The 57,671-nt window shown below is 47.6% G+C and carries 49 protein-coding genes, 1 tRNA gene and 1 pseudogene (2 of these 51 running past the window's edge); 33 read left to right on the top strand and 18 right to left on the bottom strand.

Going from position 1 to position 57,671, the window contains the following annotated elements:
- Positions 1–1,353, top strand: the 3' portion of a protein-coding gene (locus tag NC994_RS12465) for a sodium:proton antiporter (RefSeq protein WP_190414489.1). 288 nt of this gene lie to the left of the window's left edge; only the last 1,353 of its 1,641 coding nucleotides appear in the window; its start codon lies beyond the left edge, outside the window; it ends in the stop codon at positions 1,351–1,353.
- Here NC994_RS12465 and NC994_RS12460 read toward each other — a convergent pair.
- Positions 1,350–2,027 carry a TrkA family potassium uptake protein gene (locus tag NC994_RS12460; protein ID WP_190414454.1) on the bottom strand — a complete coding sequence of 226 codons (678 nt, stop codon included), beginning with the start codon at positions 2,025–2,027 and terminating at the stop codon, positions 1,350–1,352. The two genes, NC994_RS12465 and NC994_RS12460, sit on opposite strands and share 4 nt — an antisense overlap.
- Positions 2,028–2,128: 101 nt before the next feature.
- Here NC994_RS12460 and NC994_RS12455 point away from each other — a divergent pair, with 101 nt between their 5' ends.
- The gene (locus NC994_RS12455; RefSeq protein ID WP_190414453.1) at positions 2,129–3,217 is read left to right on the top strand and encodes an NAD-binding protein; all 1,089 of its coding nucleotides are present in this window, start codon (positions 2,129–2,131) and stop codon (positions 3,215–3,217) included.
- Between the two features lie 34 nt (positions 3,218–3,251).
- Here the strand turns inward: NC994_RS12455 and NC994_RS12450 are convergent, their stop codons facing one another.
- Positions 3,252–3,458, bottom strand: coding sequence for a glycogen debranching protein (locus NC994_RS12450; RefSeq protein WP_190414452.1), 207 nt, complete (start codon positions 3,456–3,458; stop codon positions 3,252–3,254).
- Between the two features lie 557 nt (positions 3,459–4,015).
- On the opposite strand from NC994_RS12450, the gene NC994_RS12445 reads away from it, so the two are divergent.
- The 10 genes from NC994_RS12445 to NC994_RS12400 all read left to right on the top strand — a co-directional run bounded on the left by NC994_RS12445 (position 4,016) and on the right by NC994_RS12400 (position 17,026).
- The gene (locus tag NC994_RS12445) at positions 4,016–5,011 is read left to right on the top strand and encodes an ABC transporter substrate-binding protein (RefSeq protein WP_190433404.1); all 996 of its coding nucleotides are present in this window, start codon (positions 4,016–4,018) and stop codon (positions 5,009–5,011) included.
- Between the two features lie 50 nt (positions 5,012–5,061).
- Positions 5,062–6,063 carry an ABC transporter substrate-binding protein gene (locus NC994_RS12440; protein WP_190433403.1) on the top strand — a complete coding sequence of 334 codons (1,002 nt, stop codon included), beginning with the start codon at positions 5,062–5,064 and terminating at the stop codon, positions 6,061–6,063.
- Positions 6,064–6,097: 34 nt separating this feature from the next.
- A complete protein-coding gene (locus NC994_RS12435; protein ID WP_190414449.1) occupies positions 6,098–7,099 on the top strand; it encodes an ABC transporter substrate-binding protein in 1,002 nt (333 codons plus the stop codon).
- A gap of 2 nt (positions 7,100–7,101) precedes the next feature.
- Positions 7,102–9,723 carry an ATP-binding protein gene (locus tag NC994_RS12430; protein WP_190433401.1) on the top strand — a complete coding sequence of 874 codons (2,622 nt, stop codon included), beginning with the start codon at positions 7,102–7,104 and terminating at the stop codon, positions 9,721–9,723.
- Between the two features lie 365 nt (positions 9,724–10,088).
- Positions 10,089–12,914, top strand: coding sequence for a GAF domain-containing protein (locus tag NC994_RS12425; protein WP_190433454.1), 2,826 nt, complete (start codon positions 10,089–10,091; stop codon positions 12,912–12,914).
- Positions 12,915–13,208: 294 nt separating this feature from the next.
- Entirely contained in the window at positions 13,209–13,523 is a 315-nt protein-coding gene (locus NC994_RS12420; protein ID WP_190433399.1) for a metalloregulator ArsR/SmtB family transcription factor, read from the top strand.
- A gap of 21 nt (positions 13,524–13,544) precedes the next feature.
- Entirely contained in the window at positions 13,545–14,399 is an 855-nt protein-coding gene (locus NC994_RS12415; protein WP_190433397.1) for a phosphate ABC transporter substrate-binding protein, read from the top strand.
- Positions 14,380–15,234: a phosphate ABC transporter permease subunit PstC gene (pstC, locus tag NC994_RS12410; RefSeq protein WP_242030466.1), complete on the top strand. Its 855-nt coding sequence runs from the start codon at positions 14,380–14,382 to the stop codon at positions 15,232–15,234. Before NC994_RS12415 ends, pstC begins: the two co-directional genes overlap by 20 nt.
- Positions 15,227–16,144 (top strand): phosphate ABC transporter permease PstA, encoded by a 918-nt coding sequence (gene pstA / locus NC994_RS12405; RefSeq protein WP_190433395.1) that lies wholly within the window; start codon positions 15,227–15,229, stop codon positions 16,142–16,144. The genes pstC and pstA overlap by 8 nt, the downstream gene beginning before the upstream one ends.
- Positions 16,145–16,204: 60 nt before the next feature.
- On the top strand, positions 16,205–17,026 hold the full coding sequence (locus NC994_RS12400; protein WP_190433393.1) for a phosphate ABC transporter ATP-binding protein: 822 nt from the start codon (positions 16,205–16,207) through the stop codon (positions 17,024–17,026).
- Here NC994_RS12400 and NC994_RS12395 read toward each other — a convergent pair.
- Together NC994_RS12395 and NC994_RS12390 are read right to left on the bottom strand one after the other, a co-directional pair.
- On the bottom strand, positions 16,991–17,506 hold the full coding sequence (locus NC994_RS12395; protein ID WP_190433390.1) for a GNAT family N-acetyltransferase: 516 nt from the start codon (positions 17,504–17,506) through the stop codon (positions 16,991–16,993). The two genes, NC994_RS12400 and NC994_RS12395, sit on opposite strands and share 36 nt — an antisense overlap.
- A gap of 68 nt (positions 17,507–17,574) precedes the next feature.
- The gene (locus NC994_RS12390; RefSeq protein WP_190414486.1) at positions 17,575–18,705 is read right to left on the bottom strand and encodes an RNA polymerase sigma factor, RpoD/SigA family; all 1,131 of its coding nucleotides are present in this window, start codon (positions 18,703–18,705) and stop codon (positions 17,575–17,577) included.
- Between the two features lie 808 nt (positions 18,706–19,513).
- Here NC994_RS12390 and priA point away from each other — a divergent pair.
- The 3 genes from priA to NC994_RS12375 all read left to right on the top strand — a co-directional run bounded on the left by priA (position 19,514) and on the right by NC994_RS12375 (position 26,840).
- Positions 19,514–22,132: a primosomal protein N' gene (priA, locus tag NC994_RS12385; protein ID WP_190433388.1), complete on the top strand. Its 2,619-nt coding sequence runs from the start codon at positions 19,514–19,516 to the stop codon at positions 22,130–22,132.
- 147 nt (positions 22,133–22,279) lie between these two features.
- Positions 22,280–23,545: an anhydro-N-acetylmuramic acid kinase gene (locus NC994_RS12380; protein WP_190433385.1), complete on the top strand. Its 1,266-nt coding sequence runs from the start codon at positions 22,280–22,282 to the stop codon at positions 23,543–23,545.
- 82 nt (positions 23,546–23,627) lie between these two features.
- Positions 23,628–26,840, top strand: coding sequence for a VIT domain-containing protein (locus tag NC994_RS12375; RefSeq protein WP_190433383.1), 3,213 nt, complete (start codon positions 23,628–23,630; stop codon positions 26,838–26,840).
- 158 nt (positions 26,841–26,998) lie between these two features.
- Here the strand turns inward: NC994_RS12375 and crtA are convergent, their stop codons facing one another.
- Positions 26,999–27,838, bottom strand: a complete 840-nt coding sequence (gene crtA / locus NC994_RS12370) for a cyanoexosortase A (protein WP_190433381.1) — start codon at positions 27,836–27,838, stop codon at positions 26,999–27,001.
- Positions 27,839–27,884: 46 nt separating this feature from the next.
- Positions 27,885–28,460 carry a leucyl/phenylalanyl-tRNA--protein transferase gene (gene aat, locus NC994_RS12365; protein ID WP_190429330.1) on the bottom strand — a complete coding sequence of 192 codons (576 nt, stop codon included), beginning with the start codon at positions 28,458–28,460 and terminating at the stop codon, positions 27,885–27,887.
- Between the two features lie 189 nt (positions 28,461–28,649).
- On the opposite strand from aat, the gene NC994_RS12360 reads away from it, so the two are divergent.
- Positions 28,650–28,979 (top strand): hypothetical protein, encoded by a 330-nt coding sequence (locus NC994_RS12360; RefSeq protein WP_190414429.1) that lies wholly within the window; start codon positions 28,650–28,652, stop codon positions 28,977–28,979.
- 63 nt (positions 28,980–29,042) lie between these two features.
- On the opposite strand, the gene rpsN is transcribed toward NC994_RS12360, so the two are convergent.
- The 3 genes from rpsN to rseP all read right to left on the bottom strand — a co-directional run bounded on the left by rpsN (position 29,043) and on the right by rseP (position 31,301).
- Complete coding sequence (gene rpsN / locus NC994_RS12355) at positions 29,043–29,345, bottom strand: 30S ribosomal protein S14 (protein WP_190414428.1); 303 nt, start codon at positions 29,343–29,345, stop codon at positions 29,043–29,045.
- 58 nt (positions 29,346–29,403) lie between these two features.
- Positions 29,404–30,120, bottom strand: coding sequence for an endonuclease III (gene nth, locus NC994_RS12350; RefSeq protein ID WP_190433379.1), 717 nt, complete (start codon positions 30,118–30,120; stop codon positions 29,404–29,406).
- A gap of 89 nt (positions 30,121–30,209) precedes the next feature.
- Positions 30,210–31,301, bottom strand: a complete 1,092-nt coding sequence (gene rseP / locus NC994_RS12345; RefSeq protein ID WP_190433376.1) for an RIP metalloprotease RseP — start codon at positions 31,299–31,301, stop codon at positions 30,210–30,212.
- 275 nt (positions 31,302–31,576) lie between these two features.
- Here rseP and NC994_RS12340 point away from each other — a divergent pair.
- The 3 genes from NC994_RS12340 (at position 31,577) to NC994_RS12330 (ending at position 33,604) form a co-directional block, all read left to right on the top strand.
- A tRNA-Gly gene (locus NC994_RS12340) sits at positions 31,577–31,648 on the top strand.
- A gap of 275 nt (positions 31,649–31,923) precedes the next feature.
- Positions 31,924–32,340, top strand: coding sequence for a hypothetical protein (locus NC994_RS12335; RefSeq protein WP_190414425.1), 417 nt, complete (start codon positions 31,924–31,926; stop codon positions 32,338–32,340).
- A gap of 4 nt (positions 32,341–32,344) precedes the next feature.
- Positions 32,345–33,604, top strand: a complete 1,260-nt coding sequence (locus tag NC994_RS12330) for a glutamate-5-semialdehyde dehydrogenase (protein WP_190414424.1) — start codon at positions 32,345–32,347, stop codon at positions 33,602–33,604.
- An 81-nt stretch (positions 33,605–33,685) separates the two neighbouring features.
- Here the strand turns inward: NC994_RS12330 and NC994_RS12325 are convergent, their stop codons facing one another.
- Positions 33,686–34,537: an acyl-CoA desaturase gene (locus tag NC994_RS12325; protein ID WP_190414423.1), complete on the bottom strand. Its 852-nt coding sequence runs from the start codon at positions 34,535–34,537 to the stop codon at positions 33,686–33,688.
- 172 nt (positions 34,538–34,709) lie between these two features.
- Between NC994_RS12325 and NC994_RS12320 the strand changes: the two genes are divergently transcribed.
- Positions 34,710–35,939, top strand: a complete 1,230-nt coding sequence (locus NC994_RS12320) for a methionine gamma-lyase family protein (protein WP_190433375.1) — start codon at positions 34,710–34,712, stop codon at positions 35,937–35,939.
- A 61-nt stretch (positions 35,940–36,000) separates the two neighbouring features.
- Here NC994_RS12320 and NC994_RS12315 read toward each other — a convergent pair whose 3' ends face one another.
- Entirely contained in the window at positions 36,001–37,203 is a 1,203-nt protein-coding gene (locus NC994_RS12315) for a Coenzyme F420 hydrogenase/dehydrogenase, beta subunit C-terminal domain (RefSeq protein ID WP_190433373.1), read from the bottom strand.
- A gap of 265 nt (positions 37,204–37,468) precedes the next feature.
- Between NC994_RS12315 and NC994_RS12310 the strand changes: the two genes are divergently transcribed.
- Together NC994_RS12310 and NC994_RS12305 are read left to right on the top strand one after the other, a co-directional pair.
- Complete coding sequence (locus tag NC994_RS12310) at positions 37,469–37,687, top strand: hypothetical protein (RefSeq protein WP_190433365.1); 219 nt, start codon at positions 37,469–37,471, stop codon at positions 37,685–37,687.
- 83 nt (positions 37,688–37,770) lie between these two features.
- Positions 37,771–37,953, top strand: a complete 183-nt coding sequence (locus NC994_RS12305) for a hypothetical protein (RefSeq protein WP_190433364.1) — start codon at positions 37,771–37,773, stop codon at positions 37,951–37,953.
- Positions 37,954–38,010: 57 nt separating this feature from the next.
- On the opposite strand, the gene NC994_RS12300 is transcribed toward NC994_RS12305, so the two are convergent.
- Positions 38,011–39,159, bottom strand: a complete 1,149-nt coding sequence (locus NC994_RS12300; protein ID WP_190433362.1) for a GerMN domain-containing protein — start codon at positions 39,157–39,159, stop codon at positions 38,011–38,013.
- A gap of 363 nt (positions 39,160–39,522) precedes the next feature.
- On the opposite strand from NC994_RS12300, the gene NC994_RS12295 reads away from it, so the two are divergent.
- The 3 genes from NC994_RS12295 to NC994_RS12285 all read left to right on the top strand — a co-directional run bounded on the left by NC994_RS12295 (position 39,523) and on the right by NC994_RS12285 (position 42,990).
- The gene (locus NC994_RS12295; RefSeq protein ID WP_190433360.1) at positions 39,523–40,908 is read left to right on the top strand and encodes a 16S rRNA (cytosine(967)-C(5))-methyltransferase; all 1,386 of its coding nucleotides are present in this window, start codon (positions 39,523–39,525) and stop codon (positions 40,906–40,908) included.
- Positions 40,909–40,980: 72 nt separating this feature from the next.
- Entirely contained in the window at positions 40,981–41,403 is a 423-nt protein-coding gene (locus NC994_RS12290; protein WP_190414416.1) for a TerB family tellurite resistance protein, read from the top strand.
- A gap of 336 nt (positions 41,404–41,739) precedes the next feature.
- On the top strand, positions 41,740–42,990 hold the full coding sequence (locus NC994_RS12285; RefSeq protein WP_190414415.1) for an S-layer homology domain-containing protein: 1,251 nt from the start codon (positions 41,740–41,742) through the stop codon (positions 42,988–42,990).
- A 315-nt stretch (positions 42,991–43,305) separates the two neighbouring features.
- On the opposite strand, the gene NC994_RS12280 is transcribed toward NC994_RS12285, so the two are convergent.
- Positions 43,306–44,805: an ATP-binding protein gene (locus NC994_RS12280; protein ID WP_199299500.1), complete on the bottom strand. Its 1,500-nt coding sequence runs from the start codon at positions 44,803–44,805 to the stop codon at positions 43,306–43,308.
- 443 nt (positions 44,806–45,248) lie between these two features.
- On the opposite strand from NC994_RS12280, the gene NC994_RS12275 reads away from it, so the two are divergent.
- The gene (locus tag NC994_RS12275) at positions 45,249–45,569 is read left to right on the top strand and encodes a DUF3155 domain-containing protein (RefSeq protein WP_190414413.1); all 321 of its coding nucleotides are present in this window, start codon (positions 45,249–45,251) and stop codon (positions 45,567–45,569) included.
- 164 nt (positions 45,570–45,733) lie between these two features.
- Here NC994_RS12275 and NC994_RS12270 read toward each other — a convergent pair whose 3' ends face one another.
- From NC994_RS12270 to NC994_RS12260, 3 genes are all read right to left on the bottom strand, one after another.
- Positions 45,734–46,267 carry a cofactor assembly of complex C subunit B gene (locus tag NC994_RS12270; RefSeq protein ID WP_190433355.1) on the bottom strand — a complete coding sequence of 178 codons (534 nt, stop codon included), beginning with the start codon at positions 46,265–46,267 and terminating at the stop codon, positions 45,734–45,736.
- Positions 46,268–46,367: 100 nt separating this feature from the next.
- Positions 46,368–46,721 (bottom strand): PadR family transcriptional regulator, encoded by a 354-nt coding sequence (locus tag NC994_RS12265; RefSeq protein WP_190414485.1) that lies wholly within the window; start codon positions 46,719–46,721, stop codon positions 46,368–46,370.
- 188 nt (positions 46,722–46,909) lie between these two features.
- On the bottom strand, positions 46,910–47,503 hold the full coding sequence (locus NC994_RS12260) for a hypothetical protein (protein WP_242028912.1): 594 nt from the start codon (positions 47,501–47,503) through the stop codon (positions 46,910–46,912).
- A 136-nt stretch (positions 47,504–47,639) separates the two neighbouring features.
- On the opposite strand from NC994_RS12260, the gene NC994_RS12255 reads away from it, so the two are divergent.
- Positions 47,640–48,233 carry a DUF3611 family protein gene (locus NC994_RS12255; RefSeq protein WP_190427300.1) on the top strand — a complete coding sequence of 198 codons (594 nt, stop codon included), beginning with the start codon at positions 47,640–47,642 and terminating at the stop codon, positions 48,231–48,233.
- Positions 48,234–48,368: 135 nt separating this feature from the next.
- Positions 48,369–49,661 (top strand): serine--tRNA ligase, encoded by a 1,293-nt coding sequence (gene serS / locus NC994_RS12250; RefSeq protein ID WP_190433353.1) that lies wholly within the window; start codon positions 48,369–48,371, stop codon positions 49,659–49,661.
- 259 nt (positions 49,662–49,920) lie between these two features.
- On the opposite strand, the pseudogene ribH reads toward serS, so the two are convergent.
- Positions 49,921–50,394, bottom strand: a pseudogene (ribH, locus tag NC994_RS12245) (6,7-dimethyl-8-ribityllumazine synthase); the annotation flags it as partial.
- A gap of 125 nt (positions 50,395–50,519) precedes the next feature.
- Positions 50,520–50,708, bottom strand: coding sequence for a photosystem II reaction center protein PsbZ (gene psbZ / locus NC994_RS12240; protein WP_190414408.1), 189 nt, complete (start codon positions 50,706–50,708; stop codon positions 50,520–50,522).
- Positions 50,709–50,866: 158 nt separating this feature from the next.
- Between psbZ and NC994_RS12235 the strand changes: the two genes are divergently transcribed.
- From NC994_RS12235 to NC994_RS12215, 5 genes are all read left to right on the top strand, one after another.
- A complete protein-coding gene (locus NC994_RS12235; RefSeq protein WP_190433445.1) occupies positions 50,867–53,602 on the top strand; it encodes a CBS domain-containing protein in 2,736 nt (911 codons plus the stop codon).
- 139 nt (positions 53,603–53,741) lie between these two features.
- Positions 53,742–55,190 (top strand): serine/threonine-protein kinase, encoded by a 1,449-nt coding sequence (locus NC994_RS12230; RefSeq protein WP_190433349.1) that lies wholly within the window; start codon positions 53,742–53,744, stop codon positions 55,188–55,190.
- Between the two features lie 69 nt (positions 55,191–55,259).
- Complete coding sequence (locus tag NC994_RS12225) at positions 55,260–55,586, top strand: DUF6825 family protein (protein ID WP_190414406.1); 327 nt, start codon at positions 55,260–55,262, stop codon at positions 55,584–55,586.
- 140 nt (positions 55,587–55,726) lie between these two features.
- On the top strand, positions 55,727–57,484 hold the full coding sequence (locus NC994_RS12220; protein ID WP_190414482.1) for an AarF/UbiB family protein: 1,758 nt from the start codon (positions 55,727–55,729) through the stop codon (positions 57,482–57,484).
- Positions 57,485–57,523: 39 nt separating this feature from the next.
- On the top strand, positions 57,524–57,671 hold the beginning of the coding sequence (locus tag NC994_RS12215) for a PP2C family serine/threonine-protein phosphatase (protein WP_190414405.1). 581 nt of this gene lie beyond the right edge of the window; the window shows 148 of its 729 coding nt (coding positions 1–148); the start codon lies at positions 57,524–57,526; its stop codon lies beyond the right edge, outside the window.

Here is a 57,671-nt window from a genome sequence, read left to right as displayed (position 1 = left end):
ATCTTTGAAGCTGGCATCAATACAGATGTTAGCCGTCTCCGAAGCACGTTTAAACCAATTGCCCTTTTAGCGGGTCCAGGGGCGATACTTTCCTCGGCGATTATTGCCGTTCTGTTGAAATTTGGGCTAGGGCTAGATTGGATACCGGCACTACTAATTGGAGTTATTCTCGCAAACACTGATACGGTTTCCATGATTGCCGTTTTTAAGGAGATACCTGTACCCTCCCGGCTTTCCACGATCGTTGAAGGAGAAACCCTCTTCAACGATGCTGCCGCCCTAGTTTCATTTAACCTGATTCTGACAGTGTATTCGACAGGTTCGCTCACAGTATTAGAAGGAATCCAACAACTATTATTTGTTGCCGTGGGAGGCAGTCTCGTTGGCTTAGTCTTGGGCTATTTAAGCATCCCTGTATTTCTTCGTTTACACGATCCCCTTAGCAGTCTCTTGCTAACCGTTGCAGTTGCATTAGGAACCTTTCAAATCGGGCAATCTTTAGGGGTATCCGGTGCTGTGGCTGTGGTTGTAGCTGGATTAATTTTCGGGAACGTTGGGCTTTCTCGCAGCACGTCTGCTTCCGATCGGATCGCGTTGTTAAGTTTTTGGGACTATGCCAGTTTTGCAGTCAATACCTTTATTTTTCTGCTGATTGGTGTAGAAATAAACCCGGTGACGTTCTGGAGGACTTTGCCAGCGGTTCTGCTTGCCGTTTTGGCTTACCAAATTGCGCGAGTCCTCACTGTCTATCCGCTGTTGGCTGGAGTGCGTTGGTTTGACCGTCCGATTCCATTGCGCTGGCAGCACGTCCTGTTTTTAGGTAATATCAAAGGCTCTCTTTCAATGGCTCTTGCCCTTAGCTTACCTACAACACTACCAGGGCGAGAGCAGTTGATCGCCTTAGTGTTTGGTGCGGTGTTGTTATCTCTCGTAGGGCAGGGCGTAAGTTTACCTTGGTTTGTACGCCGGTTGCAACTCTCTCGCTTCTCAGATTCTCGCCAACAAATTGAGGAATTGCAGGCTCAGTTAATTGCTTCTAAGGCAGCTCAAGATGAATTGGATAGTCTATTGAAAAAAGGGGTTTTGCCAAAAAGTGTTTATGAAGAAATGCGAGCCGTTTATCAGGTGCAAGTTGCCGGGGCAGAAAAAGCGCTGCGGAATCTTTATAATCGTCGTCCGGGACAATTAGTTGAAGGCGATCGCTCAAAACTTGACGCCATTAGACGACGATTACTCTTGGCAGAAAAAGGGGCGCTAAATGAGGCGATCCGGCAGCGAATTCTCTCTGAGGAAATTGTGCAAGGGCGAATAAAAACAATTGATGAACAACTGATGAAACTAGAAGATGATTAGGCACAACCATTAATAAAATCAATGGCTTGATGTAATGACCCTGGCTTCGTCACCATTAATATCGTCGCTCCTGGCTCTAATACTGTACTCCCGTTGGGAATCTCTAAATCCATGTGGGGATGGGATTGATAACCAATAATTAAAGAGCCTGTAGGAAATTGGGGTTCTTGAGCGATTTCAGCAACGGTAAGACCGACAACATAGCACTTTTGGGGAATCGAGAGTTTTAAAACTTCAATTTGACCCTGCTCAAAATGCATCATTGATTCTACTTGCGGATACTCAATCGCATTCACCATTGTAGAAACTCCTAAATCAACAGTACTGATGATATGAGAAGCCCCGACAATGCGTAGGGGTTCGGCAAAATCACGGTGGCGCACTCGACTCACAATATGGGAAACGCCGTAGTGTTTAGCAAGCGTGACCATTGCTAGATTTAAGGCATCATGACGGAGAACGGCTGCGACGGCATCAGCTTTGTGAATCCCGGCTTCTAGCAGCACCTCGGTACTGACCGCACTGCCTTCAAATGCCATTGCGCCGACTTGTTCGCGGACATACCGGCAAGCACTTGGATCGATATCAATTACGGCGACGGTATGCCCCAGGTCTACCAGCCGTTGCGCTAAATCCAACCCAACAAGTCCGGCTCCACCAATGAGTACAAACATAGCTGTCTCTCTAAGAATATTGACTCTGTGCTTCACTTTACAAGTCGAGAGCGGTTATCCTGCGAGGGTATCCTCCACATTTTTTTCTAAAATTGACTTAGGTGACTACAGGCAGTGTAAGCAACGATCGGACAGCACTTGAGCAAAAATATGAACGCCTTCGTCAAGAGTTGATTGGCGGTGCGATCGCACTCTTTGGTGTCGCCCTGCTCGGCACTTTATGGTACAAGCTGGTGGAGGGTTGGTCGTGGTCAGATGCAGCCTATATGACTGTGATCACGCTAGCAACTGTGGGGTATGGAGAAACTAATCCGCTGGGTAATCGCGGTCGCTTGTTTACGATCGCCCTGATTTTAACAGGTGTGGTCAGCATCGGTTACATCGTCAATCGGTTTACAGAAGCCCTGATTCAAGGCTACTTTCAAGAGGGAGGACGACTGAGGCAGCGGCGGCGTTTGGTAGATTCTTTAAACGAACACTATATCCTTTGTGGCTTTGGACGCACCGGGCGTCAGATTGCTAAAGAGTTTAAGGCGGAAGGCATTGCGTTTGTGACCATAGACTCTCAGATGGAGCCGGTAGAGGAGGCGCTACAGTTGGGTTATATCGCGGTGCAAGGCGATGCGACACTGGATGACACGCTTCACAGGGTAGCGATTGAACGGGCGATTTGTCTGGTGGCGGCGCTGCCTTCGGATGCAGAAAATCTCTATACGGTGATTTCGGCGAAAACGCTCAATCCAAACATTCGAGCGATCGCGCGGGCAAGTACAGAAGAAGCGGTGCAAAAAATGCAACGCGCCGGTGCTGATGCCGTGGTTTCCCCCTATATTACTGGCGGCAGGCGCATGGCAGCAGCAGCGCTTAGACCCCAGGTGATGGACTTTGTGGATGGTATCCTCACGGGAACCGATCGCGCTTTTTATATGGAAGAGTTCCTGATCGATCCTCAAAGTTGTCCCGTTGTGAGACAAAGCCTAAGAGAAGCCCGGTTGCGATCGCAATCGGGCGCTTTAGTTCTCGCCATTCGTCGCGCCGATGGCACCCTCATCGGGGGTCCCACGGGAGAAACTCAATTACTGGCGGGAGATTTGCTCATTTGCATGGGTACAGCAGAACAACTGCGAATCCTCAGCCAAATCCTCATTCCCATTAGTTCTGGGAAGCTGCGTCCGCCCAAGCATACCTAACCCAATCAGTTTTTCTACCTAGCGATCGCTTTAATTAATCCAGCTTCAGGGAATTCACTGGCACCTCATCCCAAGAATCAACCGTCCGCAATCTGGCAATCCAACCCGACTCCTTTTGGAAATCGGTTAAATTTTGCTGGTAGGATTCATGACAATCTTGTGCCTGCGCTTCATCACAACAGGCAATACAGGCATGAATCATCCCAGACGGATCGATCTGTTCGTTCACCCAAATGGTCATAGGGCATTCTCCCTGAATTTTAAATCCATAGACTGCTTGCAACTCGACAAAAAACGCTTACCTCTGGGCTGAGATCGCGTACAGCCCTTTGGGCATGAAAACAGCGAAGCGAGGCGTTAGCCTAGCGCTGACTTGTCAGTTCGCGCTGGGAAAGAGCAATCTGTTGATTGGTGCTGATTTAATACTTATACCAAGTTGCGTTGTCACATCCTTCAAATCCAATGGCAACGCCAAGGTGTTTTACATTTGTTGGCTCTCTAGCGCTAAGGAATCGACCCGCTTCGATCCCCACACCCTCCACTAAAGATATAGAACAGATGGTGAAAACCCGAAGAAAATCGGGAATTCTAAGAAGGGTACTGATGCAAACTCTGATTATTGCAGGTCTTCCTTTTGGGCGATCGCTCAACTCCTGAGTTAGCGAGAGAAAAACCAACGGATGACAAGGCTTTGAGCCAATAGAAGCGCCAGAGTTAAGACCGAACGTTCGTAAAGCTGTCGATCGTTCAACGATATAAAGGCAGCATTAACCCAGTTTAGCCACAAAAATAGTTTCTATGAAATCTCGACTTTTGCGCTTGGTGTCTCTTTTTTTGCTCAGTATTGTGCTGATCGCAGCCTGCAATAGCACGACGGTGACTTCCCAAAAAGAAACTCAGCCCCTTACCGTCGGCTACAATTTGTGGCCTGGGTTGTTCCCAATCGCGATCGCTCAAGAAAAAGAATTCTTCACAGCTCAAGGGGTCAAAGTCAAACCCGTCTATGTCCAAAACTTTCTAGAATCGGTGTCTGAATTCAGTGCTGGACAATATGATGGAGTTGCCATCACAGTAAGTAGCTTGATGAGCATCATTGAGAAAAACCCGGATTTACAGATTGCGATGGCAACTGATGAATCGGCTGGTTCTGACTCAATAGTAGTTCGCCCAGAGGTTAAAAGTGTCGCTGACTTGAAAGGCAAGCGCCTCGGAGTCAGGTTAGGTGATGGAGAATTATTTGTCAGCGAAATGCTCCAGAAACATGGTTTGACTAGCGATAATTTGACCCTAGTCAACGTAGAAGGAGAAGCGGTTCCAGCACGTTTTAAGAGCGGGGATATTCAAGCGGGACATACTTGGGAACCGTACTTATCTGAAGTAACCAAATCTGGAGGGCGAGTATTATTCACCAGTAAGGACACACCCGGCTTAATTTCGAGTGTAATCGTGTTTCGCTCCTCAGTAGTACGCGATCGCCCAAAAGACATTCAAGCATTTATTCGCGCCTGGTTTCAAGCGCAAGATTACTGGCAGGCAAATCCCGAAGAAAGTAAAGCACTGATTGCGAAAACGCTCTCCATCAAACCTGAAGAAATTTCCACTGAGGGTGTCAAGTTGTACACCTTAAAAGACAACTTAAAAGCATTTACTCCTGGTTCTACAACCGAGTCGTTGTACCATACCGCCAAATTGTACGCCGACTTCTATATTCGCACCGGAGGATTAAGCACCGCGCCAGATATTCAAAAAATGATTAATCCTTCTTTTGTGCAGATGTCGCAGGCAGGAAATTAACGAGAAAAAAAGCGTTATTCCATGCAGTTAAACATCAACAGTTTTTCAAGATGAAATCTCGATTTCTCCGCTTTGCGTCTCTTTTTTTGCTCAGCCTTTTCCTGGTTACAGCCTGCAATGGCAGAACCTTTATAACCTCTAAACCTGAGCTTCCACCACTGCGAATTGCCTACAATCTGTGGCCTGGATATTTCCCAATGGAGATTGCTTCAGAACAAGGATTTTTCGCAGAACAGGGGGTGGAAGTTGAACCTGTGTATTCAGAAAACTATTTAGGAGTTGTTTCTGATTTTAGTGCAGGTAAATATGATGGCATCATCGTAACATTGGGTGGTGTGATGAGCATCATTGGGAAAAACCCAGATATCCACATTGTCTTGGAAACCGATCAATCGGCTGGTGCTGATACCGTAGTGGTGCAACGCGATATTAAAAGTGTAGCTGACTTGAAGGGCAAGCGACTCGGCGTGAAGTTAGGCGACTACGGAGAATTGTTTGTTGTCAAGATGCTGGAGAGCAATGGTCTTACTACCGATGACGTGACGCTAGTCGATATAGAAGGGGAAGCAATTCCAGCACACATAAAAAGCGGTGATATTCAAGCCGGACAAACTTGGTATCCCTACACATTAGAGGCAGTGAAAGCCGGAGCGCAGGTACTATTTACCAGTAAGCAAACACCTAGGTTGATTCCGAATGTCATCTTGTTTCGCAGCAATGTAATACGCGATCGCCCTGGACAGATAAAAGCATTTGTCCGAGCTTGGTTCCAAGCCCAAGATTACTGGAAAGCAAATCCCCAAGCAAGCAAATCACTGATTGCTAAGCGGCTGAAGATTAAACCGGAGAGCGTTTCAACCGATAACATTCAGCTGTCCACCTTAAAAGAAAACTTAAAAGCGTTTACTCCAGATTCCACAGAAGAGTCGTTGTACCATACCGCCAAATTGTACGCCGATTTCTCGATTCGTACTGGAGGATTAACCGCTGCGCCAGATATTCAAAAACTGATCGATCCGTCTTTTGTGCAGCAGTTGCAGCCAGGAAGTTGACCGTATTCAGTCACACACATCAACAGGTTTTAGCATGAAATCTCGATTGCTACGCTTTGTATCTCTTGTATTACTCAGCATTGTGCTAATCACCGCCTGCAATGGCACGACAACCGTAACTTCCAGCCCACAGTCTTTGCCTCTTAGGGTCAGCTATAATCTTTGGGCTGGACAGTTTCCGATGGCGATCGCCCAAGAAAAAGGATTCTTCCAAGCGCAGGGTGTTAAAGTCGAACCCATTTTTTCAGAAAACTATCTCCTACCCCTGTCTAACTTCAGTGCTAATAAAAATGATGGGGTTGCGCTGCCATTAGGTAGCGTTATGAGTAGGCTTGGGCAAAACCCAGATGCAAAAATCGTTTTAGTCACCGATCAATCAGCGGGTGCTGACGCAATGGTAGCTCAGCGCCATATAAAAAGCGTGGCTGATTTGAAGGGTAAGCGGATCGGCACTAAGTTAAATGATTTTGGAGAACTGTTTGTCACTAAGATACTAGAAACGAAAGGTCTTTCTACTCAAGATGTCAGCTTAGTCAATATAGAAGCGGAAGCAATTCCAGCTTTCTTAAAAAGTGGTGAAATTCAAGCAGGACAAACCTGGGGACCCCATTTGTCTCAAGCAGTCAAATCTGGGGCTAAAGTGCTATTCACCAGTAAGCAGACTCCTGGGTTAATTCCAGATGTCATCGTGTTTCACAGCAATGTGCTACGCGATCGCCCTCAAGATATAAAGGCATTTATTCGCGCTTGGTTCCAAGCCCAAGACTACTGGAAAGCGAATCCAGAAGAAAGCAAAGCAATAATTGCCAAAACCCTCAATATCAAACCTGAAATTATTTCAACAGATGGCATCCAGTTGTCTAATTTGCAAGACAACTTAAAGGCATTTACTCCAGGTTCAACAACAGAGTCGCTGTATCATACAGCCAAATTGTACGCCGACTTTTATACTCGTACCGGAGGGCTAAGCGCTGCGCCGGATATTCAAAAACTAATCGATCCGTCCTTTGTGCAGCAGTTACAAAAGGTAAATTGACTGTGAAACAGCTCCAACTTTATACCCTACGCACTAAGCTGATTTTTTCTTTCCTGGGTGTGGCACTCCTCCCCTTAGCATTACTAGCCTTCTTGAATCAGCGAGCCACACAAAAGACGCTGACGAACAATGCTAACCAAACCCTCTTAACATCTGCTTCTCAAACTGCCCTGAGTATAGATGCTTTTATAAACTCGAATCTGGATGCTGTCCGGGTTGAAGCTCAGTTGCCAGTCTTCGCCAAGTACTTAAGTTTACCTGCTAACCAGAGACAAAGTATCGCTTCAGAAGTCGAGGGCGCTTTACGTTCGCTCAGCCGTAAAGATACTTTGAATATCTCGTCCTACGCGCTGCTCGATAGTCAGGGGCGAGATGTAATTGATACCTATACACCAGATATCGGTACAGATAAATCTGACCAGAATTACTTTCAGCGACCGTTTAAAACTGGCTTACCCTATGTCTCGCCCATTGTGTTTTCTCCAAGTACTAATGAGATCGGTTTGTACTTCAGTAGTCCGGTACGAAATGCGTCGGGAAATACTATCGGTGTCTTACGTATCCGTTATAACGCTGCTGCTGTCCAGCGATTGGTTAGTCAAAATACCGACCTAGTGAGAGGAAGCGCTTCCTTTGCGATTTTGCTAGACGAAAACCATATTCGTTTAGCTCACGGGAACTCACCTGAGTTAAATTTTAAATCGGTTACACCGCTCCCACCGGCTAAAGTGAAGGCTCTGCAAGCAGAAGGACGGTTGCCCAAGGGGAAAACGGCAGACTTTTCGACAAATTTGCCTGATTTTGAGCAAGGTCTAGATAACGCTGCAACATCCCCTTACTTTACAACCGCCTTATCCTCTACAAACAACGAGCCGAACGCAGCAGCAGTTACCAAGCTAAAGACGCGACCGTGGTTTGTGGTTTTTGTCCAACCGAAAGCGGTATTTCTAGCGCCTATCGAAGCCCAAGCCCGCGACACGCTGTTGCTGGCTGCGATTATTGCAGGTGTAGTCATTATCGCGGCGATTACGATCGGAGAACTACTGGCTAAGCCACTGATTAATCTCGCTGGAACAGTGACTCAATTCACTGCTGGCAACCTCAATGCTCGTACTTCTATCCAATCAAAGGATGAAATTGGGGTGCTAGCGTTGAGTTTCAATGGGATGGCAGAACAAGTCGGGAAATTGCTTCAAGGCTTAGAAGAGCGTACCCGCGAACTGGAAGTTAGTCAGCACGTTACGGTTGCCGTCAGCGAGCTGTCGAAAGCGATTATAGACCCGGAAAAGCTGTTGCGCGAAGCGATCGCTCTTATGCAGAATCGCTTCGGCTTGCACTATGTGCAAATTTATCTGTTGGATCAAACAACAAATCAACTCATCCGGCGGGCTGACTCTGGCAATCAGGGTATGCTTGGGCATGATGAAAGCGCCTGTCTGTCTCTTGACGATCGCAGCTTAGTCGCCCTTGCTGCCCGAAAGCAGCAAACGATCTGGGTGGATAAACAGGACAGTGCAGGGCTAGCAGGAGACTTGAAACCCATCCAAATGGGTTCTTCCGCAGTGGTGCCCTTAGTCGCTCGTGGGGCGCTACTAGGAGTGCTGGACATTCAAGACAAGGAAAGCGATCGCTTCAGTCAAACGGATCTAGAGACGTTCAACACCCTCGCCGGACAAATCGCCACGGCTTTAGAAAATGCCCGCTTGTTTGAAGAAATTCAAAAGGCTGAAACCCAATACCGAGACAAAGCTCAAGAGTTACAACAAACTCTATCTGAGTTGAGACAAACTCAAACTCAATTAATTCAAACTGAAAAAATGTCTAGTTTGGGTCAACTGGTGGCTGGAGTTGCACATGAAATTAACAATCCAGTCAACTTCATTTATGGCAACATCACTCCTGCCAATGAATATCTGGAAGATTTGCTCAAACTCTTAAAGTTGTACCAACAATGCTACCCCAATCCTACCCCGGAAATTCAAGACTATATCGAAGAAGTCGAACTCGACTTCCTGCTCCTTGATTTTCAGAAAATTCTATCTTCCATGAAGTTTGGAGCCGAACGGATTCGTCAAATTGTTCTATCTCTAAGAAACTTCTCCCGTTTAGATGAAGCGGAGATGAAAGCCGTTGACATTCATGAGGGTCTTGAGAATACGCTAGTAATTTTACAGAATCAATTAAAAGATAAGCCGGGACACCCGGAGATTCAGGTGATTAAAGAGTATGGCAACTTACCTTTAGTAGAATGCTATGCCGGACAACTGAATCAAGTGTTTATGAATTTACTTACAAATGCAATTGATTCTCTCGATGAGTTTAATCATAAACGCTCGATCGAAGAAATTAAAGGCAATCCCGCTACCATCTTAATTCGCACCAAAGTCGCAGGGAACAATCAAGTAGAAATCCGAATAATTGACAATGGTTCAGGGATTTCAACTGAGGTTCAGTCAAGACTTTTCGATCCTTTCTTCACAACGAAAAACGTTGGCAAAGGGACTGGGCTGGGTCTAGCGATTAGCTACCAAATTGTAACCGAAAAACATGGGGGACAGTTGGAGTGTACTTCAGCACCCGGTCAAGGGGCTGAGTTTGCTATCAAGATTCCAATTAGAGTTTAAGCTAACAAATCTTCATCAAGCGCGATCGCACTGACGAGAAAGTTAGAAACCTTAGCTGGATAGAATTTTAGCAACTCATTTTCTAAAAAATCCCTAAATCTACAGCATTATTTTAAAACCCGATTTCAAACTCGCTCGAAAACATATATATAGCAATCCTATTTTAGTTGTGAGACAAACCTTCAGATCCTAACTTCTTTCTCGAAGTCGGGAATCGCACCTTCACGAATCATTTCAGATTGGTATAGAAACTAATTTTTAAAAAAAGTTCCATATTTTCACGTATGGCTGAACTTAGTCAGTACACCGAAAATAGATACAGTGCGGAAAAAGGCACAAATATTATAAGCGTAGTGGATGAAAAAATGACCATCAGTAAAAATACGCAAGTTTTAAAGCCAGAATTACAGTCAGAATTAGAGCGGGAAGGATTGCTGCACCGAATCACTAACCGGATTCGTCAATCCTTGGAATTACAAGAAATTTTAATCGCAACGGTGGCAGAAGTCAGTTCGTTACTAGAAGCAGACCGAGTCATGGTCTATCGGTTTCATGCTGATGAAAGTGGAGAAGTGATTGCCGAATTTATTTATAAAAATCGCCTTCCGTCTTTAAAAGGTTTGAACTTTCCAGCGGATGACATTCCTCCCCAAGCACGCGAACTCTATCAGAAAGTGCGTCTGCGTTCGATTGTGAATGTTGCGTCAGGACTCATTGGTTTATCGCTAATGGATTCTCCAGAAACCGGAGAATCCCTAGAAACCAGAAAGATCCACTATCGCCCTATAGACCCTTGCCATGTGGCATATCTCAAAGCAATGGGTGTGCAGTCTTCTCTGGTGGTGCCGATTCTGCATGGCGATCGCTTGTGGGGGCTTTTAGTCGGTCACTACTCGCAACCGCAAGTAATCTCAGAACGGGAACTGGAAATTGTCCAGATGGTAGCCGATCAAGTGTCGATTGCGATCGCTCAATCTACTTTACTCACCCAAACCCGCGAAAAAGCTCAGCGGGAAGTCACGCTTAACCGTGTCGCTACCCTGCTGCATACACTCCCTACCATTGAGCTGCAATCCGCCCTGGAGGAAACCGTTAGCGCGCTGCAAGGTTCTGGTGGCAGACTGTACATCGCCCCAGAAACTACTGGCTTGTCAGCGATAGTGTACACCTGTGGCGATCAATTGAAGCTCGTAGAACCGGGAGTGGTAGCAGTACCTGCCTCATCCGTTCTCATTGAGCAGCATCCTCTGTGGCAAGAATGGTTAAAAGGCGGAGCAAATTTAAACCCTGTCGCTACCGCAAATACTAGGGGTAGTAGTGGCATCATTGCGATCGCTGACTTGTATAAACAAACGTATTTACAACCGCTTGAAACTGTATTTCAATCTACTTTGATTCGAGGCGTGTTGATTGTACCCCTCCAACACCGTCAACAGTTGGTCGGATACTTGACAGTTTTTCGAGATGAAATTGACACGGAAACCTTATGGGCTGGACATTTTGACCCGGATGCGCGACAAGTCCACCCCCGAAAATCTTTTGAACTTTGGCGACAGCTAAAAAGAGGCCAATCGCGCCAATGGACTCCGGAAGAGATTGAACTCGCTGATACTTTAGGCGATTGCTTCTCAATGGCGATTGAGCAGTATGGACTGTACCAAAAGGTGCAGCGTCTGAATGCCAACCTCGATTGTCAAGTCCAAGAGCGTACAGTCAAGTTACAACAATCTTTGGAGTGGGCAAGCGTTCTTAAGCAAGTCATCGACCAAATCCGCAGCACTTTGGAGCTAAAAACAATCCTGCAAACCATCGTGCGCGAAGTCCGAAACCTGTTAGATACAGATCGAGTGATCGTTTACCAGTTCACCCGGCGTTGGCAAGGCCAGGTGGTTGTCGAAGAGGTCACTGGCAAAACGAAATCGATTCTGGGGCAGGTATATGACGAGAACTGCTTTCCCTTAGAGTACGCAATCTTATACCAGGGGGGACGGGTTCGGGCAATGAACGACGTGCATCAAGCTTCTTTGCAAGCTTGTCATGTCGAATTCTTGGAACAGATTCAGGTGAAAGCCAATTTAGTCGTCCCGATTCGCAGAGGGGAGCAACTGTGGGGGCTACTGGTTGCCCATGAGTGTCATGCGCCAAGAGTTTGGAAGGCGGAGGAAGTCGATCTGCTACAACAACTTGCCGATCAAGCTGCGATCGCGATTCAGCAAGCCGAACTCTACCAACAGCAAGCGGAATTCCTCGCGCAAACCCAGCAGCAAGCAGAACAACTCTCTAGTGCCCTCCAAGAGTTACAGAAAACCCAAAGCCAGCTAATTCAAACCGAAAAAATGTCGAGTTTGGGTCAACTGGTTGCCGGTGTCGCTCACGAAATTAATAATCCGGTTAATTTTATCTACGGCAATATCAGCCACGTTGATGAGTATACCCAAGATATGCTCAAACTCATGGAACTCTACCAACGCCATTACCCGAATCCCCATCCTGAAATTGTGGATCGAGCAGAGGCGATTGACATCGAGTTCCTGACTTCGGATCTTCCGCAGATGCTCTCATCAATGAAGGTTGGAGCTGATCGCATCCGCCAGATCGTTCTGTCTTTACGCAATTTCTCCCGGCTGGATGAGGCTGAGCGGAAACCTGTCGATATCCACACGGGCATCGACAGCACTCTGTTAATCTTGCAACATCGACTCAAAGCCAAGCCAGACCATGCCGAGATCGACGTGGTGAAAGAGTATGGAGACTTACCGCCTATCGAGTGCTACGCCGGTCAGATGAATCAAGTTTTTATGAACGTGATCGGCAACGCCATTGACGCTCTAGAGCAACGCGATGAAACGCGATCGCTGGAGGAAATTAAAAACTTACCCAGTCAGATTACCATTCGTACTTTTCTGATGCAGGACAACCCAGCGGGTGTCCCCCGCGTTGTTATTCAGATTCGTGACAATGGCCCTGGCATGAGTGCAGGCGTGCAGTGCCAAGTTTTCGATCCCTTTTTCACCACCAAGCCGGTTGGGAAAGGAACGGGTCTGGGACTTTCCATTAGCTACCAGATTGTGGTAGAAAAACACGGCGGTTCCTTTAAATGTATGTCTCAACCCGGTCAGGGTACTGAGTTCTGGATAGAAATTCCTCTGAATCGCCAGTTAGCACAAAGCTGCTATAGCAATCCTATTTGAGTTTTAAGATGCCAGCGGTTCAGACCTCCGACTTTTCCAAGAAGTCGGGGATCTCGCCTTTAGGAATCATTTAGGAGCGCTATAGAACGCCTTGTACTCGGAAACCTCCTTTCCTTGCAGGGAAGGAGGTTTGGTTTTTCAAGTGAAAAATCTGAATTTTCCCGACATCCTCAGCATCGGTTAAGAAAAAATTAAGCTAGGATTAATAAACAATTATTGATATAAATATAAGTTAATATCAATCTCGATCCAGGGCAAGCCTGGGTTGGTTCCCAACTTCACACAGGTGAATCCATGAGTACCCAAAAAGTCTCATCGCAGTCCTTTTGTGCCCAAAAACTGAAAACTTTGGCAGATTCAACGCGGCTTGAGGTTTTAGAACTGCTGATGAGTGGCCCTAAGCACGTTGGCGAGATGAATGCGGTGCTGGGGTTGCAACAGAGTTTGCTATCGCATCATCTAAAAGTTTTGCGGGAAGAGGGTTTTGTGACGGCGACGCGAGATGGCAAGGCGGTGCTTTATCAGCTAGATCCTGCAATCCAGAGGATAAATGCTGGTCGGGCGATTGACTTGGGATGTTGCCTGGTTTCGTTTGATTCCAACACATAAAAAACTTCAATTACATAACTGATGAAGAATCTAAGAATGCTTGCGCCGCTTTCTCTAGGGTTAGCTGCCTGCTTTTGGCTGCAATCTTGCGGGAAGCCTCCAGAAGGGGCAACCCAATCATCCGATAAGTTACAAGGCAAGCTGGTTTTGACGGGATCGAGTACGGTAGCACCTCTGGCGGCTGAGATGGCCAAGCGCTATGAAACTCAACATCCGGGAGTCCGGATTGACGTGCAAACGGGCGGATCTTCGCGGGGAGTCGCAGATGCCCGCCAGGGGGTGGCGGATATTGGGATGGTTTCCCGAAGCCTCAAAGACAGCGAGAAGGATTTGCAAGCTTTTATGATTGCTAACGATGGCGTCTCGGTCATTCTCAATCAAGACAATCCAGTTAAAAATCTGACGGACAAGCAAATTGTCGATATCTACACCGACAAAATCAATAATTGGAAACAAGTCGGCGGGAAAGATGCCCCAATTACGGTGGTCAATAAAGCTGAGGGTCGATCCACGCTGGAACTGTTTGCCGACCACTTCAAATTAAAGACAACCGATATTCGTGCCGATGTGGTGATTGGCGATAACGAACAAGGAATCAAAACCGTAGCAGGGAATCCCAACGCGATCGCGTATGTCTCCATTGGTTCAGGCGAATATGGTGCTACTCACAATACTCCAATCAAACTGTTGCCAATAGAAGGAGTAGACGCCTCTATTGCTAACGTCAGCAACGGTAAATTTCCGATTTCTCGCCCTCTTAATTTGGTAACAAAAACCACACCCGCCGGATTGCAAAAAGAATTTATTGATTTTGCCCGTTCTCAAGATGTGCAAGACATTGTGAAGGAGCAGTATTTTGTCCCAGTCGCGAAATGAACCCATCCTCGTCTGGATGTTGCGGGGAATGGCGATTATTTCGGGCGCGATCGCGCTTTTAATCCTGCTATTCCTGATTTGGGAAACCTTACCCATCCTGCAAAATATCGGACTGACACGCTTCTTCAAAGACCCCTCCTGGCATCCAGTTAGCGAAGAATTTAACCTAATGCCGATGTTGTGGGGGTCGCTATTTGTGACGGCGGGATCTGTGCTAATCGCAACCCCTTTAGGGATTCTCTCAGCAGTTTTTTGCCACTATTATGCACCTCCCGCATTAGCCAAAATTTACCGAGGCTTAATTGAGCTTTTAGCAGGGATTCCCTCAGTCGTTTATGGCTTTTGGGGTTTAGTCGTACTGGTGCCAATTATTGGGCGGATGCACCCACCGGGACCAAGTTTATTGGCCGGGATTTTAATCCTAACGCTGATGATTTTGCCTACCATTGCTCTCGTCGCCGATGCCACCTTTGCCAACGTACCCGCAGATTATCTGCGGGGTGCGGCGGCGCTGGGATTGGGACGCTGGGCAATGGTGCGTAGTGTGGTTTTTCCAGCAGCAAAATCAGGGCTATTAACGGGGATTATCTTGGAAACGGGACGGGCGATTGGCGAAACAATGGCGGTGTTAATGGTTTGCGGTAACGTCGTGCAGGTACCAAAGGGTGTATTTGAGCCAGTGCGGACGTTAACAGCAAATATTGCTTTAGAAATGGCTTATGCCGTGGGAAATCACCGCGCCGCCTTGTTTGTCAGCGGGTTGACATTGATGGCAATGATTGTGGTTTTAGTCGTTGCTGCCGAAATGATTAACCGGGGGCAGATTTATGAATGAATCCTTTGATAAGCCAAACTTACAAAAACAAATTGTGCGAGAAAAAACCAATTCTTTTGCTTTTAATTGTTTGCCTTATTCCGAATTGATTTCCACAGCAATCGTCTGGGGATCTGTCGCTTTAATAACAGCTTCGCTATTGTGGCTATTAAGCGATATTTTTATTTCTGGTATCGGTCAAATTAGCTGGGACTTTTTGACAACCGCACCGCGTAATGCTGGACGAGATGGAGGAATCGCATCTATTTTAGTCTCGACAGCGCTAATTGTAGGAGTATGCATGGCGGTTTCAATTCCGTTGGGAGTAGGGACTGCGATATTGCTGGCTGAATTTACCTCAAACCAGAGTATTTTAGGGCGGTTAGTGCGACTGAGTTTGGATGTTTTAGCAGGCGTCCCTTCAATTGTTTTTGGTCTTTTTGGGAACGCTTTCTTCTGTAAAACATTGGGAATGGGCTTTTCGATTCTTTCCGGCGGGTTGACGCTGGCGTGTATGGTGCTGCCGATTTTGATTCGCTCAACTCAGGAGGGTTTTCGAGGCGTACCGGATGACTACCGACGTTCGGCGGCGGCGCTGGGACTCTCGCGTACAGCCACATTATGGGAGTTACTGCTACCAGCGGCAATGCCTGGATTAGTCGTGGGGTTGCTGTTGGGTTTAGGGAGAGCGATCGCTGAAACGGCTGCTTTAATCTTTACCAGTGGTTACGTCGATCGGATGCCAGAGTCATTGTGGGATTCCGGGCGATCGCTCTCGGTTCACATTTACGATCTCGCTATGAACGTCTCTGGCGGCGAACCAAATGCCTACGCCTCTGCTCTCGTATTAGTCAGCTTTCTATTACTCATTAATGCTGCAATCTCTTGGCTAGCAGAACGGTTTCGGCAATCCCGAATTTGGGTAGCGTAAACCAAGCTTACCTCGCGTTCTTTTTTTGCGTACTTCGCGTCTTTACAGTTTAAATTCTTCATGAAACACACGACAAGCGAAATTAGAATTCAAGAGAAAACTTCAGCCTCACTTCCCAGTAATGCCCCAGAAATCAAAACCGAGAATTTAAGCCTTTCTTACGCGAATAAACCCGCATTTAAAGATGTCACTCTCTCTATTAAATCGGGTGAAATTACAGCCCTAATTGGCCCTTCCGGTTGTGGCAAAACAAGCTTTCTCAGTTGTCTAAACCGCCTTACCGATTTAACCAACAACTGTCGGTTAACAGGGCGGATTCTGCTGGGGGAGCGAGATGTGCAAGAAATCGATGTGATTTCATTGCGCCGCCGAATAGGAATGCTATTTCAAAAACCCAATCCCTTCCCACTTTCCATTATCAGAAATCTTGAATTTCCGCTTAGAGAACATGGAGTGAGGAATCGAGAAAAAATCGATGAAATTGTCGAAGATGCCTTGCGCGATGTCGGCTTGTGGGATGAGGTGAAGGACAGGCTGAAATCTCCTGCCCTTTCCCTTTCTGGCGGACAACAACAACGGCTATGTCTCGCCAGAGCGATCGCCCTCAAACCCGATGTTCTCCTGATGGATGAGCCTTGCAGCGCCCTCGATCCGCTTTCTAGTGAAGTCGTAGAGGATTTAATCGTTAATCTGCGCGGCAAATATACAGTCCTGGTTGTCACTCACAATTTGGCACAGGCAAAGCGGATTGCGGATGATGTGGCGCTGTTTTGGGTTCAGGATGGCGCTGGACAATTGATCGAATCCGGTTCAGTTACCCAGATGTTTGAATCTCCCCAGCACCCGTTAACGGCTGCCTACGTCACTGGCAGAAGGGGTTAGTGCAGCCATACTCATGAGAGAATCGCCCGTAACGCGGCAAATCCGCCAGTCGGGCAAAACGTCAGCACCCATGCGTTCGTAAAATGCGATCGCCGGTTCGTTCCAATCTAAAACGCTCCACTCCAATCTCCCACAGCCGCGAGATACAGCCAACTGAGCGAGGTGGGTGAGAAGCGCCTTCCCGATCCCCTGACGCCGATATTCTGGGAGTACAAACAAGTCTTCCAGATAGATTCCCGGCTTAGTGAGAAAGGTGGAATAGTTATGAAAAAACAGGGCAAACCCCACGCCTTGCCCCGCATATTCTGCTAGAATTGCCTCTACATAAGGCTTAGAACCGAACAGATGGTCTTTCAGGGCGTCCGTATTGCCTGTGACAGCGTCAGAAAGTTTCTCATACTCCGCGAGTGCTTTAATTAGCTCAAATAGCACCGACGCATCTCCAGGCTCTGCTGGACGTAAAATCAATTCAGTAGTCATTCGTCATCAGTCAGCGATCGTTTGGTCAATCATAAAACGAATGACTAATTACCGATCGCCAACAACTTTTAGGTGAGCCATCCTTTCAAGCGTTTGGCAACCTGGGGACGCCGCAGTTTCCGCATCGCTTTACTTTGAATTTGACGCACTCGTTCGCGGGACAAATTAAATAAACAGCCCACTTCTTCTAAGGTGTAGGGTTCGCTGCTGGTTAAACCATACCGCAGCGAGATAACATCTTTTTCCCGATCGGTGAGAACGTCGCCTAACACTTCCCAAATTTCTTGGCGCATCATGGCTTCGCTCATCTGTTCTTCGGGAGATTGATTATCACCATCTTCCAACAGATCCATCAGTTCCGTCTCTTCTCCCTTCCCGATGCGATGGTTAAGAGAAAGCGATCGCCTTCTAAGTTGCAACAACTGACGCAACTGCGAAGCCTCAATATCTAAAGATTGCGCCAATTCCTCTTCTGTCGGATTGCGATGCAGTTCTTGCTTGAGTTCTCGCTGCGCTTTTTTGAGCTTATTTAACTTCTCGACGATGTGAATTGGCAATCGAATTGTTCGGGCATCGTTCGCGATGGTTCGCGTAATCGCTTGCCGAATCCACCAATAGGCATAGGTAGAAAACTTATAACCTTTGTCGGGATCAAACTTTTCTGTAGCGCGATTTAATCCCAGCGCCCCTTCCTGAATTAAATCGAGGAATTGAACACCTCGGTTCAAATATCGTTTAGCAATAGAAACAACTAATCTCAGGTTCGAGCGAATCATCTTCCGTTTCGCCACCCGTCCGCGATACAGTTGATGTTCCATCTGCCGTTCCGAAAGCCCATCTGCTGCTGCCAGCTCTGCTTTCGTGGGAGCGCGATCCAACTCTTTTTGTAATTTTTCTTGGAGCGCTTCTATCTTGACTAAATATTGGACGCGATGGGCTAACTCGACTTCTTCATCTGGTTTCAGAAGGGGATAGCGTGCCATCTCCTTAAAAAACGCTCCTACAGTATCATCGGAGACAGTTTTGCGGTATTCAGAGGGGCGACCACCGGCTAATTTATCAATTTCGTCTGAAATTTCATCTTCAACACTGACGATTTCTATTTCAGTGGTTTCTTCCATTTGCTGGTCGGTAATATCTACAAAATCCCGATCGGATGTAGATTCCACGTCGCTTCGGTTCAAGTCAGCAATATTCATAGCAAGGTCTGAGTCGGTATTGGATAAAGCGAGTTGATGGGAACGGATGCTCTCTTTGTACATATCCATGACGGACTGAAGACAGGCTCTACGAGCATAGACTCAAGGGTCAACTTTATTTTTACTGTCTGCATTCTTTACTAATTTTGAGCTTCATTTATCCGCTCGTGGCAACACCAGATCGGGTACCCGCTTTGGAACACTCAAAATTTATTCAACCTTTCAATTTACAAATAGCTTTTTAAGGCTACCAGAAAATAGTTTTTTGATTGTTTTCCTGATTACATTTCTCGATTACAGAATCTAGAAGCGCTTTAGATTGGGTATGCGTCTTAAGAAAAAATCAGGAAACATGAAGGTGATGCCCTAGTCTATTAGAAGCTTGCCGTCAGCTGTGATGCCGTAGATAAATTTCAATTAAATTAAACTTAAATCAATGCCAAGTCTGGGGTTTCTTTCCATTTTTTCTGGCTCCTAATTAAGGAAAGTTTAAAGTTTTTTAAATTTCCCATGCTATTCACACAGGATCTCATATACTTGTGAGCTTTCCTCTCTATCGATAGGGAGAAAATAGGCATCCGCGCTCTGCACAATAGATAGAGGATAGCAAGTATACTCACATACAAGCATCCAAGCGAGACATTTGTATCCTAACTTCTATCCTCTTGGTTGCGACCTCGGATGTTGCTGAATTTCAAGTCTCTCAAGCGTCTACAGCCAGCTAAAATTAACAGGTCTACAGTAAGCGACAAGCATGGCGGTCTGGAAAGCTGGCTGTAGTATCCGGCTGCCAAGGGAGAGGGGGAATATGTCGTCAAATCCCAATGTCGGGCGTTCGGGCATTGTGCTGGAGAGTAGAGCATCCTACGACCAGTCTGATTCTGGACAGAATCGATGGATAGAAGTGCTGGTGGATTGTCCAGAAGCAGAAGCGCAGAAGCGGTTGTATACCTATCGGTTGCCTGCCCAGTTGCAAGTGCAGCCGGGGGATATTCTGAGCGTACCGTTTGGGGCGCAAGTTTTGGGAGCGATCGCGATTCGGATTTGCGATGCACCGCCGCCAGATTTGAACCCAGCCAAAATTCGGGATGTAGAGGATGTAGTCAGTGCTGGGTTTTTCCCGCCGACCTACTGGCAACTGCTGAACCAAGTCGCCCAATACTACTACACCCAGCTGATTCAGGTGATTCGAGTCGCGCTACCGCCGGGATTACTCGGGCGATCGCAGCATCGCCTCCGCCTTGCCCAAGGAGAAGGAGAGGGGGGACAAGTCGGACAAGCGGGAAATGCTAATTACCTGAGTCCAACTGCCTGTAAGATTCTGGAACTTCTGCAAGCTCAATCCTCTGGAGACTACAGCTTCGTTTACCTCCAGCGTCAAGTTAGAGGAGCGTATCGAGCCATCCGGGAGTTACTGCGGGCGAAGTTAGTCGAAAGTTACCTGGAACCGCCCAGAACCCAGCGACCGAAGTTACAGAAAGCCGTGACGCTGGTTGTCGATGTTTTTCCCCTCGACTTAACGCAGCGCCAACGGGAAATTTTGGAAGTGCTGCGGCGGCGCGGCGGCGATTTGTTGTTAACGGAGTTGCTGCAAATCTGCAACGCCAGTTCATCCACCATCAAGACGCTGGAGCAAAAAGGCTGCGTGGTTATTCAAGAACGGGAGATGTTGCGGACTTCCGCAGAACCGCTCTTGGCTGGGGATCAACCGAAAGCATTAACACCGGCTCAATCTGAGGCGCTAGAAGCGATCGCGTCTTTATCCGGTTTTGCGAAGGTGCTGTTGCACGGAGTCACGGGTTCCGGGAAGACAGAGGTGTATTTACAAGCGATCGCCCCCATCTTAGAACGGGGACAATCCGCCCTCGTCCTCGTCCCGGAAATTGGTTTGACACCCCAACTCACCGACCGATTCCGCGCCCGTTTTGGCAACAAAGTCTGCGTCTATCACAGCGCCCTTTCCGATGGCGAACGCTACGACACTTGGCGGCAAATGCTGGCGGGTGCAGCCCAAGTCGTCATTGGCACCCGTTCCGCTATCTTTGCCCCACTGCCACGCCTGGGGCTAATCGTGTTGGATGAGGAACACGACTCTAGTTTCAAGCAAGACCAACCCGCACCCACCTATCACGCCCGCACCGTCGCGACTTGGCGGGCTGAGTTGGAAAACTGCCCCCTCGTCTTAGGTTCCGCCACCCCTTCCCTAGAAACCTGGCTAAACATTACGAGTCCGGAGTTAACCGATTCAACTCAAAACTCAGACGCGATGAATCGCGTCTCTCCAACTCAAAACTCTCTTACTCATTACCTCTCATTGCCAGAACGCATCCAATCGCGTCCGCTACCGCCGGTAGAAGTGGTGGATATGCGCCAAGAGTTGCAGCAAGGGAATCGCTCAATTTTTAGTCGGTCGCTTCAGGAAGGCTTGCAGCAGCTGCAAGATCAGGGGAAACAAGGAATTTTATTTATCCATCGGCGGGGACATAGTACCTTTGTTTCTTGTCGCAGCTGTGGGTATGTGATTGAGTGTCCTCACTGCGATGTTTCGCTGTCGTATCACCACACCCATGAAGAAGCCGCTGAATTATTGAGGTGTCATTACTGTAATTTTGTGCGATCGCATCCTCAATCCTGCCCCGAATGCGGTTCTCCCTACCTGAAATTTTTTGGCAGCGGCACCCAGCGAGTCGCCCAAGAATTAGCGCAGCAGTTCCCTCAGTTGCGCTATATCCGGTTTGATAGCGACACCACCCGCACCAAAGGCGCTCATCGCACCCTGCTGACACGCTTTACCAACGGAGAAGCCGACTTATTAATTGGGACTCAAATGCTTACCAAAGGGCTGGATATATCCCAGGTGACACTGGTAGGAGTGGTTGCTGCGGATGGGTTGCTGCATCTCCCCGACTATCGGGCATCAGAAAGAGCATTTCAAACCCTAACTCAGGTTGCAGGTCGTGCCGGTCGCGGTGACGATTCCGGTCGAGTCATTATTCAAACTTACTCCCCAGAACACCCAGTCATTCAAGCAGTAAGGCGTCACCAGTATCAATCTTTCATCGAGACAGAGTTAGAACAACGAGAGGCGCTGAATTATCCCCCCTACGGACGTCTCATTTTGTTGCGGCTAAGCAGCACCGATGCCGCAGAAGTTCAGGAAACTGCCGAAATGCTAGCTGCGGGGCTAGCTTCTAATACACCCCAGGGGGATAGCAGTTCAGATACCCATCCCACCACCCCGATGTATGAGGTGTTAGGGCCAGCACCAGCGAGTATCTTACGGGTGGCGAATCGATATCGATGGCAGATTATGCTCAAGTTTGCACCTGATTCGCTGCCAGAATTACCGGATTTCAACGAGTTACGCCTCCTCTGCCCGTCCTCAGTCAGCTTGACAATAGACGTTGACCCGCTGAATTTGATGTAAGACCCAAGCCAGAAAACCGGGTTCCGATCTCACACTAATTCATCGAGGGTTGATGCCATTGCTCTTAACCGTTCTGCCAAGCGTTCAGCGCGTTCTTCTGCCAGCTGTGCGATTTCCGTACCTTATAATTTTTAATTTCTCTGAATTATGCGTGTAATTGGTTTAATTAGCGGCACGTCGGTAGATGGCATTGATGCCGCTTTAGTAGAAATTTCTGGTAAAGACTTAGATATAAAAGTGACTCTGCTAGCAGGAGCCACCTATCCTTATCCAGATGCGCTCTCAAAGCAAATTCTAGAAGTTTGTGGCGGGTCATCCTTGTCAATGGAAGAATTTGCCCAATTAGATGATGCGATCGCTTACACCTTCGCACAAGCAGCCCAAAACATTCAAAATGGCAACCCCCCAGCCGAGTTAATTGGCTCTCACGGACAAACTGTTTTTCATCGCCCGCCCACAGAGCAGGGGAGAGAGGGAAAAGAAGAGACTTCATCTTTTATCCTCAATCCTTCACTCAGTCCTCAGTCCTCAGTCCTCGACCCTTCACTCAGTCCTCAGTCATCCGTCCTCAGCACTCCTTTAGGTTACAGCCTGCAATTAGGTCGGGGTGCCTTGATTGCCCACCTGACGGGCATTCCCACAGTAAGTAATTTCCGGGCGGCGGATATTGCCGCCGGTGGACAAGGTGCGCCTATGGTGCCAGCAGTAGATGCTTATTTATTGAGCCACCCTGACAAGTACCGATGTGTCCAAAATATTGGCGGTATCGGGAATGTCACTTACCTACCGGCGCGTCGGGGCAGCTGGCTAGAAGAGATCCGAGGCTGGGACACCGGGCCGGGGAATGCGCTTCTAGACCTGGCGGTGCAATATTTAACGAATGGAGCCAAAACCTACGATCAGGATGGAGCATGGGCCGCAGCAGGCACAATCTGCAACGATTTAGTAGAGCAATGGCTACAGCAGGACTACTTCCAGCAGCAACCGCCCAAATCAACGGGTCGAGAGCTATTTAGCTACACCTATCTCCGGCAGTGTATCGCAGATGCCTCTGCTTATGAGTTGAGTAGCGCTGATCTGCTGGCAACGCTGACTGAACTCACTGCTGCGTCAATTGTTCATAGCTACCGCACTTTCCTGCCGCAGATGCCTGACGAGGTGTTATTGTGTGGCGGTGGCAGTCGCAATCTCTATTTAAAACAGCGCCTACAAGCGACTTTACAACCCGTGCCAGTGTTGACAACGGATGAGGCGGGTGTGAATGCTGATTTCAAAGAAGCGATCGCTTTCGCTGTTTTGGCATATTGGCGTCAGTTAGGCATCCCTGGCAATCTTCCCCAAGTTACCGGCGCAACTTCTGCCGTACTACTTGGAGAAGTTTATCTTCCTACAAAGCTCAAAGCCTTGCGCTGAGAGCGTTTCTAGCCGATTCTTTATATTAATTTTAGAAATGAAATGGCTAGAATGGCGTGAACGGTTTTGAAAAAGGGCTGCTATGACGACCTTCCCGCCTCAAAAAAGCACAGCTCACGATCGACGTCGGTGTTATTGCCTGAATCCTAATTGTAAGCAGCCAGAAAATCCTGGAAATGCCGCTATCTGCGAAAGTTGCGGATCGCAATTACTGCTGAGCGATCGCTATCGTGCGATTAAACCGATTGGTCAAGGAGGTATGGGGAGAACTTTCCTGGCTGTGGATATATCCCAGCCATCGGAACCGCGCTGTGTCATTAAACAGTTTTTTCCTCAACAACAAGGAACTAATAATCGCCAAAAAGCAGCAGAGTTATTCCGTCAAGAGGCAACTCGCTTAGAGGTTGTTGGGAAACATCATCAAATTCCCGAACTGCTGGCATATTTTGAGCAAGATGACCATCAGTATTTAGTGCAACAGTTTATCGATGGAGAAAACTTAGCTCAAGAATTAGCCCAAAAAGGGCCGTTTAAAGAAGTAGAAATTCGGCAACTCCTGCAAAGTTTGCTGCCAGTCTTGCAATTTGTCCACAGTCAACAGATGATTCACCGGGATATTAAACCCGAAAACATCATTCGCAACCGTCGAGATGGCAAACTCGTGTTAGTCGATTTTGGCGCAGCAAAGTATGCGACTGAGACGATGCTAGGCAAAACTGGAACGGTCATCGGTTCTGCTGCGTATACGGCTCCCGAACAAGTAAAAGGGAAAGCGATTTTCGCCAGCGATTTGTATAGTTTGGGTGTTACTTGTATTCATTTGCTCACCCAAATTCCTCCTTTCGATCTGAGCGATACCAGTGAAGATACCTGGGTTTGGCGACATTTTTTAAAGACCCCAGTCAGCAAACAGTTCGGTAGCATTCTCGACAAAATGCTGCAAACGGGTACGAAGCGGCGCTATCAATCAGCAGATGAAGTGTTGCAGGATTTGAATGGGCGATCGCTCCCAACTACTAAACGTAATTCTAAGAAAAAATGGCTGATAGCGGGTGCCTTCCTATTGTTTGGATTTGCGGGAGTGCGGTACTTAGCTTCTCCTGTGGTAGAGATGGTGACTCAGGAAATTGAGAGGCAAGCATCTCTTACTGAAGGCAGCTTATTCGCGATTGTGGATGGACAGGAGCAAGTGTTTCCGTTGAAACATACGGAAGTTGTGGCGAAAGTTACAGGAAATGTGTCGCGGGTGGAGGTAACGCAGACCTTTGAAAATCCCTTTAACAATCCCTTAGAAGCTGTCTATAAGTTTCCACTCCCCGATGAAGCGGCAGTGGATGACATGGAAATAAAAGTAGGCGATCGCATCATCCGAGGCGTCATCAAAAAACGCGAAGAAGCAAAGCAAATTTACGAACAAGCCAAACAAGAAGGAAAAACTGCTGCCTTATTAGACCAAGAACGAGACAATATTTTTACTCAGTCCTTGGCTAACATCAAACCAGGCGAAAAAATCGATGTCACAATTCGCTACAGTGAAAGCCTGAAGTTTGAAAAAGGTAACTATGAATTTGTCTTCCCAATGGTGGTAGGACCACGTTACAGCTCAGGAAATTCAACGAATAATCAAGGCAATACAAACCTTACCGACACTTCGCAGATAAATCCGCCGACGTTACCAGCCGGAAGCCGTTCTGGGCAAGATATTGGCGTAACAGTAGAAATAGAAGCCGGGGTGCCAGTCAAAGAAGTGCGATCGCCTTCTCATCAAATCCGTACCACTCAAGATGGTCGCATCATGCGGGTTGAATTGAGCAAGGAAAACGCAATTCCGAATAAAGACCTGATTTTACGTTATCAGGTATCGAGTGCCCAAACCCAGTCCACAGTATTATCAGAGGCGGATGAACGCGGCGGTCACTTTGCCACCTATTTAATTCCAGCCGTGGAATATCAAAGTAATGAGATTGTACCCAAAGATGTGGTATTTCTCATGGATACTTCTGGCTCTCAAAGTGGACCGCCAATTGAGCAATCAAAGGAACTGATGCGCCGGTTTATCAATGGACTCAATCCCGGCGATACCTTTAATGTTGTTGACTTTTCCGATAGCGCGACGCAGCTATCTCCTATACCTTTACCGAATACGCCGCAAAACCGTGAGAAAGCCCTAAATTATATCAATCGCCTAGATGCTAACGGTGGCACCGAGTTATTTAATGGCATTCAAACTGTGTTGAATTTCCCCGCCGCGCCAGAAGGACGCCTGCGGAGTATTGTCTTGATTACTGACGGTTTGATCGATCAAGACCAGCAAGCGATCGCAGAAATTAAAAAGCGGCTGAAGCCGGGAAATCGGCTTTATAGTTTCGGTGTTGGCCCTTCAGTGAACCGCTTCTTGATCGATCGTTTGGCAGAGGAAGGACGGGGCACTTCAGAAGTCGTTCCCCCTAGAGAATCCGCCCAAAAAGTCGTCGAAAAGTTCTCCCAACAGATCAATAATCCCGTACTTACGAATATCGAAGTGAACTGGGAAGGGAGTGGAAAAGCACCGCAAATCTATCCGATCAAACCCCCTGATTTGTTTGCCAATCAGCCTTTGGTGTTGTTTGGACGTAAAGGCGATCGCGCTAAAGGAACTTTGCGAATTACTGGAATCGTCGCGGGTGGCAAACGCTATGAGAAGAAGTTACCGATTGAATTTGACGGCGGTGGCAATAGCGCGATCGCTCAACTTTGGGGACGCGCCCGGATTAAAGATTTGATGAATGAAATCTATGCTGGTGAAAACCCAAATAATGTCAAAGCCGTTACTGATACCGCGCTAGCTTATCGGTTGTTGTCGCAATACACCTCCTTTGTCGCTGTCACGGAAGAAGTGCGAGTCGATCCCAAGAAAACTCAGCAGGTGCAAGTGCCGGTAGAAACGCCAGAGGGTATGAACGCCGAAGCAACGTCTCGGCAAAACGGTAACGTGCCGCTACTCAGCCAAGCGCCACCACCTAGTAAAGCGTTAGTAGCTAGCAAACCTACTGCTAGCAAAATGCCCTTTTCCCAGCCAGCGCTAGTAGCTACCAAACCTGTAGCTAGCAAAGTGCCCTTTTCCCAGCCAGCACCGTCAGCAGCCAACAGCGTGCCGCTATCTAGCCCAGCACAGCCATCTACTCAATCCTCAGCCCCTGATCCAGTACCCGAACCCAGCCAAATCTTAGGCAACATTTTAGCTGTTCTCATGCTGGGGATGTACTTTGCCTGGAAGCGGTTGAAGGGTTTGAAAAGCACTCCGCCTCGAAATTAATCCCAGTTCACTTTTTTACCGCTACATTAAGCTTCAGCAGCCAAAAATATAGCGATCCTGTTTTAGTTGTGGGATTCCAATCTTTCCGATCCCCGACTTCGTAAGAGTTGTCGGGGATCTTGCTTTCACACATCATTACAGGACTGCTATAGCTGCAATTAAAATTCTACAGAATTCTCCTTCTCGCTACCTGCTTTTAACAGCCAAAATCGACAAATTAATCCGAAAATAAATACAGAAATCATAGAAAAGATTACAGAACCATCACCAAGATGCCAATATTCAAAAGCTTCTTTATTTGATAACCCTGCCAAAACCGTCATCAAAGCCACCCGTATCCCATTTAGCGTAAAGGCTACGATGACAGCAACGAATGGTAATAAAATCTTTTCCTTTAATTTAGTTGGAAAAATGAGTAAAACAACTAAAGCTAACCCCAATAGCTGAAGGATAGTACCTACACCGGCACAAGCTCCGCCAATTTGTACAGACCCAGTTGGCAAACTTAAAATCTCCCCTTGCTGCACAACGGGGAATCCTAAAAACCAAAGAATAACAGATGTAAGTTTAGCGGTTAATAAAGATACATTGAAAACTTTCAATATTAATTCTTGATTTAAGACGAAAAAAGCCAGGAGTAGCAATTCCCGCCAATACTGCTTTAATCCTTTAACCCCAGAGGCAATTAAACCCAAGCCCAGCATTGAAATTAAAGGTGTAACATGAAGGGTAAAACCATAGCCGGGGTAAAGACTTTTAAAAAGTACCAAACTAATCAGTGCGAACCCAAAAATGCTAGAAAAAGCGTCGCTTTTCAGCTCTAATCCGTCCCGTTTCTGCCAAAGTAGAGATGATACCGCAGCCCAAAATAAGAAGCTTGTACTCAGCAATTCAGTATTGCCACTCCTCCAAGTCAAAGTAAGATGAATTGTAATTAAGCCTGCCGCGATCGCTATCAACCAGAATTTCAAGTCTTTGACAAGTTTTAGCCTGCTCATGATTCGATAAAAGTTTTGCTCGGTAGGACACACCCGCTGGCTGCGGCTATACTAAAGAACACCGACGCTGCAACGCTTTCCGTAATAGGACTTGATATTGTGGATCGTCAATGATGTAAGCACCAAAGCGCTCTAAATGGGGATTCATCATTTGGGCGTCAAAGAAAGCAAAATTGCGCGATCGCAATCTTTCCACCAACTTCACCATCGCCACCTTTGACCCCTCTGGAATCCGGTAGAACATAGATTCCCCAATAAACGCACCCCCGATGACAAGTCCTAAAATTCCTCCAGCCAGTTCCTCTCCCTGCCAAGTCTCGAAGCTATAAGCCCAACCCTCTTCATAGAGTGCCAAATAAATCTCTTGTAGTTCTGGGGAAATCCACGTTGTTTCTCGATCCGCACACCCAGCCACTACACCCTGGAAATCCCGATTGACGGCAACAGTAAAGCGTTCTTGGTTGAGAACACGCCGCAGTGACTTCGGGTAGCGAAATTGCCCATCGAGGGGAACGAGTGTTCTCTGACGGCTGGAATACCATCCCAAGCCATTGTCGTCATCCGCCATCAGGAAGTAGCCTTGGGCATACCCCTGAATAATGGTGGGAATATCAAACTCCATGCACTCAATCCAAGCGGGTTAATGACGTATTATCCGATCTATGTATATCTCTAACAGCCACAAATGGCTGCATAGATGTCCTGATGAGATAGAACCACCTTAATATCTAAAATACTGCCCCAACTTTTAGAATCATTGAGTCGGCGTCTGAAATTTAAAAGCTGAGAAGCGAAAAGCTGATACGTGAAAATGTCTCAACCCATCCCACCGATCACCTTACCACCAGCCGAAAATCCTCAACAGGAAGGCAAATGGCTGCAAAGCGCATTACACAAGTGGCTCGATGAAGAGTTTATTCCAGAGGCTGTCAATCAAGAGATTGCCCAACGAGCTTCCCAGATTTATGTCCGCCAGCGGATGGAAGGGGAAAACGACCTGGGTTCCCTGGTGATTGCCATTCTGACAGAGATGCAGGCGTTTGATTTTTCCAGAAGTTTTTATAGCGAGTTTGCGATCGCGAATGCGGTCAGTGAATTGCTCTTAGACAGTCTTGGCATCGACCGCTGTTGCGGTCAATAGTCAATAGTCAATAGTCATTGGTCAAACGCAATCAACTAAAGACTAAAGACTAAAGACTAAAGACTACCAGCTAGACTTGACAACTCCCGGCAACAGGCCTTGGTGTGCCCATTCCCGCATAACGTTGCGAGACAGACCAAAATCCCGGTATACGCCTCTAGGACGCCCAGTCACCCAGCAGCGATTCCGCAGTCGTGTGGGCGCACTGTTGCGCGGCAGTTGCTGTATCTGCCGATGAATCGTCAGCTTCTGTTGTTGGGTTGTTGCATTCTCAAATGCTTCCTGCAACGTTTCACGCTTAGCGGCATACTTATCTACCAGCTTCTGGCGTTTTTTCTCCCGCTCAATCATGCTCTTTTTAGCCATGAATTATCCTACTTTGTTCCAGCAATAAAGACACCATTCTCCATTCTAGCGGATGGTATCAATTAGAAGCTTCCACAATTTGAGGAGATGTGGCGAGGCTAATATTCACAGAATCTGAGGGCGACAAATTAGCAGAAGGACACAAATCCGCAAGGACACAAGCATGGCACACCGGATTTTTGGCTTTACAAATTGCCCGACCATGATAGACCAACCGAATTGACCAGTTTTCCCAATCCTCTAGGGGCAATAGTCTCATTAAATCTCGCTCTATCCGCACTGGGTCTGTATATTCTGTCAAACCCAATCGGTAGCTGAGGCGCTTCACATGAGTATCCACTGTTACGCCTTGATTGATGCCGTAAGCGTGAGCCAGAACGACATTCGCTGTCTTTCGCGCTACTCCTGGTAATTCCAGCAACAATTCCATTTGTTTTGGCACCTGTCCTTTAAATTTCTCCACAATCAGGACGCAGGCACCTTGAATATTTTTAGCTTTATTGCGATAAAAGCCGGTTGAACGGATCAGGGTTTCCAACTCAGTAATATCAGCGTTTGCCAAAGCTGGGGCGTCGGGAAACCGAGAAAATAAGGAGGGGGTTACTTGATTCACCCGTTCATCGGTACATTGAGCGGAGAGAATGGTTGCGACCAATAACTGTACCGGCGTCTCGTAGTTCAGCGTACAGGGTGCATCTGGATACAATCGCTTCAGGCGAATCAAAATCTCCAAAGCACGCTGCTGCTTAGCTGACCATGTACGGGTAATGTTCATAAATCGTCAATTGTCTAGTTGGTAGGGGCGCATGACCCTGCGCCCGTACAGGTCAGTTATCCATTGTTAAAAACGATAGACAACTGCGTTCATTGCAAGAGTTTTTGAACCCACTCCAGGTTAGCAGTGTCTCGAACAATCAAGAAAATTCCCAAACCCAGAAGCAACATCAAACCAGTTTGCATAATGCCATCTTGGATTTGAGTCGGCAAAGGTTTACCCCGCAAGCCTTCAATCAATAAGAAAGCTAGCTGACCACCATCGAGGGCCGGTAGCGGCAAAATGTTGATAATCGCAAGGTTAATGCTGATCAAGGCAGCAAACTGAAACAGATTCGCCGCGTCTGACTTGGCAATACTGGCACCAAGTTCCACAATTTTAACCGGCCCAGCAACCTGATCGGCTGTTTCGCCAAAGTTACTAATCAGTTGTACAAAGCCCTGAGCCGTTAAAACTACGAATTCTTGGTACTTTGTAGCCGCAGTGGTCAAAACTTCCACAGGATTCTTGAGGTGCCGACGCACTACTTTGCCGCTAGGAGCTAGCTGGACACCGATGCGACCTTTCCCATCGCTTCCGGGTTGCGGTGTCACGGTCAGGGAAATGATTTGACCTTGACGTTCAACGCTCAGGGGGATCGGCTGGTTGGGATTGTTTTGAATGACCTCCATAAGCTTTGGAATGGCTTCCTTGGAGGCTTTCAGTGGTTGACCGTCTGCCAAGAGAATAATGTCTCCTGCTTTGATGCCAGCCTTAAGTGCAGCAGAACTTACCTCTGAGGCGACTTGGGGAACCAAGACACCAGGCTGATAATTAAATTCCTGAACGCCCACCAGACCCAGTTGAGTCGCTAGCAGCAAGTAAGCAAATAGCAAGTTGGCGATGACACCAGCGCTAATGACAATGGCTCTGTCGAGGATGGGTCGGTTGCGTAGTAGATTGGGGTCTTCTGGGGGAATATCACTGTCGGGATCATCATCAGGGAAACCAACAAATCCGCCTAGGGGAAAAGCCCGGATGGCATATTCGGTTTCCGGTCCCTGGTACTTCCAGAGGATCGGGCCAAAACCGAGGGAGAAGCGGTTGACGTGAATTCCTTGAAGACGAGCTGCCATGAAATGACCCAGCTCATGTACCACAATCAAAAGCGCCAAGACTGCGATCGCCGCAAAAACAGGCATATTAATAATTAATTCAACTAACTACATACTTCTTCATTCTACGGTGTTGCGTCCGGAAGCTGGGTGAGTTCAGGGAAGAGGAGCCGGAAAGCATCAAAATACAGAGTTCCAAATACAGCGTGAGGAATTCCTTCCTCGCCTCCCCGCAGAAATCGCTTCACCAAGCGCTCCCACTCTCGCCAACTTCAAATTTCATCGAGTGGTTAGTGAAATGATTAAAAAAGATAGTTGACAGATGCTGAAAATTTTGAGAATCTAGATAAAGATAAAGTTTTGCGGGTATAGCTCAGTGGTAGAGCGTCACCTTGCCAAGGTGAATGTCGCGCGTTCGAATCGCGTTACCCGCTCTTCTGGTTAAAATCATATAAGAAGTAGCCTTTCTTCAGGCGTAGGTCTTCAGAGGTAGAGAGGATAAATCTGATTATCTATAAGTCGGAGCATTTCTAGGCAAAGGTTTACAGTGTTAAAATTCGCCTAGATTGTCTGTGTATTTAAAGGCATTCAGTCGTACCTAGTCCGAAGAAAGGCGGCTACTAGGTGCAAACTAAAAAAAGTCTAACAGACGAACCCGGTTCCGAAAATCTTAAGTTGACACTTTCATATCTTTGTTTAAATAGCGCTTGTGCCATCTCAGAAAGATCAGAAGATTGACTTAAATAACGATTACCCGTGCCCATGCCGACGTAGAGGGCGTTTAGTACCGATTACGCTGACAGAAGCGTTTGGCTGCGATCGCTGTCAGCAAATCTTCGTGGTTGAAGAGAGTGGGTATGCGATCGAACAACTGTCTACAAGCTATCCCTACAAGCGCTCGTGGCGGTGGACGGGTCATCGCTGGAGTACTGCTCATCCAGGGCTTGGGGACAGCTACCTACCTGTTTCCTTAGGAATCATTGCGGTGGTACTGATCGCAGGGCTTTGCTTAGCTCAGATTTCACCTCCCGCCCCTCCTGGTATCATTATTGTGCTGTGTGCGATGGTGAGCGTGTTGGCGCTATTGGTGCCAGCGCTGATCATCTGGCTGACTCACCGACGTTAGCCCAATGGCAATCAACGATATTACTCCGACCCCCGACCCAATGAACGCTGTTCGTCGCGCTTATGAAGCTTCCCTGGAATTGGCAACTACCAAGGGAGTAGAGCGCAGCCGTGCTGTCGCCGCAATGGCGCAGGCACTTCAGAGATCCTTAGACGATATTTTGGAAGCAAACACCCTGGATCTGGAAGCCAGTCGCGAAATGGCAGCACATGAGCTGATTTTAGATTGGCTGAAGCTGACACCTGAGCGGCTGCAAACCACCATCCACATTTTGCAACGGTTAGCTGAGTTGTCCGATCCGATCCGGCGGGTGATGAACGCGACTTATCAGCTAGAACACTCGCAAACTTACTCCCAGCTAATGCCGCTGGGGGTCATTGCATTGATTTACGAAGCCTTTCCGGAGCTAGGAGCGATCGCTGCCGGGATGTGTCTGAAAACTGGCAACAGCCTGATTCTCCGAGGTGGAAGTGAAGCTAGCCACTCTAATACGGTCATTGCCCAAGTTTTACAATCAGCCTTAGAACGAGCAGGTATGCCACCGGGTTGTCTGGAGCTACTACCATCAGAGCAAGGCGCTTCCATTCGGGATTTAGTCATTCAAGACCGATACATTAATTTGGTGATTCCCTATGGTCGCCCTAGTTTAGTCCAAAAAGTGATCCAGCTCTCAACTGCACCCGTCTTGAAGTCGGCGATGGGAAACTGCTACCTCTATTGGTCGCCTACGGGTAGCTTAGAGATGGCTCGGAACGCAATTTTAGACAGTCATCAAAGCGAGCCAGACCCTGTTAATGCGATTGAAAAGGTTTTGATTCATCCAGCTTGCAAACCTTCTTCTCTAACAATGCTTTGGAACAGTCTTAAGGAAAAAGGGTTTCAACTCAGAGGAGATAGGGATTTGGTGACACAATTTCCAGATTTGAAACTAGCTGATGAATTAGAGTGGAGTCAAGCCTATCTTGATAAGATTGTGGCTTTTAAACTGGTAGAGAGTATCGAGGAAGCCATTATTTGTATTAATCAATACAGCAGCGGTCACGCCGACTGTCTAGTTTCTGAATCCTATCAAGAAAGCCGCCAATTTGCTCTCGGCGTTAATAGTGCCTCAGTCTATCTCAATTCTTCTCCCCGATTTTCGCGTAACCCCAAGGGCGGAGACTCCTTATTTCTGGGAATGTCTAACCAAAAAGGACATCGCCGAGGGCCGATTGGCTTAGAATCTTTTACCACCGTTAAGCACGTCGTGCAGGGACACAACTAAAAAGGCAAAAGAGAGAAGGATGAAGGGAAAAACTGCTTCATCCTTTATCCTTCTCTCCGCTTTCTTTTGCCTTTTTACTGTTTATTGTTTACTTTCTTCGACCAGTTTTACCTTTGAGGCTAAACCGAGCGACTGAAGAAATTGAATGGTCATCCACGTTAGGTCAATTTCCCACCACTTTAAGCCATGTCGAGCGGAATATTGAAAAGCATGGTGGTTGTTGTGCCAACCTTCGCCATAGGTGAGTAAAGCCACCCACCAACAATTAGTCGAGCGATCCTCAGATTCGTAAGTGCGATAGCCAAATTTATGCGTTGCACTGTTGACAAACCAAGTGCAGTGAAACACTGCAACGATCCGAACAAAAATTCCCCAAACCACAAAAGGCCAACCGCCCAAGGCGTAAAGAATTAAACCTAAGACAACCTGAATGGGAATGAAATATTTTTGTAAAAACTGATAAACCGGATCGCCAGAAATATCTTTAGTAACCCGAGGGATGTCTGTATCCGCAGGGTTTTGATAAAGCATCCAGCCCATGTGACTCCACCAAAAACCTTTGTTGGAATCATGAGGATCTAAGTTTTCATCCGAGTGCAAATGATGGAGGCGATGTATGCCTATCCAGTTAATCGGACCTCCTTGGCAGGAAAGGGTGCCGCAGAGAACAAAGAAGTATTCTAACCACTTAGGGGTTTGGAAACTACGATGCGTTACCAGACGATGAAATCCCAGCGTAATTCCCAAGCCACCCGTTACCCAGTGGAAAAAGACGGCGACACCAACCGCAGCCCAACTGAAGTTACTGGGAAATAGGGCGAAAAGCGCTGCGATGTGTAACGCAGCCATGTAGATAATAATGACCCAATCAGGACGGAGAGGCGAGTCTTGTCTCACCTGTTCTTGATCTTTAGTTGTGGTCGCAACAGTCATGCAGTAACCTTGATAAAAATTGTGCAGCCCAACCTGCTATTGGATTTGGGATTTTGATCTTGGTCTTGTAAGGGCGGCTTGTTTGCCCTGCTTTTACTGGAAATGCAAATTTTTACATTGCCAAAAGCTCCAAAATCTAAAATAAATAAGAAATCTCTTTCTCCAGGTATTGATGAACAGCTTTCAACAGCTACAGGAAGCAGAAAAGGTACTGTTTCCGATTTTTTCCGCAATTGACGCAACAGTCAAGCAAAATCTTAAACGAGTGCTGGAAGCCTTTCGTCACCATCGGGTGGGGGCGCACCATTTCGCTGGTGTCACCGGCTACGGTCACGATGATTTAGGGCGTCAGACGCTCGATCGGGTATTTGCGGACGTGATGGGTGCCGAAGCTGCTGCGGTTCGAGTGCAGTTTGTGTCCGGTACTCATGCGATCGCCTGTGCCTTATTTGGCGTTCTTCGTCCTGGAGATGAAATGCTGGCAGTGGTCGGTGCCCCCTATGACACGCTAGAAGAAGTTATTGGTTTGCGTGGGCAAGGCCAAGGCTCCTTACTTGATTTTGGCGTTAGTTACAAAGAATTGGCTCTTACGGAAGAAGGAATTATTGATTGGCAAGCGCTGGCGACAGCAGTTAGCGATCGCACTCGTCTCGTGTTAATCCAGCGTTCCTGCGGCTATTCCTGGCGTCCCAGTCTTTCCATTACCGACATCGAAAAAATTGTTTTCCTGGTCAAACAACAAAATCCCAACACAGTTTGCTTTGTCGATAATTGTTATGGGGAATTTATTGAAGAACAGGAACCTACCGCTGTCGGTGCCGATCTAATGGCTGGCTCTTTGATTAAAAATCCTGGTGGTACTATCGTAACCGCTGGCGGCTATGTTGCGGGGCGGGCAGACTTAGTAGAAGCCGCCGCCTGTCGTTTGACGGCACCAGGAATTGGCAGTAGTGGTGGTGCCAGTTTCGATCAACATCGCCTGATGTTCCAAGGATTGTTCCTCGCACCACAAATGGTCGGGGAAGCCATGAAAGGGAATCACCTGACGGCTTACGTTTTCGATCAATTGGGTTATGCAGTGAATCCTTTACCAATGGCACCCCGCCGCGACGTGATTCAAGCCATCAAATTGGGTTCGCGTGAGAAGATGATTGCCTTTTGTCAAGCCATTCAACAGCACTCGCCTATCGATTCCTATGTCGATCCGATACCCGGTGATATGCCGGGATATGAGAGCCAGCTAGTGATGGCTGGAGGTACCTTTATTGAAGGCAGCACCTCTGAATTGTCATCCGATGGACCACTACGAGAGCCATACGTTGTATTTTGTCAAGGGGGAACCCATTGGACTCATGTAGCGATCGCTCTTGAAGCCGCAATTGAAGCTGTGGGGCCAGCTTAGAATAATTTCGCGCCAAGACGCCAAGAAAAACTTTGCGCTTTTGCGTCTTGGCGCGAAACCTTCAAGATTCCGGCAATTTATACTGCCCGACAATTCGCTTGGCATATTCTGGTACGTGCGCCTCTAACTTCTCCGGGTGATTGCGCTTCACATACAAATAATTGCGGGTGAAGTGGGAATCAATTGAGAAACGGGCATACTCTAAACCTTTGGGGCCAATTTTTTCAATCACGACTCCCATCAGCTTTGCCGCCCACATCGGGAGAGTAACGCCTTTATCGTAAGCGGGAATACTTTGTTGTACCGCTTCTTTGCGGTTTCCGTGGGACATCACTGGCTGCGTGTCTATCTGATCTTGCACCAAATCCAGCATTTCTTTGCCAGTGTCATTCCGCACCACAATCCACTGCCAGCCAAAGGGTGCGCCCATATAACCTACGACTAAATCTGCCAGAGAATTCACATAATCAAAGCAGCTCATACAAGAAGGAGCGAAAACATCCTTTAACTGGTTTGTCTTCAGTCCAAAGAAAGGCACCATTTCCGTAGAGCCATCTTCATGCTTGAAGTGAACCCGGAAATCTTGCATAAACTCGTAATGCACCACTGTATCCGGGGAACGGCTAGTGGTTTCCAAGAATTTTTGCAACCCGGCGCGGTTAACATTATCGACACAGGGCGTACCCAAAACGTAAAGCTTTTCTAATCCCAGTTCCTTCTCAACGGCTCGTAATGCTTGAATTTGGCAACCAACACCAATTACCAACAGCCGCTTCATCCCAGATTGCTCAATTTGCTCCAATACCGAAAGATTAGGCGACAGCGTTGGTTTATTCACCCGCGCTGCCAGAATTTCTTCTGGCGTACGAGCGATTATCGGCATCGGCTGAAATCTGTCTTCCTTAGTATTCTGGACGCAGACAACACCCTCAACCATGCCGCGATTGAGCATTTCAATGGCAATGGTGCTGACAATTCCCGTCCACTGCGCCCCCTCGATTGGCTCAGTTTTCCGCGCCGCCATCATCTCTTGACTAACCCCAAAATACCAATCATCGGGATTATCCAGATTGCGGCTTCTTCCGTGGATTTCTTGTTCTAGTTCCGTTATCTGCTGATTAAGAAATGCACACGCTTCCTTGACATAGTGAATATAGTATGTGTCGCACAGCCCACACTCGCTACAGAGTTCTTTAGCAGGGCGACGGCTAAAGGGTTTGAGGGCTTTGGCTTTTTTGTGATTTGCGGAATCTACTGAGGTCATTGAAAATCCGGTTGTTAAACTGGTGCAAATTTTCTCACGATACCTTATAGATTAGTGCCATGACAGCCTACCGACGCATTTAAGTTTTGCAAGTATGCCTCATCGAACAACTCATTTGAACGAATACTCGAAAATTTACTTAGATATTTTGGCTATTTACAAAAACTTTATGCAAGAATTAAGCACAATCATCAATCAATTAAATAAACAGCTCGTGCTAAGAATTAAGAAATAAGAAAAAATATCAGACAAGGAGAAAAGGACAATGTCTCGGAAGCCTAAGAAAGATAAAGCCAAAGAAGCTGCAAAACTGACTGCCTGTGCAGCGACAGGAGCAGCAATAGGTGGTGGTGTTGCTGCTACAGTTGGAGGCATGGGTTTAGCAGTAGGTGGAACTGCTTTTGCTATTGGTGCAGCTCCCGTTGTAGCTGCTGGTGCAGTATTTGGACTCGCTGCTCGTGGTTTGAAGAAGGCATTTGATTAGGGTTTAGATAATAGATTAGAGAAAAAAAGAACATTTTAGTAAATTTATAGCCCTTCGGTGAGATAACCGAGGGTTTTTTGCTAATGTATTTCCATACTTTTCCGAAAAGCACTCTATTTCAACTGAGGGCAAATGGGGAAAAATGGAAACGCGATCGCTCTTTATTTCTCTTCCTTCGCGTCCTTAGCATCTTCGCGGTTCAACTTCTTAAATCTTTACTTTTGGCAGATGGGAAAAAGCGCGATCGCTCTCCCACCTTCCACTAAAACGCGAAACCCAGCTAGTTTTGGTAGCTGGGTTAACAAATTTACACTAAAACCCTATCAACCAGGGCGAACATCAAGACAGCCTTCTGCATAATTAACTTCTGGAACTTTACCAGCAATCATGCGCGATACAGTCTCGCCATTCGGAGAGACAAAAACGAGACGGAAGTCTTTGTTAGCAAAGCTGCTTGGTTGAACGACCCAGGCTTTACCTTTTTCGCTGTTGAGAAGACGACTTACCTGAATTTGTCCGGGATAGGCAGACTTAATCGTGCTTTCTGTATCGTCAACTTTGATACCATGAACAGTGGTAATTTTATTGGTTTCAACTTCTACCGTAGCGATACGACCTTGAGTGACCATGAAAGTAACACCCTCAGGCCCATTTGCTGGCTTGTAATAGTCACAGACGCGATTGGGATTTTGCCGGGATGGCACGATTGGAGTCCCAGCAACGCCTGATGCCTCAGCAACAGTCATGTTAATTTTAACTGACCCAAGTCCGTCAATCGATAGCCCCGATTCAGTTGTCAGTTTTTCGGCTTTCTTTAGACAAGTATTCTCGCCACTTTGATCGTTTAAGCATTTGCCGTTTCTATCCAGAATAATAACTGAGTTGACAGTTGGAAATTGCTTAAGGGTGGTATTAATAGAGAATTTTTGACGAGCATCATCTCCAGTACCTCCTGAAATTACCGACTTACAGAATTTCAGTTTAGCAATTCCATTCGTGATGGAAATCGTAAAATCTTTGCCGCAGTTGGAACTGCCCTTGAATTCAATAGGGTCGATTAAACCACGAGCTTTTTCCTGACTTGTAGGCCCTGCGATTAATTGCTCAATGGCAAACTGGGCTGTACTCGGACTGTTTGTTGTTCGCCAAACTGGCTCAACATAAGTGAAATCTTGCCCGCTTTGGGGGTTTTTAGGAAAAAAGACTTTTACCTTTTTTGGAGTTGCTTTCACCGGCTCGAAGCTGCTTTGAACAGCTTGTTTAGTTTGAGCGGTTTTTTCTGAAGAAGATACCTCTAAGCTTGATTGGGGCTGAGTTGGTTCGGTCGAGGGTTTGGTTGATGATTCGGTTACGACTTTGGGTGTTTCTGAGGAGGGTGCGGCATCTGTAACTTGAGTGTCACAAGCACTGATACCCGAAACTATTAATAACAAGCAAAAAGAAAATAAAGCTGATTTACGGATGCGGTGCATTTTGTTTCTGAGATGGATGAATGACTAATTACTTACGTTCTCTACTGTATAAAACCGTCAGCAGAAAACTGATGAGGTGGTGTGTCAATACTTGGAGTGACATTAAGTGGAAACAAGCCCTTGTGAGTTGTTTCCAGAAAAAGCACAGACGTTCTGTCAGGGAAAAAATAGGGTTTGACGGACTAAGAGAAGTTTTCTGAGTCTCCTGAAGCCTTCTGGCGGTCGCTGGGACAATTAAGAGAGTGACACAGACAGTTGAAGAGAACGTGTAAATCGTTGTTTCAATGAAGACGTAGAGAGACTGCTGAGTCAAACTGAGACAGCAATGCTTCCAAATGCATCTGCTAACGCATACTATTTAGTATGCAAAATCCTCGTCAAATAGCATTTCTGGCACTTCGGGATGTCCACCGTAAAGGCGCTTTTGCTGACGTGGCACTCGACCGACTGCTGCGCCAAGCAGACTTGAGTGCTACCGATCGACGGTTAGTGACAGAGTTAGTTTATGGGAGTGTGAGAAGACAGCGATCGCTCGATGCACTCATCGACCATCTAGGTAAAAAGAAAGCCCACCAACAACCCCTAGACCTCCGCGCAATTCTGCATCTAGGCTTATATCAACTTCGTTATCAAGACCGAATCCCTGTGTCGGCAGCTGTGAATACTACCGTACAATTAGCCAAAGAAAACGGATTTTCTGGGCTTTCCGGCTTTGTCAATGGTCTATTGCGACAGTATATTCGTCTAGCGGAAAGCAAAAAGCCGGGGAACCGGGGAGGAGAAGTTCAGAACTTAGAATCTGACCTGCTACATCTGCCAAAAAACCCAGTTGAACGATTAGGCATCTTACACAGCTATCCCGACTGGATTATCGAAGTATGGCTAGAACGTCTGGGTTTAGAAGAAACAGAACAGCTGTGTGAATGGATGAACCAAACACCAGCAATTGACTTGCGGGTAAATCCCCTCTGCGCTGAGATAGAGAAAGTTGAGGCAGCACTGCAAGCTGCGGATATCTCAGTTAGTCGGGTGCCCCATCTACCGCAAGCTTTGAGGCTAACTGGTGGCACAGGTGCAATTCAAAATTTACCTGGTTTTAGCGAAGGTTGGTGGACGGTGCAAGATAGTAGTGCCCAGCTAGTCAGTTATCTGCTAGATGCCCAACCGGGCGAAGTAGTCATTGATGCCTGTGCAGCACCAGGGGGAAAGACAACGCACATCGCAGAATTAATGGAAGATCGGGGAACTGTTTGGGCGTGTGACAAGACTGCTTCCCGTCTTCGGAAACTGCAAGAAAATGCCAAACGGTTAAGCTTGCACTCGATTCAAATTCAGGAGGGGGACAGCCGCAACCTACCCCAGTTTATCAATCAAGCTGATAGGGTATTACTCGATGCCCCCTGCTCTGGACTGGGGACGCTACATCGTCATGCTGACGCCCGTTGGCGGCAAACTCTACAGACAGTTCAGGAACTTTCAATTCTGCAAGGCGAACTATTAGATCGAGTGGCTACCTGGGTTAAACCGGATGGAATTCTGGTTTATGCAACTTGTACCTTGCATCCATTGGAGAATGAAGGTGTTGTTCGCGCCTTTTTAGAGCGTTACCCCCAGTGGCAGATTTTGCCCCCCAACCCCAATTCACCAGCGGCAGCTTATACTACCCCTGCTGGATGGATCGAAGTCTGGCCCCACCGGCATCAAATGGATGGATTCTTTATGGTGCGGCTACAGAAGAAAAATAGCTAAACCTCTATGGTAGTTGTGGTTGCAGAAATCTGTTGATGGATTAATCTGTTAGGGGAAATAAGGGAAAAGCCAATGGTAGCCAATTCTAGTGTTAAACAGCTTGTTAAAATTCTCATCGGTGCAGCTTGGATTGATGGCAAAATTCAGTCAGAGGAACGGCAATATCTTCAGCGAGTGGCGAAGGAAAAGGGCATTGCTGACGATCCGGAGATTCAGCCTTTGTTGTATGAACTCGTCGCTGTAAGCCCAAGCGAGGTCTACAATTGGGTGCAAGATTATTTAGGCGATCGCCCCAGCACCGACGATTACCAGCGCCTCATCGAAGCCCTCAGCGCTTTAATTTATAGCGATGGCGAGGTAGCGATTGAGGAAGCTAAACTCCTGACTCGATTACAGCTTCTAGATCCCAACAGTGCCTCTCAGAAGTCAGCCCCTAGTCCTGTCCTCAAAGCGATTCAAAAACTCTACCGTCGGTGGGTTGACCATCAGAACTAGCTTTAAGACTAATAGATAAAGACCCAAATTTTGACATCATCATTCCACAAGTTAGGGCAGGCTACACATAGCGTGCCTTTTTTTTGTATTCCCAATCTATATTGTGATCGGCTTCTAGAGGTTCCGGAAGCCAATTTTTTCTACAACAAGCAACTATTTTTGCAAAATATGCGTCTTTCCTTCTTAGGCAGTCCAGAACTTTCTGCTGAAACTGTCTATATCTCTATAATCTGTCACGGCAGTAAATAAATTTGTTGAGATTGAAATTTCTAGGAACCTATCAGGTAATCTTAGGTCTAAATAATCAAAGGAATGCGAAAAGTGGAGAAGTTCTCAATGTCTAACTTAAAGCGCTTGAAATCTGGAACAGCTTTACTACTAATGCTGGGAATGTCGGCAGGTTCGATGGCTCCCCTAGTAGAAACAATTATGTCACCGGCACCAGCTGTTGCTCAAGCTATCAATTTTAGTGATGTATCCTCAAGCTACTGGGCTGCTAGTTTTATTCAAGAACTGGCACAACGTGATGTAATTGCCGGGTTCCCCGATGGTACGTTTCGACCCAACGATCCGGTGACTCGTGCCCAATTCGCGGCGATGGTTCGTAAGGCCTTCAACAAGAATAAAATCCGCAATGCTGTTAATTTTGTGGATCTTTCATCGACCTACTGGGCATACTCGGCTATCCGTGAAGCTTACGAAATGGGATTTTTGTCGGGTTATCCCGGTAACGTCTTTAGACCTACACAAAATATTCCCCGCGAACAAGTTCTAGTTTCCTTGGCGAATGGCTTGAATTACACTGCCAGCAATCCCGTATCGGCTGATTTGCAAGTGTATAACGATGCTTCTTCCATCTCTACCTATGCTCGCAGTAGCATTGCTGCGGCAACAGAAAAGAGCATTGTGGTGAACTATCCGACTCTCCAGACGCTGAATCCAACTCGGAATGCCACCAGAGCGGAGGTAGCAGCTTTCATCTATCAGGCATTGGTGAGTTCTGGACAAGTAGCGGCAATTAACTCGCCCTATATTGTCTCTCTCAACGACACACCGCCAGAGGACACGACAGTCGCGATTCCGGCTGGAACCACCATCCCAGTTAGGTACGAGAAAGAAAAAATTCTGGTTACAAAGGACGAAAGGGCACCGCTGACGCTAACGGTGGCAGCAAATATCACCACATCTGATGGAACGGTGCTAATCCCCTCTGGAAGCCAAGTGGTCGGTGAACTGCAACCGGCTCAGGGAGGCTCTCAGTTTGTGGCGAAGGAACTGGTTTTCACGAACGGTCAACGGGTGGCTATCGATGCTACTTCTCAAACCATTACCAAAACCGAATCCGTTACCAAGGGTACTAGCGTTGGTGGGATCCTCAAGAATGCCGCATTAGGTGCTGCTGCTGCTGCTGCGGTTTCTGCTGTGACGGGTGACAAAGCGATCGCTACCGAAGAAGTCTTGGGCGGTCTGGGAATTGGTGGACTCATTGGACTGTTCCTCGGTCGGGATAGAGTCGATCTGATTGCGATTGACCCGGATACGGATCTGAATCTGCGGTTAAATGATGAGTTAGTGCTAGAGCAGTAATATTTGCAGAATGAAGCGTGCAATTCTATTTGACTGCTGATTGCTTCATTCTTTAAGCAGATAGGCACAAAGAAATAAGCATTTTCTAAACCCGGTTTCTAGAAGGAACCGGGTTTTTAATTCTAAATGGCGTCTTATCGCAATCCTATTTGAGTTGTGAGATGCCAGCAGTTCAGATGCCCGACTTCTCCAAGAAGTCGGGCATCTCGTCTTCACGAATCATTGATGAGTGCTACCATGCAGACCCATCGCCCCAGATAAGTAATCGTATTACCAATTACCAGCTCAAATACAAATAAATGGAAGAGCAACTTATCAAACTTCATCTTCGCCCTTTAAGGCTTCAGTTAGTAACCAGACAATAAAGGTCGTTCCGGGTCCTTGAGTGTGGGGAATACTGCGATCGAGCCAGTTGCGTTCGGCGGGGCTAATGACTTCAATTTCGCCCTGCATTTGTTCTACCAAATCTCGCGCGATCGCTAAACCCAATCCACTCCCCGGAATCTCAGTTTCTGCCTGGACGCCTCGGTAATGTCGCTCAAACAAATGCTCTTTATCTTGCACGGGAATGCCAGGGCCAGTATCGCTAATTGCGATCGCCTGAAAATCTCCTTGAGAAGTATGTCGTCGATTTCCTGCCTGAATGTAAACTTGCCCACCCGCCGGGGTATATTTCAAAGCATTGTCAATCAGATTGCTTAACACTTCGCGCAGTACTTTGGCATTGGCTTGTACTGGCGGCAAATTCGGAGGAATTTCTGCTAATAAAGCCAGATTTTTTTCTTGGGCGATCGCGCTGGATGTCACCACTAGCGGTTCCAAAACTTTCGCCACCGAGCAGGATTCCAACGCCAGCGCTCTCGTCGGAATTGTCTGAGGCTCCAATCCCAAGGGAGAGTAGAGATTTCCTAAATCCTCATCTTTTGGGGGAAGCGGGCAAGACGGGGCAATCGGCACGGGAACTGCATCGTAAGAACGATCCGCGATTTGCCCGTACAAAGGCACTAACTCTCCTTCGTCCATATCCACTGCCCGATCGAACTGTAGAAGCAACTCTTGCAAGCGATCGCTTTCACGCACGATGCTGTTAGCAACTTCGCGGTTCGCATCTCCGGGTACCAATCGTCTGAGGAGCAACTTGCCAAACGTCCGTAAGGCGGTCATGGGATTGCGAAACTGATGTATCAGATCGTCCATGAGATCGCGCTGTTGAGCCTGAAGATGACGTTGCTGACTCAGTTGTTGCTCAAACCATTGGGAACGCCGATCCAGAATACAAGCGCTCGCCAGTGTATCGGCAATCCGTTCAATCGCGGTTCGTTCCCGCTGGTTCCAAGGTCTATCTTCACGAGCTGTCACCAGCAACCCCATCACCACACCTTCATGCAACAAAGGCACCACAATTTGGCGCGAGGAGCTACTCAGGTCAGCATCGGCGAAGAGCGATCGCTGGAGGGGCGATGTCCCCGCCTTTGCCTGCAATTCATCAATCGTTTCTTCTTTCCCGACTTCAGCCGCCGATTCCGTTGAACCCGTCTCAGAAACCGCATCGGACTCCTGAGGAACCGGAGATGCCGCTGACAATAACCGAGGAATGGATGCCAACGGTCGATCGGAAAATCCCAAAGCCGAAATCTCATCCGTTTCCCATTCCACCGCTGTCTGTGGGTAAGCAACAACCGGCCTTAGCTTAGTTGGGACGCCCTCTACCAGTTCTTCCGTTAAATACACAACACTCAAGGCAGCTTCCAGTCCTTGAGTTAATAGTGCTACTTGTGATTGGCACAAAGTTATGAATTCTGAACTGGTAGACATAGACACATTCGCTTATACTTGGGTACTTGACAGCGAGGAAAATTGCATTCATCGGATCGGGTTTTCTTCCGTCGATCCTGACACGCAATTGCGCTGAAGCGGCAAAGATCGTGCAAAGACCGCATTTTTGTTTCTTTTTATTACAAGAATTTTAGCGAGCTTTCATGATAGTTTGGTTACGAAATTGCTTCCAAACTGGCTAAATTTTGTCAAAGTCGAATAAATATAGCCCTTTATACGCTATATCTAGGCTTTAGTTTGGACAAGCTTGCATATATAGCGTCTATTGCCCGTTCTGCTGCTGTCGATTTTAATTTCTGAGGTCTGTAATGTTTGTATCAATCGGTAAAAAGCGGTTGATATTTTGAACTCAAACCGATATACTTGCGACGGTTTTTGTATCTATCATTACAACTGTCAGAATTAAAGGGGAGGTAAGGAGGTTGGCTAGAAGACGCAAGCGGAAAAGTCGCCGTCGCCAGGAAGGACGTAGAATTTTAGAGCATGTCCCTCAGTATAGTATTGAAAGTGGCGAAGATAAACCAGTCACCGCCGCGCGAAAGTTTATTCAAACCGAAGGAATCCTTCCGCCTGCTTTGCTGCTCGTGAAGCGGAACGAACACACCACAGATCGGTACTTTTGGGCGGAAAAGGGGCTATTTGGTGCCCAATATGTTGAAGAAAATCATTTTCTGTTTCCTAGCCTTAGGATAATCGACAATCCTGTGGAAAAGCCTACCCTCGCCGCTGTTCGTAGCAGCTGAAGTTTTAGGCATTAAACGTGAAAACTCGGTTATAGGGGCGGTTCGCGAACCGCCCCTATTGTTTTATAGGAGGAATTTTGAATTTTTCCTTCTAATTAAAATTCTTTTGGATTCACAAACTGACCAGGTTTTGGAATTTTTTAAGATTTTTAGCCAGAGAGTTGTCATTCGCAAGGCTTTAATTGCAGTTCCTGTTGCAATTGAGCCAATTCATCACGATGGGCGATGACAGTTATTAAACTTCTAGTCTCTTTTTCGACACCTGCAAATGTTTCCACCTTCAGGGAAACTTGTTCGCTGCGTCCAGCTTTTTTCCAGTAAAAAACGCCAGCGGCTGGTGAAAGGAGAACCAAACCTAGGAAAATTTTAGCGAATTGGGGAAATAGGATTGCTAAAACCAACGCCAAACAAAGAAAGCCACAAAAAGCTAATAAGCTCAGAAAAATTGCCAAAAACCAGCTGGGGCGGACAAAGCCTTGGAATGTAACTTGATTTTGCTTTGCATCCACCGCCGCAATCCGGTAAGCACGCCGATCGAAATATTGTTGCAATTGAATTAAAATTGATTCTTCTGGTTGCTCCGCAATCAGTTTCACTTGTTGCGTTCGATCCTTAGCGGAGGCTCGGATAAAGAAAAATAGACCGACTGCTAACAACAGTGTTAGCAGAAATGTTGAAGAGAGAATTGTCGTATTCACGAATTTCTAGATAGGACAATGGAAAATAGGCTCTTGTCCAAGAGATACAAGATCGCCTATAACCTATAGCCTATCGCAAGAGAGCTTCTTTGGGATTGGCTCAGATGGCTTGAGATTCTCTCATTGTGTATTCATCCCAAAGGCGAGCTAGGTCATGAGCCTGTTCCAGACACTCTGGGCGAATTTGATACATTCGACGAGGTCTTCCTCTCCCTTCCACTTTTTTCCAATACCCTGTGATAGCGGCTTGGTCTTCCAGAAATTTTAAGGCGCTGTATAAGACGGTATCAGAAAGCCGATAGGTAGGATATTCACTCTCTAGTCGCCCGATGAGTTCGGTTCCATAGGATTCTCCACTCATCAAAACTGAAAGGACATAACACACCGCTAGTTCCTTGTTGAGATAAGTGGGAGGAGGGTCTTGAAAAAACTGATAAATATCCTCAAATTTCATCTGCATAATTCACTGAACTCCCAGCCAAACAAATTGGATTAGGATCGGTTTCCCCAATCTAACGATGCCTTTATCAATCAGAAAACACACCCCAAACAAGGCTGCTATCACTGGTGTATTAAGACCGCGAACGATCAAAAGCAGCGCGTGATGTCAGCTGGCAAAATGACAGAACGATACCATCAATTTTAGACACTCAATTCTGGGTTGGCCTGCCAGACTTCACGGATGATTTTGCCATCCTTATCAAATTGCACCTGGTAGGAAAGCGACAGAACAACAGGGGTTCCGTGCTTGGACTTGGCATAGATCGTGATGACTGCTTCGACAGCGCGATCGCGTTGCTGTTGTTTTACAACCTGGAAATCTTGAATCTTGTACTTCGAGAAGAATTCTTCCCAGGCTGGGTAGATGGATTTCCCCTGATAGACTTCGTCCAGAACGCCATAGGAGCGCATTAAAATGGCATTGTCACTGTATTGCGTGACTGTTCGCTCCGGGTTTTCCGTAGCGATCGCTGCCCAATGTTTTTGCGCTACCGAAAGCGGTTTCGGTATCACCGTCCTTTGATAGGCTGCCAAACTACCTACCAAAGCAACTGCATAAGCGACGGAGAGTAAATGCTTCCTGAGATTTGGTTGCAGGAATTTCATCATGCTGCTTCCACTTCGAGAGGGTTGCTCTGGAAATGGCAGGCCGTCATCAAAGCCAAGTAAATTAGAAGCCTGCTCTCGAAAGAAAGACGGCTCCATTGGGTTAAAAGTTCTCCAGAGGTTAAACATCTTTGAATTTTGCTGCCCCATTGCCTCAAACTGGTGGTTAGGAAGATTACCGTATAAATTTGGGATTGCATTACTTGTTCAACAAAACGCTCTGTTTATAGATAAATCCGGAATTAAACCGATTTAAAATCAATTTATGCGAGAACAGTTCGATTCATCTCCCGTTCCTTCAGCTCTACAGCGAATCGCTGGCTCTTTTCGGATCGCTGGCTGGGCTGGCTTCTGGGTTCAGTTAGTCCTAGCCGTTGTTTCGAGCATAATTTTCTTGTTTGCCATCCCCGCCGCCCAGCCGCGTGCCAGTGGCGCTGCCGCTGCTAGCCCAGGGACGGGTGGCAGTATCTTTTTTGCAGTTTGCGGTCTTTTAGTGCTGTATTTCAGTGTTTATCAAGCTTGGCGTTACACCCGTTTGGGCATACAGCTAAAAGATCCTAATCCCAACCTCCGCCCGAAAAAGGCAGATACGATTAAAGTTTTAAGGTTTGGATTACTCGTTAGTTTAGGGGGATTATTATTAGCAGTTCTGGGCGCAGAAGCGATTACCGGCACTCTGCTGGCAAAGTCGCTGGCTCAGGCTCAAGGTGGGGTAGCCATCTACGATCCCCAATTTATTAATCGGTTGATTCAACCTTTAGATATTTTTGTGGTGCTGGCGAATACACATACAATTACCGCTCATTTTGCCGGGATTGTTGTTTCCTTGTGGTTGTATAGTCGCATCAACCGACAGTAATGGAGGCAAAGGGTCGAATTGCGGCATCAGCAAGTAAAGAAGGCTGAGAGCGCATACAGACTCTCGGCTGTATCATCGCGATCGCGCGATCGCAGTGTATTCTGATTAATTGGCAAAAAAAGCTGGAAAAAATCTGTGCTAGACCTCAAGCAGATACGGGAAAATTCAGAAGGTGTACAAGAGCGCCTGAATCGTCGCGGGATCGGGCAATATGACCTACAGCCGATTTTGCAGCGCGACCAGCAGCAACGAGAACTAGAAGCAAAGCGAAGTCAGCTCCAAGCTCGTGGGAACGAAATCGGCAAATTAGTTGGTCAAAAAATTAAATCGGGTAGCGATCCCAACGGCTCAAAAATCCAAGCATTGCGGGAAGAAGGCAACCAAATCAAAAACCAGATTGCCGAACTTGAACCCCAGGAAAGAACCCTGAAAGCCGAGTTAGAAGCGCTCTTGTTATCGTTTCCTAACTTACCCAGTGAGTCCACACCGATTGGTAAAAGTGAAGAAGAGAATGTAGAAGTCCGCCGCTGGGGGGATGAATACTTGCCTCAAAACTCCGAAATTCTCCCTCACTGGGAAATCGGCGAACAAATGGGAATTCTCAACTTTGAGCGCTCTGCGAAAGTTGCACAAAGTCGTTTTGTCACGCTAATTGGTGCTGGTGCTGCCTTAGAAAGAGCTTTAATTAGCTTCATGCTCGACCAGCAAATCGCTGCTGGATACGTAGAAGTCATTCCCCCCTTTCTGATCAACAGCGAATCGCTCACCGCCACAAGTCAGCTGCCCAAATTTGCCGACGAAAGCTTTAAATGCGCTCAAGATGACTTGTGGCTAGCTCCCACTGCTGAAGTGCCGGTGACGAATCTCTATCGAGACGAAATCTTAGAGGCGTCGCAGCTGCCTATCTATCACTGTGCCTATACTCCCTGTTTTCGCCGGGAAGCAGGTAGCTACGGACGAGACACGCGGGGGCTAATTCGACTGCACCAGTTTAATAAAGTCGAGTTGGTAAAACTTGTCCATCCCAATAACTCAGCCGCAGAACATGAATCGTTGGTACAAAATGCCGAGGCAATTTTGCAGGCATTGAAGTTGCCTTATCGCGTCATTGAGTTATGCACTGGGGATTTAGGGTTTGGGGCAGCAAAGTGCTACGACCTAGAGGTATGGCTCCCTTCTGCTGGGAAATACCGCGAGATTTCTAGCTGCTCCGATTTTAAGGATTTTCAGGCGCGGCGCGGCAGCATTCGTTTCAAAGAAGCTGGAAAAAAAGGAACCCAATTTGTCCACACGCTGAACGGTTCCGGATTGGCAATTGGGCGCACGATGGCAGCGATTCTGGAGAACTATCAACAACCCGATGGCACCATCAAGATACCCGAAGCGCTGCAACCTTACCTAGGACGAGAAGTGCTAGGGCAAAAATGAAGGATGTTCGGCTTTGCCCTTCCCAAAGGGTGGCATGAAAGACGAGAGATCAGTTTTCCTGACTTCGCAGCTCTGGGCGGGAAAACCCCGCCCCAGCTCTCAGCGCACCCGACTCACAGTGCAACGATCAAAGAGAATCAGATGCGTTGCGCTCAACTGCTGACTCTGGAGAAATCGCCAGGTTCGGCGAAACTGGCAGTGCTTGAGTAGTCACTGTATGAACCGCATTGTTACCGTAGGATGCGCCACCGGCATTCCCTTTGAGCTGCTGCATCAAGCTTGCCATCTCAAGAGCATTCATCGCATAGCCCCAGCCGTTGTTACTCTTGATGCCAGCTCTTTCCAAGGCTTGTTGCATCGTATCTACTGTCAAAATGCCAAAAATGATCGGCACACCCGTTTGAAACCCAGCATTGGCAATCCCCTTGGAGACTTCCGAGGCGACATAATCAAAATGGGGAGTTTGACCCCGAATGACTGCACCCAGGCAAATTACAGCATCATATCGGCGCGTGAGTGCCAACTGGTGAGCCACCAAAGGCACCTCAAAACTCCCAGGAACCCAAGCATAGTCCACTTGAGTGCCTTGAGGGTTGACATCGATGCCGTGGCGTTTCAGACAATCTTGACACCCCTCCAATAGTTTAGTCGTCACCAAATCGTTGAAGCGACCGATGACGATCGCAAACCGTAGGGGTTGAGTCTGAGTAAACGTTCCCTCGAAAACTGCCATGATTTTAGATATAAGAAGCTTTTTGTCAGTTGTTTTGAGTCATCAGTCATTTGTCTTTAGTCCTGAGTCGGGTGCAGTGGACTGATGACCATCGAACCCTGACCGATGACTGACTCTGACTATCCTTAAACTACCAAATAGCTTAGGGCACCTGTCAGAAATACCAGAGCAATCCAAACTCCAGATCCTAAAAGAAGGAGGCGCTTAGACTGATCCCAGTTCTGAGGAGTGGCATAGGCAACTGGAACCCCAATGACCATGACGAATGATAAAAAGACTAAAGCACCTAGTACCAACTGAAATAAAATTGTCATTTTCTCTTCTCCCAAGACAGCAATGGGCTGGATAGAAATAGTTCAGCCGCAATTCTATACAGTAGTACCGTATCAAAAATCGACACTCATTGGTCATTCGTCATGGGTCATTGGTTATGGGTCATGGGCAAAGGACTAATGACTAAGGACTCATGATGATGAATGTGATTTTGTGCCATACAACAGCAGACTTTGACACCTTGGGAGCGGCGGTGGGGCTAACCCGTCTCCAGCCGGGATCTAGGGTCGTGCTGACCGGCGGTTGCCATCCAGCGGTGCGGGATTTTTTGGCGTTGCACCGAGATGAGTATGCGCTGATTGAGCGTCGCGCTGTGAACCCAGAGCAGATTCGGTCGATTGCCGTTGTGGATACTCAAAAGCGCGATCGCGTGGGAAAGGCATCTGAATGGCTGGATTTACCGGATTTATGGGAAGTTGTCGTCTACGACCATCACCCAGACGGGGACGGAGATATTCCCGCTACCCGCACCCAAGTTGAGCCAGTCGGTGCAACTACGACTCTGATTGCCGAGCAACTCCAGCAAGAAGGCATCCAGTTGACACCTTCTGAGGCAACCGTGATGGCGTTGGGAATCCATGTGGATACAGGATCGTTAACTTATGAAGGGGCGACGGCAAGAGATGCGATCGCGTTGGCTTGGTTAATGGAACAGGGGGCAAGCTTGCGCTTAATTGCCGATTATGTTGAGCCGGGTTTATCGCCTCAATTGCAGGAACTGTTGACAGAAGCGCTGGACCATTTACAAAGAGCGACAACGTGCGGCTATACCGTTTCTTGGGTGCTGCTCAAAACCTCTGACTACGTTCCCGGCTTGTCAACGCTTGCTACTCGACTTCTGGATCTGGGCGAAAGCGATGCTTTGCTACTCGCTGCGGCGTATCCAGTGGGGGATGGAGGTGAAGAGCGATTTACGGTCATTGGGCGATCGCGCATTGAAGGCACCAATCTCAATGAATTATTTCAACCGCTGGGTGGCGGGGGGCATTCCCAGGCGGCGTCGGTGACACTTCGCGGCGTCGATTCCCAGACAACCCTGGAGCAGCTCGTCAGTCAGCTAAAACATCAAATTCCCCAGCCACTGACCGCACGGGAACTGATGTCATCGCCAGTGCGAACAATTCGCCCGGACACGACCATTGAGCAAGCCCAGAGAATTTTATTACGTTATGGGCATTCTGGTCTTTCGGTCGTGAATTCCGAAGACCAACTGGTGGGGATTGTTTCCCGGCGGGATATCGATCTGGCATTGCATCATGGCTTTAGTCATGCGCCGGTAAAAGGCTACATGGCTAACAATCTGAAGACGATTACCCCGGATACGTCCTTGCCAGAGATTGAATCGATTATGGTGACTTACGATATCGGGCGGTTGCCAGTATTGCAAGATGGGCAACTTGTCGGAATGGTGACGCGCACCGATGTCTTACGGCAGTTGCATCAGGGAAGAGGGAATGGAGGATATGTTACAGATGACGAGAGAAAAAATCCCCTTCCCAATTCCCGATTATCAATTCCGAATACTCATCAACCCCTGACCGATATTTTGCGCGATCGCCTTGCTCCTCCCTTGTGGGAATTTCTCACCAGAGCCTCCCAGCAGGCAGAACAACGCGGCTGGCATCTCTATTTGGTCGGCGGAGGGGTGCGGGATTTACTGCTCGCCAATCCCCATGAAACCCTGATGCTTTCAGATATTGACTTGGTAGTAGATGGCTTTCACCGCTCGGCGGATGTCGGAGCTGGGGTAGAACTAGCGAAAGCACTTCAACAAACCTATCCAAATGCTCGTCTGGAAGTTCACGGTCAATTTCAAACAGCCGCGCTACTGTGGCACAATGACCCAGTTTTAGACTCTCTTTGGGTAGATATTGCGACAGCTCGAACCGAGTTTTACCCTTACCCAGCGGCGAACCCAGAAGTTGAAGCAAGTTCAATTCGCCAAGATTTATATCGGCGAGATTTCACTATTAACGCCTTGGCGATGCGACTGACGCCACCCCGGGCGGGTGAATTATTAGATTTCTTTGGCGGAATGCTAGATTTGCGATCGCGCCAAATCCGTGTCCTCCATGCCAATAGCTTTATCGAAGATCCGACGCGCATTTATCGCGCCGTGCGGTTTGCAGTGCGTCTGGGATTTCAGATTGAACCACAGACGGAAGGGTACATCCGCTATGCGCTAGAGAGTGGAATTTACGAGCGATCGCTCTCTGAAAATAGCAAAGCCCCAGCGCTACAAACACGGCTGAAAGCAGAACTCAAATACATCCTCCAAGCGCCCTACTGGAAACCCGCGTTGCAGTTACTTGCCGATCTGGGGGCGTTGCGGTGCCTCCATCCCACGCTAGAGTTAGATGAGCCATTATGGAAGCAGGTGCGTTTACTAGATCGGTGTCTGCGCCGATTTGATCCCCAGAAAACCCTCGATCATTGGCAGATGCGTCTAGAAATTTTAATTGCCTACCTCGCTGGCGAATATCGCGCGAAAGTGGCAATCAATCTTCAATTACCGACAGACAGTATCGAACGATTAGATCAACTCGATCGGGATCGAGCGGATGTGGTGAAATTTTTGCCCGAATGTCACCGACCGAGTCAAATTGTCGTGTTGCTGAGACGGTACGAATTGCCTACGTTGATTTTGATTGCTGTCAAAAATTCGCGTCTGATTCGGCGGCTAATTTGGCGATATCTCACTATCTGGGCGAATATTCAACCGATATTAAACGGCAATGATTTGAAAGCCCTCGGCTACAAACCGGGGCGTGAATTCAAACCCATGTTAGATCGTCTATTGGCAGCAACGCTGGATGGAGAAATCCGCGATCGCGCTGATGCTGAAAAATTTTTGGCAGAGTATTATCCACTTTGAAGCGACTAAGAGTCAAATCCAGGAGCGGAAACACCCGCCCTAAGCAAGCCCGGTAATCAACCGCCGCTTCCCTCCCTCCTGGGACTCAAAATTTGTACCAAGACGGTAGCATAGTTGGGAAAACTGTAACAAATCTTTAATGAACTTAACGGCTGGAGCAGTCCTGAAGAACGGAAAATACGTCCTCGACGCCCCACTGGGTCAAGGTATCTTTGGGATCACCTACCGGGCGACTCATACTCAATCGGGGAAAGCGGTCGTCGTCAAAACCCTCAACGACAGTCTGAGGACTCATCCCGATTTTGAGCGGTTTGGGCAGCAATTTCTCACCCAGGCACGTCGCCTCGCTCGCTGCAAGCATCCTCACCTGGTTCGGGTTCTCGACTTGTTTGAGGAATCTCGGCGATGTTTCATCGTCATGGAGTTCCTACCGGGGCAGACCCTAGCTGAATCGCTGCCAGCGGGTCAGATTTTGCCAGAAGCCCAAGCCCTTGGCTATATTCATCAAATTGGCAGTGCCTTAACGGTGATTCACAAGGCAGGGTTACTGCACCGAGATGTCAAACCCCAAAACATCATCCGGCGTCAAGAAACTGATGATGTCGTGCTGATTGACGTTGGTTTTTGTGATGAATTTACGCAGGGAGTGACGCAAACCCAAGCCAGTTTACTAAATCCCGGATATGCGCCAATCGAACAATATTTTTCCCAGGAAAAACTCACCCCAGCGACAGATGTCTATGCTTTAGCAGCAAGTTTGTATTGCTTGCTGACGGGTCAACCGCCGGTTCCAGCACCGTTACGCGATCGCATCCCTCTGCCAAATTTACGGGAAATTCAACCCAAACTCAGCCCGACTGCGATCGCTGCGATTTTGTGTGGCTTAGAAATCAAAGCCGAGAAGCGTCCCCAAAAAGTAGAAGATTGGCTCTCCCTGTTGCCCGCTAGCAAGGCTCCACAGGCTCCCCGCGCGACCCAAACGGCTCGTCGCCCTGTAATCCCCAAATCTCAGCCTGCCCCCCAAAAGCCGCAACCAGCCAGCAACACGAAACCGAAGATATCGCTTGCTAGCGGAGTGAACTGGAATCTTAGCCAGGATGTGAAGCGACCGGGCAAAACCCGCCCCTACAAAACTCGACTAGCCAAAGTGAGTGCTGCCCCGAAAAAACTCAAAACAGCGATACGGGCAAACTTCCCGATTGCCTTTGCCAAACTGAAAATCTCGCTAGAGAGTTTCAAGATTCCAGAGGCGATGAATCGCGTCTCTACAAAGCTTGGCTCGTCAGCGAACCTTCCTAGCTTACAAAACTTAAAGTTTCCCAAACTGACACTAGGCAGAGGGCTGATGATGACCGCTGCGATCGCTACCTGTACGGGTGCTGGATTCGGCTTGGCAGTTCGCTTGAACGGAGCAATGGGACCGGGATCTTCTATCCTGCATACCGAACAATCCTTTCCACCCCGCGACGACTGGCCCATCTCAGACACCCCCGATCCCACGTCCAACGCTAACCTGCTATCACCCCCCGCTGCTGTTGTCGCACCCGTACCACCTTCCTCAGGTACACTGCCAAAGCCTAAGCTGTAACCTAGGCTGTATGTAGTATCGAGAGCAAGCAAGTTATAATTTGTTTCGGACGCACAAATAGATTTTTTCATGACGAATCCTGTAGTTCATGCCTTTTTTGTCGGCAGAGCGGTTGCAGAAGCTCTCAATGAACAGGTAGAAAACGCCGTCACCAATGCTCTCTCAGAACTCGGCAAATTTGATGCTGAACAACGAGAGTCTTTGCGGCACTTCACCTCACGAGTAACCGAACGCTCTAACGCCCAAGCTGAAACGGTGATGCGGGGGCGAACCACTACCAGCATTGTGCCTCAAGGCACCCAAACAACAGATTTGCAAGCGACGATTGATGAACTTCGGGCAGAAGTCGCTCGCTTTCGCGCCGAATTACAACGCTATCGCAGCAGCTCAGTATAAATCCTGAGAGCGCAGCGCTCTGTTCGCGTGCTGAGGGGGAATTCAGTTAAAAGTTCAGTTGTGAGTTGTTAGTTATCCAAAACTCACGCACTCAACTGCGATCGCGCCAACTACTTGAAAAAACAGACTTAGGAATCCGAGTGTCAGCCTATCCTAATGACTCTAAACTGAAGCGATACGCGGCTAGCACGCCGAGTGCCCAGCGTGCCGCTGATAAAGCCCGTAAGGATAAGGCTTATCGGTGGAACCGCGAAAGTTACTCCCATCAACGGCGCTTCGTAGATATTTGGGGGTTTGTTTTAACCTTATTGTTTAAGCTCTGGCGCTACAACAAATCTTGGAGCTATCCGGGCGGAGTTACAGAGGAAAAACAAGCCCACAGACGCAGAGCACAAGCGATTTGGATTCGAGAGACGTTCTTAGACCTAGGGCCGACTTTTATTAAAGTTGGGCAGCTGTTCTCCACCCGTGCCGATTTATTCCCTGTGGAGTATGTGGAGGAACTTTCTAAGCTGCAAGACAAAGTGCCTGCTTTTAGCTACGAACAAGCTGAGGTGTTGATTGAGAAGGACTTCAGCAAGAAAGTTTCGCAGCTTTACCGCACTTTTGACCCGATTCCCCTGGCGGCTGCTAGCTTGGGACAGGTACATAAAGCAACTCTCCACAGCGGCGAAGAAGTCGTGGTCAAGGTACAACGACCCGGACTGCGGCAGCTGTTTACGGTTGATTTGCAAATTCTTAGAGGAATTGCCCGTTTCTTTCAAAACCATCCCGACTGGGGTCGGGGTCGTGACTGGCTGGGAATCTATGAGGAGTGCAGCCGAATTCTTTGGGAAGAAATTGATTACCTGAATGAAGGCAGCAACGCCGATACGTTTCGCCGCAACTTCCGCGCCTATGATTGGGTAAAAGTGCCGCGTGTCTACTGGCGATATACGTCGCCACGGGTTGTCACTCTTGAGTACATTCCGGGCATCAAAATTAGTCACTATGAAGCGCTAGAAGCAGCAGGGCTAGATCGAAAGGAACTGGCTCATCTGGGTGCTAAAGCTTACCTGCAACAATTGCTCAACGATGGCTTCTTCCACGCCGACCCGCATCCTGGCAATATCGCAGTCAGTCCCGAAGGTGCCCTAATTTTCTATGATTTCGGCATGATGGGGCGGATTAAGTCCAACATTCGCGAGCAACTAATGGAAACGCTGTTTGGCATTGCTCAAAAAGATGGCGACCGAGTGATGCATTCGCTCGTCGAAATGGGAGCGCTGGCAGCGGTTGATGATATGGGACCCGTACGGCGATCGATTCAGTATATGCTGGATCACTTTATGGACAAGCCGTTTGAAAACCAATCGGTGAGTCAGATTAGTGAAGACCTTTATGAAATTGCTTACGACCAACCTTTTCGGTTTCCGGCGACTTTTACCTTTGTGATGCGAGCCTTCTCAACTTTAGAAGGGGTTGGAAAAGGCTTAGACCCGGAATTTAACTTTATGGAGGTTGCAAAACCCTTTGCAATGCAGCTTATGGCAGATAGTAATGGCAGTAATAGTAGTAGTAGCTTCTTGAATGAATTAGGACGGCAAGCGGCTCAAGTTAGCAGTACGGCTTTGAGTTTGCCCAGGCGGATTGAGGATACGATTGAGAAATTAGAGCAGGGCGACCTGCGAATTCGAGTGCGCTCTATTGAGAGCGATCGCATTCTTCGGCGAATGAGCAGTATTCAGTTAGGAACCAACTATACTTTGCTCATCAGTGCCTTCACTCTGTCAGCCACCATCCTCTTCGTTCAGGGTTATGTCGGGTTGGCAGTCGTGGTTGCTCTGGGGGCATCTGCCATCGCGTTTGTCCTCATTCGCTTGCTCATGCGCCTCGACCGATTTGATCGGATGTTTTGATTCGGGTAAAGTAAAGTTGCTGTTGCCAGCAGACAATATATGATTCCTCGCTCCACGGGCCTCTCTGATGCGGGACTTCTTCGTTCCGTCAACCAAGATGACTACCATATCGACCCTGATGGGCGATTTTTTATAGTTGCTGATGGCATGGGAGGACATGCAGGAGGCCAGGAGGCAAGCCAAATCG

Origin of the sequence: Trichocoleus sp. AS-A1, from assembly GCF_039962015.1 — a bacterium.
Classification (GTDB): Bacteria; Cyanobacteriota; Cyanobacteriia; order Cyanobacteriales; family FACHB-T130; genus FACHB-T130.
The sequence above is the reverse complement of the archived record's forward strand: the minus strand, read 5'-3'. Positions and strand labels throughout refer to the sequence as shown.

What these genes read in the sequence shown, in the direction of transcription:
- NC994_RS12460 (WP_190414454.1), bottom strand. Translation starts at nt 2,027, where the DNA reads ATGTTTGTACTCATTGGTGGAGCCGGACTTGTTGGGTTGGATTTAGCG.
- NC994_RS12450 (WP_190414452.1), bottom strand. Translation starts at nt 3,458, where the DNA reads ATGACCATTTGGGTGAACGAACAGATCGATCCGTCTGGGATGATTCAT.
- NC994_RS12445 (WP_190433404.1), top strand. Translation starts at nt 4,016, where the DNA reads ATGAAATCTCGACTTTTGCGCTTGGTGTCTCTTTTTTTGCTCAGTATT.
- NC994_RS12440 (WP_190433403.1), top strand. Translation starts at nt 5,062, where the DNA reads ATGAAATCTCGATTTCTCCGCTTTGCGTCTCTTTTTTTGCTCAGCCTT.
- NC994_RS12435 (WP_190414449.1), top strand. Translation starts at nt 6,098, where the DNA reads ATGAAATCTCGATTGCTACGCTTTGTATCTCTTGTATTACTCAGCATT.
- NC994_RS12425 (WP_190433454.1), top strand. Translation starts at nt 10,089, where the DNA reads ATGACCATCAGTAAAAATACGCAAGTTTTAAAGCCAGAATTACAGTCA.
- NC994_RS12420 (WP_190433399.1), top strand. Translation starts at nt 13,209, where the DNA reads ATGAGTACCCAAAAAGTCTCATCGCAGTCCTTTTGTGCCCAAAAACTG.
- NC994_RS12415 (WP_190433397.1), top strand. Translation starts at nt 13,545, where the DNA reads ATGAAGAATCTAAGAATGCTTGCGCCGCTTTCTCTAGGGTTAGCTGCC.
- pstA (WP_190433395.1), top strand. Translation starts at nt 15,227, where the DNA reads ATGAATGAATCCTTTGATAAGCCAAACTTACAAAAACAAATTGTGCGA.
- NC994_RS12400 (WP_190433393.1), top strand. Translation starts at nt 16,205, where the DNA reads ATGAAACACACGACAAGCGAAATTAGAATTCAAGAGAAAACTTCAGCC.
- NC994_RS12395 (WP_190433390.1), bottom strand. Translation starts at nt 17,506, where the DNA reads ATGACTACTGAATTGATTTTACGTCCAGCAGAGCCTGGAGATGCGTCG.
- NC994_RS12390 (WP_190414486.1), bottom strand. Translation starts at nt 18,705, where the DNA reads ATGAATATTGCTGACTTGAACCGAAGCGACGTGGAATCTACATCCGAT.
- priA (WP_190433388.1), top strand. Translation starts at nt 19,514, where the DNA reads ATGTCGTCAAATCCCAATGTCGGGCGTTCGGGCATTGTGCTGGAGAGT.
- NC994_RS12380 (WP_190433385.1), top strand. Translation starts at nt 22,280, where the DNA reads ATGCGTGTAATTGGTTTAATTAGCGGCACGTCGGTAGATGGCATTGAT.
- NC994_RS12375 (WP_190433383.1), top strand. Translation starts at nt 23,628, where the DNA reads ATGACGACCTTCCCGCCTCAAAAAAGCACAGCTCACGATCGACGTCGG.
- crtA (WP_190433381.1), bottom strand. Translation starts at nt 27,838, where the DNA reads ATGAGCAGGCTAAAACTTGTCAAAGACTTGAAATTCTGGTTGATAGCG.
- aat (WP_190429330.1), bottom strand. Translation starts at nt 28,460, where the DNA reads ATGGAGTTTGATATTCCCACCATTATTCAGGGGTATGCCCAAGGCTAC.
- NC994_RS12360 (WP_190414429.1), top strand. Translation starts at nt 28,650, where the DNA reads ATGTCTCAACCCATCCCACCGATCACCTTACCACCAGCCGAAAATCCT.
- rpsN (WP_190414428.1), bottom strand. Translation starts at nt 29,345, where the DNA reads ATGGCTAAAAAGAGCATGATTGAGCGGGAGAAAAAACGCCAGAAGCTG.
- nth (WP_190433379.1), bottom strand. Translation starts at nt 30,120, where the DNA reads ATGAACATTACCCGTACATGGTCAGCTAAGCAGCAGCGTGCTTTGGAG.
- rseP (WP_190433376.1), bottom strand. Translation starts at nt 31,301, where the DNA reads ATGCCTGTTTTTGCGGCGATCGCAGTCTTGGCGCTTTTGATTGTGGTA.
- NC994_RS12330 (WP_190414424.1), top strand. Translation starts at nt 32,345, where the DNA reads ATGGCAATCAACGATATTACTCCGACCCCCGACCCAATGAACGCTGTT.
- NC994_RS12325 (WP_190414423.1), bottom strand. Translation starts at nt 34,537, where the DNA reads ATGACTGTTGCGACCACAACTAAAGATCAAGAACAGGTGAGACAAGAC.
- NC994_RS12320 (WP_190433375.1), top strand. Translation starts at nt 34,710, where the DNA reads ATGAACAGCTTTCAACAGCTACAGGAAGCAGAAAAGGTACTGTTTCCG.
- NC994_RS12315 (WP_190433373.1), bottom strand. Translation starts at nt 37,203, where the DNA reads ATGACCTCAGTAGATTCCGCAAATCACAAAAAAGCCAAAGCCCTCAAA.
- NC994_RS12310 (WP_190433365.1), top strand. Translation starts at nt 37,469, where the DNA reads ATGTCTCGGAAGCCTAAGAAAGATAAAGCCAAAGAAGCTGCAAAACTG.
- NC994_RS12305 (WP_190433364.1), top strand. Translation starts at nt 37,771, where the DNA reads ATGTATTTCCATACTTTTCCGAAAAGCACTCTATTTCAACTGAGGGCA.
- NC994_RS12300 (WP_190433362.1), bottom strand. Translation starts at nt 39,159, where the DNA reads ATGCACCGCATCCGTAAATCAGCTTTATTTTCTTTTTGCTTGTTATTA.
- NC994_RS12295 (WP_190433360.1), top strand. Translation starts at nt 39,523, where the DNA reads ATGCAAAATCCTCGTCAAATAGCATTTCTGGCACTTCGGGATGTCCAC.
- NC994_RS12290 (WP_190414416.1), top strand. Translation starts at nt 40,981, where the DNA reads ATGGTAGCCAATTCTAGTGTTAAACAGCTTGTTAAAATTCTCATCGGT.
- NC994_RS12285 (WP_190414415.1), top strand. Translation starts at nt 41,740, where the DNA reads ATGTCTAACTTAAAGCGCTTGAAATCTGGAACAGCTTTACTACTAATG.
- NC994_RS12280 (WP_199299500.1), bottom strand. Translation starts at nt 44,805, where the DNA reads ATGTCTACCAGTTCAGAATTCATAACTTTGTGCCAATCACAAGTAGCA.
- NC994_RS12265 (WP_190414485.1), bottom strand. Translation starts at nt 46,721, where the DNA reads ATGAAATTTGAGGATATTTATCAGTTTTTTCAAGACCCTCCTCCCACT.
- NC994_RS12260 (WP_242028912.1), bottom strand. Translation starts at nt 47,503, where the DNA reads ATGTTTAACCTCTGGAGAACTTTTAACCCAATGGAGCCGTCTTTCTTT.
- NC994_RS12255 (WP_190427300.1), top strand. Translation starts at nt 47,640, where the DNA reads ATGCGAGAACAGTTCGATTCATCTCCCGTTCCTTCAGCTCTACAGCGA.
- psbZ (WP_190414408.1), bottom strand. Translation starts at nt 50,708, where the DNA reads ATGACAATTTTATTTCAGTTGGTACTAGGTGCTTTAGTCTTTTTATCA.
- NC994_RS12235 (WP_190433445.1), top strand. Translation starts at nt 50,867, where the DNA reads ATGAATGTGATTTTGTGCCATACAACAGCAGACTTTGACACCTTGGGA.
- NC994_RS12230 (WP_190433349.1), top strand. Translation starts at nt 53,742, where the DNA reads ATGAACTTAACGGCTGGAGCAGTCCTGAAGAACGGAAAATACGTCCTC.
- NC994_RS12225 (WP_190414406.1), top strand. Translation starts at nt 55,260, where the DNA reads ATGACGAATCCTGTAGTTCATGCCTTTTTTGTCGGCAGAGCGGTTGCA.